Below are 56,773 nucleotides of genomic sequence, written 5' to 3' on the forward strand. Positions count from 1 at the left end.
GGTCTCGCAGGCCCTCAAGGACCTGCACGAGGCCGGCTGCGAGCTCATCACCATCACGCAGTACCTGCGTCCGTCGCCGCGGCACCACCCCGTCGAGCGCTGGGTCAAGCCGCACGAGTTCGTGGAGCTGGCCAAGGAGGCCGAGGAGATCGGCTTCTCCGGTGTGATGTCGGGCCCGCTGGTCCGCTCCTCGTACCGGGCCGGACGCCTCTACCAGCAGGCGATGGAGAAGCGCGCACGCGTGTGACGCGGCCCACCCCGCGGAGTCTGTGAACTCGCGCACAAAGTCATACCAGGCAGTAACACCGCACTGACGCGGCCCTAGGCTTCTCCACGAGGAGTCCGGCGGGCCGCGTCATTGTTTCGGAAACGTTTGACCGGCCGGCCATGCGCTGGTAACACCGATCAGTGACGATGGGTCCACGCACCGCACACAGCACCGCACCCCTGGCAGACGTGAGCTCCGTGAAAGGGATCGACATCATGCAGGCCGCGCCCGTACGCGCCATTGCCATCCCGTCCGTGACCGACGCCTTCCGCGGCATCGAGTCCCTGCTGATGAGCGGCGCCCGCCGCAACGCCTGGACGGCCGTCCTGGAGGACCGCCGCCGGGCCAAGGACAGGGTCGAAACCGAACACGTACTTGAGGCCGCGGCGACCCGGGCCCCGCAGGCCACGTAAACTTCGCTGTATGGCGAGGAAGTCAAACGCAGAGACTGCTGCGAACCCCGGGCGACTGAAGCAGATCGCCCTCACGTACAAGATGACGCGCAAGGCCGACCCGAAGGTCGGTCTGATCGTCGCGGGCGTGGGAATCGTCACCTTCGGTGTCTTTCTTGCGATCGGCTTCCTGATCGACCACCCGGTCTACCTGGGCATCCTGGGCTTCCTGGTGGCGTTCCTCGCGATGGCGATCGTCTTCGGACGACGGGCCGAGCGGGCTGCCTTCGGGCAGATGGAGGGACAGCCGGGCGCGGCCGCGGCCGTTCTGGACAACGTGGGACGGGGCTGGACCACCACCCCCGCCGTCGCGATGAACAAGAGCCAGGACATCGTCCACCGGGCCGTCGGCAAGGCCGGCGTGGTGCTGATCGCGGAGGGCAACCCGAACCGGGTGAAGCCCCTGCTCGCGAACGAGAAGCGGAAGCTGGCCCGGATCATGCCGGACGTGCCGGTCCACGACTTCATCGTGGGCAACGGCGAGGGCGAGGTGCCGCTCAAGAAGCTGCGCACCACGCTGCTCAAGCTGCCGCGCGTGCTGGCCGGCCCGCAGATCACCCAGGTGAACGACAAGCTGCGCGCCATGGGGGACCTCATGAGCAACATGCCGCTCCCCAAGGGTCCGATGCCCAAGGGCATGCGGATGCCGCGCGGCGGAAAGATGCGCTGATCATCCGCTGACCCGTTCTCCGTATACGACAGGGAGGTGCCCCCGAGCCAGGGCTCGGGGGCACCTCCCTGTCGTATGCCCTGCGGTCTGCGCCCTACGCCCGCCGGTTCCGGGCGCGGGGCCGGACGGCCCTAGGTGCGGACCTGGACGGCGCGGGAGAGCCGGTCGTGGAGGCCGCGGCCGTCGCGGTCCCAGACCAGCGCGGGGACCAGCAGGGCCAGCAGCAGGGTGCGCAGCACCACGCGGCCGAAGCCCAGCCGGCCGCCGTCCTCGGCGATCACCCGGAGCCGGACGATCCGCTTGCCGGGGGTGAAGCCCAGGGTGCCGACGGTGACCAGGCTGAGCAGGACGAACAGGGCGAGCGTCCAGTTGCCCGTGCCCGCCGGCTCGCCGTGCGTGATCAGCCCGTACGCAATCACCTGGCAGGCGATCCAGTCGATGGCCACCGCGCCCAGCCGGCGCCCGAAACGCGCGACGGCGCCGGGGCCGTACTGCGGGAGGCCGAGGCGCTCGCCCCGGTACCCGAAGTCCACGCCCATCTCCTCGGCCGCCGCGCGGGGGCCGGAGAGCCATGATCCGATTGCCTGCCTCTTGTCCACCCGAACACGGTACCGGTGCCGCTGCACGCCCCTCCGGCGGGACCCTGGTTAACTTGTGCGAAACAAATGGGTCATGCTTGGGAAATCCCGTCTGCTTATGGTCGGGTCAGCGTGCGGCACCGCACTGACGCACCACGAGCTATAAAAACCCGCCCCGGCCCCGGGGCCGGGAGTAGGAGGAGTTGGATGTTCCAGAACGCCGACGAAGTGAAGCAGTACATCGAGGAGAACGACGTCAAGTTCGTCGACGTCCGCTTCTGCGACCTGCCTGGTGTGATGCAGCACTTCACCATCCCGGCTCGGGCATTCGACCCGGCGGAGGAGCTCGCCTTCGACGGATCCTCCATCCGCGGCTTCCAGGCGATCCACGAGTCCGACATGGCGCTGCGTGCCGACATCACCACCGCGCGCCTGGACTCGTTCCGCAAGGACAAGACGCTCAACATCAACTTCTTCATCCACGACCCGATCACGGGCGAGGCCTACAGCCGCGACCCGCGCAACGTGGCGAAGAAGGCCGAGGCGTACCTCGCCTCCACCGGCATCGCCGACACCGCGTACTTCGGCCCCGAGGCCGAGTTCTACGTGTTCGACAGCGTGCGCTTCGCGACCACCGCGAACGAGAGCTTCTACCACATCGACTCCGAGGCCGGCGCCTGGAACACCGGCTCCGAGGAGAACAACCGCGGCTACAAGGTCCGCTACAAGGGCGGCTACTTCCCCGTCGCCCCGGTCGACCACTTCGCGGACCTGCGCGCCGAGATCTCCCTTGAGCTGGACGCCCAGGGCCTCCAGGTCGAGCGCCAGCACCACGAGGTCGGCACCGGCGGCCAGGCCGAGATCAACTACAAGTTCAACACGCTGCTCGCCGCGGCCGACGACCTGATGCTCTTCAAGTACGTCGTGAAGAACGTCGCCTGGCGCAACGGCAAGACCGCGACCTTCATGCCGAAGCCGATCTTCGGCGACAACGGCTCGGGCATGCACGTGCACCAGTCGCTGTGGGCCAACGGCGACCCGCTGTTCTACGACGAGGCCGGCTACGCGGGCCTGTCGGACACCGCCCGCTACTACATCGGCGGCATCCTCAAGCACGCCCCGTCGCTGCTGGCGTTCACCAACCCGACGGTGAACTCCTACCACCGCCTGGTGCCGGGCTTCGAGGCGCCGGTCAACATGGTGTACTCGCAGCGCAACCGCTCCGCCGCGATGCGTATCCCGATCACCGGCTCGAACCCGAAGGCCAAGCGCGTCGAGTTCCGCGCCCCGGACCCGTCGTCCAACCCGTACCTCGCCTTCTCGGCGCTGCTGCTCGCGGGCCTCGACGGAGTCAAGAACAAGATCGAGCCGATGGAGCCGATCGACAAGGACCTCTACGAGCTCTCGCCCGACGAGCACGCGAGCGTCCCGCAGGTCCCGACCAGCCTGGACGCGGTCCTCAAGGCCCTGGAGGAGGACCACGAGTACCTCCTGGCCGGCGGTGTCTTCACCCCCGACCTGATCGAGACCTGGATCGACTACAAGCGCACGCACGAGATCGCCCCGATCGCACTGCGTCCGCACCCGCACGAGTTCGAGATGTACTTCGACCTCTAGGTCGCACTCGCTCGAACCGGGCGTCATGCCTGATGGGAGGCCCCCCGCCACGCTCCACGGAGCGCGGCGGGGGGCCTTTCGCTTTGACAGGGCGGCAGGGCCGGGTGAGGGTTGAAATGACCTAAACGCCTGGTAAGCGAGACATGTGCGGAGGTGCATGAGAATGCGCCGTAAGATCGTTGCGGCGGCCCTGGCCGGCGCCGCGGGAATCACGATAGGTCTGCTGCCCGTCGCCAGCGCCTCGGCCTCGGTCCTCACCGGAAGCGGCGGCGGGGGCGGGAACGGCGGCTACGACTGCTACCGGTACCCCTCGAACCGTTCCGACGCCCGCTACGACTACTGCTGCAACCACGACTGGCGCGAGCGCCCCGCCTGGTGCTGGGACCAGGGCGGCGTCGGCGGGTACAACGACAACTGGCGCGACCACGGCAACTGGCGCGACGACGCCGGCTGGCGCAACTCGAACTGGAACGACTCCGGCCGCGGCGGCTACAACGACTGGGGCCACCACGGTGACTGGGGCAACGGCCGCGGCGGTGACGGCGGCAACTGGGGCGGCGGCAACGGCGGTGACGGCGGCAACTGGGGCGGTGGCGGCAACGGCGGTGATGGCGGCCACGGCAACTGGGGCGGCGGCGGCAACGGCGGCAACGGCGGTGACGGCGGCGGCAGCTGGGGCGGCGGTGGGGGCGGCGGCGGAGGCGGGGGCTGGGGTGGCGGCGGCCGCTGACGCCCGTACCGAAGCCACGTAGGGATGCAGGGCCGATGCCCCTGCTGCGCCGGACTCAGCGCAGCAGGGGCATCGCGCCGGTCAGCTCGCGCAGACAGCGGACCGCGAGCTCGGCGGGGGAGCCCGGTCCCGAGACCGGGGCGTCGGTGGCCGACCACAGCTCCAGGGAGACGCGGATCGCGTCCGTGGCGGCCGCGGCCAGCAGCCGGACGCCCAGCAGGTCGGCGCCCGGGCCGGCCAGCCGGGACAGCACCGGCACCAGGCGCTCCTCGGAGTCCTGGTTCACCCGGTACCAGACCGCGCGCAGGGCCTCGTCGGTCGCCGCCGCGCGCAGCAGGCCGCGGGTGACCTCCAGCCCCTCCGCGACCGTCTGCGGGCCGCTCAGGGAGCGGGTGACGGCCCGTTCCAGGGCCTCGGCGAGCGGGGTGCCGGGGTCCTCCTCGGCGAGCAGCGCCCGCCAGGTGTCACCGCCGCCCGCGAGCAGCGGGGCCACGGCCTCCTGCTTGTTGCGGAAGTAGCGGTAGAACGTGCGCAGCGCGACCCCCGCCCGGTGGGCGATGTCCTCGGCGGTCGTGCCGTCGGGGCCGTGTTCGGCGAAGAGCTCGCAGGCCGCGCGGGCGATGTCGAGCTGGGTGGCGGCCTTGCGGCGCTCGGTCAGGGACTGGGCTCCGGGGCCGGCCTGGGGGGAGTACGGACGGGGAGATCTCACGGAGTGAAGCGTACCGCGCGCCCCCTGCCGGGAATGCGCGCTTTGACACTCTGGCAAAACGTGTCAGCCACTCGGTACCCTCCCCCCATGAACCGTTACGAAGGACGTCGCGTCCTCATCACCGGCGGCGGATCCGGCATCGGCCGGGCCACCGTGCACCGCATCCTCGCCGAGGGCGGCCGGGTCCACGCCGTGGACATCAGCGAGGAGGGCCTTGCGGCCACCGCCGGGCGGGCCGCCGCCGAAGGCCGAGCGGACCGGCTGAGCACCGCCCCGCTCGACATATCCGACGAGGCGGCCGTACGGGCCGGGGTGGCCGCCGCCGTCGGCATCCTCGGCGGACTCGACGTCCTCGTCAACGCCGCGGGCATCCTGCGTTCCGCACACACCCACCACACCCCGCTCGACCTGTGGAACCAGGTCATCGGGGTCAACCTCACCGGCACCTTCCTGATGATCCGCGAAGCGGTCCCGGCGCTGCTGGAGGGCGACCAGCCGGTCGTCGTGAACTTCAGCTCCACCTCGGCGTCCTTCGCCCACCCCTACATGTCCGCCTACGCGGCCAGCAAGGGCGGCATCCAGTCCATGACCCACGCACTGGCCGCCGAGTACAGCAAGCAGGGCCTGCGCTTCGTCTCCGTCGCACCCGGGTCCATCGAGAGCGGCATGACCACGGGCGACGGCCCCGGCCTGCCCGAGGACACCGACTGGTCGCTGTTCACCAAGCTGGCCCCGGCCCTCGGCCAGGGCTTCGCCGGCCCGCAGACCGTGGCCGGCGTGGTGGCGATGCTGGGCTCCGAGGACGGCGCCTTCATCACCGGCACGGAGATCCGCATCGACGGCGGCACCCACTGCTGAACCGCGCCCGGATCAGGCCCTGAAGCGGTCCCAGAGCCGGGGGAAGCGCTCCGCGAGCACGGCTTCGTCCTCGAAGTCCAGCGGGGCGCCCTCCGGCTCCGCGGGCTGCAGCGGCACCCCGAGGTCCGGGGCCACTGAGCCGGTCAGCTGTTCGTAGGCCTCGTCGGCCGCGTACCCCAGCTCCTCGCCGTCCCCGTCGATCTCCTCGTCGAAGTCCCCCAGGAGTTCCGCCAGGTGGTCGGGGTCGTGGACGCCGCCCTCGAAGACCTCCCGCCCCTGGCCGATCAGCCAGCAGCGGAAGTAGTCGAAGGCGTCGTCGCTGGCCCCGTCGAGCAGGACCCAGGCGGCCCCCCACAGGTCCCAGGTGTAGGCCCGGTTGTACCGCGACTCGAAATGCCGGGCGAAGTCCAGGACGGAGTCCGGGTCCAGCTGCGCCAGCCGTTCCACGAGCAGCTCGGCATGCTCCTCGGGGTCGCCCTCGGCGGCCTCGCGGGTACGGTCGACGATCTCCCAGAACTCCGTCTCGTCCATCACGGCTCCAGCATCACGGGTCCACCCCCGCACCGCCACCTCGCACGCCGTGAAAGGCCGGTGTCCGACCCCCTCGGGGGCCGGACACCGGCCTTTCACGTCCTCCCCGGGCCCGCGGCGGGGCCCCGGGGCCTACAGGCCGTAGCGCTCGCGGGCCTCCTTGACGGCGGACGCCGGGACCTCGCCGCGGCGGGCGAGCTGGGCCAGCGCGGCCACCACGATCGACTGGGCGTCGACACCGAAGTGGCGGCGGGCGCCCTCACGGGTGTCGGAGAGGCCGAAGCCGTCCGTGCCCAGCGAGGTCCAGTCCTGCTCGACCCACTGACTGATCTGGTCCGGGACCTGGCGCATCCAGTCGGAGACGGCGAGCACCGGGCTGCTGACGCCCTCCAGCGCGCGGGTGACGTACGGGGTGCGCAGCTCGCCGCGCAGCAGCGCCTCGTCGCACTCCAGCGCGTCGCGCCGCAGCTCGCCCCAGGAGGTGGCGGACCAGACGTCGGCGGCCACGTTCCAGTCGGCGGCCAGGAGACGCTGCGCGTCCAGGACCCAGTGGATCGCCGTACCCGAGGCCATCAGCTGGATCTTCGGCGCGTCGGCGGCCGGGGCCTCCTGCGCCAGGTCGGCCGCCGTGTTGAAGCGGTAGAGGCCCTTGAGGATGCCTTCCTCGACGCCCTCGGGCATCGCGGGCTGCACCTTCGGCTCGTTGTAGACCGTCAGGTAGTAGAAGACGTCTTCCGGCTTCTCGCCGTACATCCGGCGCAGACCGTCCTTGACGATCACCGCGATCTCGTACGCGAAGGCGGGGTCGTAGTTCAGCGACGCCGGGTTCGTGGACGCGATCAGGTGCGAGTGGCCGTCCGCGTGCTGCAGGCCCTCGCCGGTCAGGGTGGTGCGGCCGGCGGTGGCCCCGACGATGAAGCCCTTGCCGAGCTGGTCGGCGAGCTGCCACATCTGGTCGGCGGTGCGCTGCCAGCCGAACATCGAGTAGAAGATGTAGAAGGGGATCATCGGCTCGCCGTGCGTCGCGTACGACGTGCAGGCGGCGATGAAGTCGGCCATCGCGCCGGCCTCGGTGATCCCCTCGTTGAGGATCTGGCCGTCCTTGGCTTCCTTGTAGTACATGAGCTGGTCGCGGTCGACCGGCTCGTACGTCTGGCCCAGCGGCGAGTAGATGCCGGCCGACGGGAAGAGGGACTCCATGCCGAAGGTACGGGCCTCGTCGGGGACGATCGGCACCCACCGCTTGCCGGTCTCCTTGTCCCGCATCAGGTCCTTGACGAGCCGGACGAAGGCCATGGTGGTGGCCATCTCCTGCTTGCCCGAGCCCTTGAGCAGCGGGGCGAAGGAGCGGTCGGCCGGAGCGGGCAGGGCCACGTGCCGGACCTTGCGGGCCGGGGCCGGACCGCCGAGGGCCGCGCGGCGCTCGTTCAGGTACCGGACCTCGGGGCTGTCCGCGCCCGGGTGGCCGTAGGGCACGACGCCGTCGGCGAAGGCGCTGTCCGGGATCGGGAGGCCGAGGAGGTCCCGCATGTCCTTGAACTCGTCGATCGTGAGCTTCTTCATCTGGTGGTTCGCGTTCTTCGACTCGAACCCGGCGCCCAGCGTGTAGCCCTTGACCGTCTGCGCGAGGATGACCGTGGGCGCGCCCTTGTGCTCCAGGGCGGCCTTGTACGCGGCGTAGACCTTGCGGGGCTCGTGGCCGCCGCGGGAGCTGTGGAAGCACTCCGCGACCTTCGCGTCGGACAGCACGCCGGCCAGCTGCACGAGCTCGGCGTTGGCGCCGAAGAAGTGTTCGCGGATGTAGGCCACGTCGCGGGTCGCGTACGTCTGGAACTGCGCGTCGGGTACCTCGCGCAGGCGGCGTACCAGGGCGCCCGTGGTGTCGAGCTGGAACAGCTCGTCCCAGGCGGAGCCCCACAGCGACTTGATGACGTTCCAGCCGGCGCCGCGGAACTGGGCCTCCAGCTCCTGGACCACGCGGAAGTTGGCGCGGACCGGACCGTCGAGGCGCTGCAGGTTGCAGTTGATGACGAAGGTCAGGTTGTCGAGCTGCTCGCGGGAGGCGAGGGCCAGGGCGGCGGTCGACTCGGGCTCGTCCATCTCGCCGTCGCCGAGGAAGGCCCAGACGTGCGAGTTCGCGGTGTCCTTGATGCTGCGGTTCTGCAGGTAGCGGTTGAAGCGCGCCTGGTAGATCGCGGACAGCGGGCCGAGGCCCATGGAGACCGTGGGGAACTCCCACAGCCACGGCAGGCGCCGCGGGTGCGGGTAGGACGGCAGGCCGTTGCCGCCGGACTCCTGGCGGAAGTGGTCGAGCTGCTGCTCGGAGATCCGGCCGTCGAGGAAGGCGCGGGCGTAGATGCCGGGGGAGGCGTGGCCCTGGATGTAGAGCTGGTCGCCCGATCCGTCGGCCTCCTTCCCGCGGAAGAAGTGCTGGAAGCCGGTCTCGTACAGCCACGCGGCGGAGGCGAAGGTGGCGATGTGGCCGCCGACGCCGTACTTGGAGCCGCGGGTCACCATGGCGGCCGCGTTCCAGCGGTTCCACGCGGTGATCCTGGCTTCCATCTCCAGGTCACCGGGGAACTCGGGCTCCGCGGAGGTGGGGATGGTGTTGACGTAGTCCGTCTCCAGCAGCTTCGGCAGGGCGAGGCCGGCGGCCTCGGCGTGCTGGAGCGTGCGGCGGAGCAGGTATTCGGCGCGGCGCGTACCGGCGGCCTGGGCGACGGCGTCGAGCGAGGCCGCCCATTCGGCGGTCTCCTCGGTGTCGCGGTCCGGGAGCTGGTCGAGCTCGCTCGGAAGCTTTCCTACGGGGTCGGACATCGGTGTGCGCCGCCTTCCGGACAAAGGAGAGGTGGTGAAGAAAATCCCTGACGGGCAGGACAGGGTCGATGGACCTGGTTGAGGTCCGGGTCGACTGTAAATCGCTGATCGATGATCGATCAAACGAATGTGACGACAAAATGACCCGCAGGCGAAAGTCGGCACCGCGTGCCAGTAAATCAGGCACGCAGTGCCGGGCAAATCCGGGCAAAGCGTCCGGTCACGCGCGCGGGGCGCAGCCGAGGACATGCCGCTTCACGAGCAGCCCGATGTCCGGATCCTGACTGCGGAACGCCTCGACGAGCGCCTCGTGCTCCTCCGCATAGGACTTCTGGACCGTGCCCAGCCAGCGGATGGACAGCGCCGTGAACACCTCGATGCCGAGGCTCTCCCAGGTGTGCAGCAGCACGCTGTTCCCGGCGGCCCGCACCAGCTCCCGGTGGAAGCCCACCGTGTGCCGCACCTGCGCCGTGCCGTCCTCGGTGCGGTCCGCCTCCCACAGGGCCGCCACGTGCGGCTCCAGGGCCGTGCAGTCGGCCGCCAGCCGGGGCGCTGCCAGCTCCGCCGCGATCTGCTCCAGGCCCGCCCGGACCGGATAGATCTCCTCCAGGTCGGCCGCGGAGAGGTTGCGCACGCGCACGCCCTTGTTGGGGGCCGACTCGATCAGCCGCAGCGTCTCCAGCTCGCGCAGGGCCTCCCGTACGGGCGTCTGGCTGACCTCCAGCTCCACCGCGATGCGGCGCTCCACGATCCGCTCGCCGGGCTTCCAGCGGCCGCTGACGATCCCCTCCACGATGTGCTCGCGGATCTGCTCGCGCAGCGAGTGCACGACGGGTGGGGTGATCATCCGGGCTTCATCTCCTGAGGGCTGGCAGGGGCTCGCGGGACCTGATGCGTAGACAATACGGCGGCGCCCCCGTCCGGAAGTATTCCGGACGGGGGCGCCGACGGTGAGGCTGGTAACAAGCCGACCGGTTACAGGCCGAGCTCGACCTCGAACTCGCCGGCCTCCAGGATGGCCTTGACGGCCGAGAGGTACCGGGCCGCGTCCGCGCCGTCCACCAGGCGGTGGTCGTAGGACAGGGTCAGGTACGTCATGTCGCGGATGCCGATGTTGGTGCCCTCGGCGGTCTCGACGACCACCGGACGCTTGACCGTGGCACCGATGCCCAGGATGGCGACCTGGTTCGGCGGCACGATGACGGTGTCGAACAGCGCACCGCGCGAGCCGGTGTTGCTGATGGTGAAGGTCGCGCCCGACAGCTCGTCCGGCGTGATCTTGTTGCCGCGGACCTTGGAGGCCAGGTCGGCGGTCGCCTTGGAGATGCCCGCCAGGTTGAGGTCGCCGGCACCCTTGATGACCGGGGTCATCAGGCCCTTCTCGGAGTCCACGGCGATGCCGATGTTCTCCGAGTCGAAGTAGGTGATCGTGCCCTCGTCCTCGTTGATCCGGGCGTTGACGACCGCGTGGGCCTTCAGCGCCTGGGCCGCGGCCTTGACGAAGAACGGCATCGGGGACAGCTTGACGCCCTCACGGGCGAGGAAGCCGGCCTTGGCCTTCTCGCGCAGCTTCATGATCTTGGTGATGTCCACCTCGACCACGGAGCTGAGCTGCGCCTGCGAGTGCAGGGCCTTCATCATGTTGTCGCCGATGACCTTGCGCATGCGGGTCATCTTGACGGTCTGGCCCCGCAGCTCGGAGACCGCGGCGGCCGGAGCCTTCGCGGCGGGAGCGGCGGCAGCCGGCGCCGGGGCGGCCGCAGCGGCCTTGGCGGCCTCGGCGGCGGCCAGGACGTCCTGCTTGCGGATGCGGCCGCCGACACCGGTGCCCGAGACCTGCGAGAGGTCCACGCCGGACTCCGAGGCGAGCTTGCGCACCAGCGGGGTCACGTACGCGCCCTCGTCGCCGGCGGAGGCCGGAGCGGCGGGAGCAGCCGCGGCCGGAGCAGCCGGGGCCGGGGCAGCCACCGGGGCGGCAGCCTGGACCGGAGCCGGGGTGGCGGCCGGAGCGGGCTGGGCCGGAGCGGCCGGAGCCGGAGCCGCAGCAGCGGGCGCCGGAGCGGCCGGAGCGGGGGCGGGAGCCGGGGCGGCGGCCGGAGCCGGAGCCTGGGCGGGGGCGGCGGCCGGGGCGGCAGCGGCCGGAGCCGGAGCGGCGGCCGGGGCGGCGCCCGCGACACCGATGACGGCCAGCCGGGCACCGACCTCGGCGGTCTCGTCCTCGCCGACCAGGATCTCCAGCAGCGTGCCGGCGACCGGCGCCGGGATCTCGGTGTCGACCTTGTCGGTCGACACCTCGAGCAGCGGCTCGTCCGCCTCGACGGACTCGCCGACCTGCTTCAGCCAGCGGGTGACGGTGCCCTCGGTGACGGACTCGCCCAGGGCGGGGAGCACGACGTCGGTGCCCTCGGCCGAACCGCCGCCCGCGGCCGCGTCGGCGGTCGGGGCCGGAGCCTCGGAGCCGGCCGGGACCTCGGTGGACGGTGCGGCCTGCGGGGCCTCGGCGGCAGGGGCCTCGGCGGCAGGTGCCTCGGCGGCGGCCGGCTCGGCCGCCGGAGCGGCGGCCTCGGCCGGGGCGCCGGAGCCGTCGTCGATGACGGCCAGCTCGGCGCCGACCTCGACGGTCTCGTCCTCGGCGACCTTGATGGAGGCCAGGATGCCGGAGACGGGCGAGGGGATCTCGGTGTCGACCTTGTCGGTCGACACTTCGAGAAGCGGCTCGTCGGCCTCGACGCGCTCGCCCTCGGCCTTCAGCCAGCGGGTGACAGTGCCCTCGGACACGCTCTCTCCGAGCGCCGGAAGGGTTACGGAAACCGACATGGTTTCAGTTGCTCCTAACGAATGTGCGGAAGTGGTCGTCGCGCCCGTGACGATCAGTCGTGGGAGTGAAGCGGCTTGCCGGCCAGGGCCAGGTGGGCCTCGCCGAGCGCTTCGTTCTGGGTCGGGTGCGCGTGGATGAGCTGCGCGACCTCGGCCGGCAGAGCCTCCCAGTTGTAGATCAGCTGGGCCTCGCCGACCTGCTCGCCCATCCGGTCACCGACCATGTGGACGCCGACCACGGCACCGTCCTTGACCTGGACGAGCTTGATCTCGCCCGCGGTCTTGAGGATCTTGCTCTTGCCGTTGCCCGCGAGGTTGTACTTCAGGGCCACGACCTTGTCCGCGCCGTAGATCTCCTTGGCCTTGGCCTCGGTGATGCCGACGGAGGCGACCTCGGGGTGGCAGTAGGTGACGCGCGGGACACCGTCGTAGTCGATCGGGACGGCCTTGAGGCCGGCCAGGCGCTCCGCGACCAGGATGCCCTCGGCGAAGCCGACGTGCGCGAGCTGGAGGGTGGGGACGAGGTCGCCGACGGCCGAGACGGTCGGCACGTTGGTCTGCATGTACTCGTCGACCAGGACATAGCCGCGGTCCATCGCGATGCCCTGCTCCTCGTAGCCCAGGCCCTGCGAGACCGGGCCGCGGCCGACGGCGACCAGCAGCACCTCGGCCTCGAAGGTCTTGCCGTCGGCCAGGGTCACCCGGACACCGGTATCGGTGTACTCGGCCTTGTCGAAGAAGGTGCCGAGGTTGAACTTGATGCCGCGCTTGCGGAACGCGCGCTCCAGCAGCTTCGAGCTGTTCTCGTCCTCGACCGGCACGAGGTGCTTGAGGCCCTCGATGACGGTGATGTCGGAGCCGAAGGACTTCCACGCGGAGGCGAACTCGACGCCGATGACGCCGCCGCCCAGCACGATCGCGGACTGCGGAACGCGGTCCAGGACCAGCGCGTGGTCGGAGGAGATGATGCGGTTGCCGTCGATCTCCAGACCCGGCAGCGACTTCGGCACGGAGCCGGTCGCCAGCAGGATGTGGCGGCCCTGGATGCGCTGGCCGTTCACGTCGACGGAAGTCGGCGAGGAGAGGCGGCCCTCACCCTCGATGTAGGTCACCTTGCGGGAGGCGACCAGGCCCTGCAGGCCCTTGTACAGGCCCGAGATGACCTCGTCCTTGTACTTGTGCACGCCCGCGATGTCGATGCCCTCGAACGTGGCCTTGACACCGAACTGGGCGGCTTCGCGAGCCTGGTCCGCGATCTCGCCCGCGTGCAGCAGAGCCTTCGTGGGGATGCAGCCGTTGTGCAGGCAGGTGCCGCCGAGCTTGTTCTTCTCGATCAGGGCAACGTCCAGACCCAGCTGGGATGCGCGCAGAGCCGCGGCGTAACCGCCACTGCCACCGCCGAGGATCACTAGGTCGAAAACGGTGCTGGCGTCGTTCGCCACGTCACGTCCTCCATGCATGTGCGCCGGGCACCGGTCCTCAGTGACCGGGCGGCGGCTGGTAATCGGCCGCTAGTTGTTCGGCCCTGTGGTGGGGGCCCTGTCCTGCCGAGAACCCATCTTCGCATTTGTCGGGGGAACGCGGGACGCCGGGCCCACCCTGGGGGAGGGCGTTCTGCCCGATGCGCGGGTTACCAGTGCGTAGAAACCTACGGATTTCGTTGAGGGTGAACACGCCTCAAGCCCCGATCGAGTGTACGACCGGGGCTTGAGACATGGGACACAGTGGTCCGGGGCCGGTCAGCCCAGGTCGCCCGTGGCGGTGCGCTCGGCGAGGCGCACCAGGGTGCGCACGGCGGAGCCGGTGCCGCCCTTGGGGGTGTAGCCGTAGGGCGCACCCTCGTGGAAGGCCGGGCCGGCGATGTCGAGGTGGGCCCAGGTGATGCCCTCGCCGACGAACTCCTGCAGGAAGAGGCCGGCCACCAGGCCGCCGCCCATCCGGACGCCCATGTTGGCGATGTCGGCGGTGGGGGAGTCCATGGACTTGCGCAGGTCCGCGGGGAGCGGCATGGGCCAGGAGGCCTCGCCGACCTCCTCGGCGATCTCGTGGATCGCGGTGCGGAAGGCGTCGTCGTTGGCCATCACGCCGAAGGTGCGGTCGCCCAGCGCCAGCACCATGGCGCCGGTCAGGGTGGCGACGTCGACGATCGCGTCCGGGGCGTCCTCGGAGGCCTTGGTCAGTGCGTCGCCCAGGACGAGGCGGCCCTCGGCGTCGGTGTTGAGCACCTCGACGGTCTTGCCGCTGTACATCCGCAGCACGTCGCCGGGCTTGGTGGCGGAGCCGGACGGCATGTTCTCGGCGAGCGCGAGCCAGCCGGTGACGTTCACCTGGAGGCCCAGCCGGGCCACCGCGACCACGGAGGCGAAGACGGCGGCGGCGCCGGCCATGTCGCACTTCATGGTCTCGTTGTGGCCGGCCGGCTTCAGGGAGATGCCGCCCGAGTCGTAGGTGATGCCCTTGCCGACGAAGGCCAGGGTCTTCTGCGCCTTGGGGTGGGTGTAGGTGAGCTTCACCAGGCGCGGCGGGTTCTCGGAGCCCTTGCCGACGCCCATGATGCCGCCGTAGCCGCCCTTGACCAGCGCCTTCTCGTCCAGGATCTGGACCTTGACGCCGTTCTCCTTCGCGCTTGCGGAGGCGACCGCGGCGAAGGCCTCGGGGGTGAGGTCGTTCGGCGGGGTGTTCACCAGGTCGCGGGCGATGTTGACCTCGCGGGCGACGACCGCGGCGCGCTCGACCGCGGCCTTGTGCTCCTTGTCGCGCGGCTTGGCGCCCAGCAGGACCACCTCCGCCAGGGGCTGCTTCGGGCCGCCGTCCTTCGCGGCCCGGCCGCCGCCCTGGTAGGCGGTGAAGGCGTACGCGCCGAGCAGCGCGCCCTCGGCCACGGCGGTCACCGCGGAGGCGTCGTCCAGCGGGAGGGCGAAGGCGGCCTTCTTGCGGCCGTGCAGGGCCCGGGCCGCGGCGCCGGCCGCGCGGCGCAGCACCTCCTCGTCGAAGGACTCGTCCTCCTCGGGCACGGAACCGAGCCCGACCGCCAGCACGACGGGGACCTTGAGGCCGGCCGGGGCCGCCAGCTTGGTGACCTCGCCCTCCGAGCCCGAGGCGCCGAGGGCGTCGAGCACGGCGGCGAGCTTTCCGTCGTACGCCTTGTCCACGGCTTCGGCGCCCTGGGCGACGACGGGACCCTTGGGGCCCTTCGCCACGCCGACCACGAGGGCGTCGGCGCGCAGCGTCGCCGGGCCGGCAGTGCTGAGAGTCAGAGCAGTCACGGTGGTGAAGTCTCGCTTCCGTTTGTGTGTGGGGTGCTGCGGTCGCGTCAGGGTCGCCGGCCGCTCCGCAGCGATCGTATTCGGGCCCGTCGGCCGCCGGAAATGAGCCTACGCGTAGCCACTCGTCCGTACGTCACTCGAAGGTTTGGCAAGTTGTTCGATCGGAGGGCCTGCAGATTCACCCATCTGTGGTCTCTGTTCCAGGTTTGCCCCGTAGACCTGACGAGGTCCGGGAGACTCGGTCCACTCTCGCAAGGGGACGCGGGGTTCCTTTGCATGATTTCCACAGAGCTTCCCCGGTTCGGCGCAACGCCATGGGGCCGGAGTCGAGGGACGCCTGCGGGGGGAAAGGCCGAAATGGTCAACAAGAACCGGATGAACAGGCTCGCCGCCGCATGCGCTGCGGCGGCCCTGATGTCCGTCGCACTGCCCGCCGTGGCCGCCCAGGCGGCCACGGCACCACGCATCGACCTGAAGGTGCTGGTCGTCGACGACGGCGGCAGCTCGGTCGAGGCGATCACCGCGGAGCTCCGGGACACGGGCGTCCCGTACACCCGCGTGCAGCTGGGCAGCGCCGGCCGCCCGGTCATCGACGCCGCCTACCTCAGCGACACGGTCGACGGCCGGCCGCGGGCGAAGTACCAGGGCGTCGTCCTGCCGAACGAGAACCCCTTCGGGGAGGGCTCGGCCGAGATGGCCGCGCTCACCGCGTACGAGACCGCCTTCGGGATCCGCCAGGTCGACGCCTACACCTGGGCCCACCCCGGGGTGGGCCTGGAGTACACCGACAACGGCGGCTACAGCGGGCAGCTCGACGGCACCGCGGCCGCGGTCACCGCCGCCGGCAAGAGCGGCCCCTTCGGCTACCTCGGCGGTCAGGTCGCCTTCGAGGACAACTCCGCCCTGGTCCCGGAGAGCTACGGGTTCATGGGCAGGCCGCGCGCCGGCTACACCAGCTACCTCGACGCACCCGTCGGCTCCGGACGGGCCTCGCTCGTCGGCGAGTACACCCACGACGGACGCAGCGAACTGGTCGTCACCTTCGGCTACAACCAGCACCAGCAGCAGTTCCGGCTGCTGGCCCGGGGCATCGTCGACTGGCTCACCCAGGGCGTCCACCTCGGCCAGAGCCGCAACTACTTCGCGGTCCACGTCGACGACGTCTTCGCCCCCGACGCCCGCTGGAACAAGGAGCTCAACTGCACGCCCGGCGACTACGCCTGCGCCGGCGGCGAAGGCCTGGAGAGCACCATCCGGATGACCGCCGCCGACGCCCAGTACGCGGCCCAGTGGCAGACGTCCAAGAACTTCAAGCTCGACATGCTCTTCAACGCGGGCGCGGGAGAGGAGTGGAAGGCGGAGAACGGCGGCGTCGACGCGATGACCGCCCAGCTGGTCGCCGACCGGGCCAAGTACCGCTGGATGAACCACACCTACACGCACCCGTTCCTCGGCTGCGTCCAGGACACCACCACCTCGCCCTGGACCTGCAAGAAGAACGCCCAGGGCGCCGTCCAGTACATGAGCCGCGCGGAGATCTCGGCGCAGATCCGCGACAACAACAACTGGGCCGCCGCCAGGGGCATCACCACCGACCGCACCGAACTGGTCACCGGTGAGCACTCGGGCCTCAAGACCAACCCGCAGCAGCCCCAGGACAACCCCAACCTCGCCGGGGCCCTCGCCGACAACGGGGTCAAGTGGGCGGGCAGCGACAACTCACGCGAACCCGAGCAGCGCGCCGTCGGCGCCGCCCTGACCGTCCCGCGCCACCCGATGAACGTGTACTACAACACGGGCACCAACGTGGAGATGGCCGACGAGTACAACTGGATCTACACCAGCCGCGCGCACGGCGGCAGCGGCATCTGCGAGGACAACCCGGCGACCTCGACCTGCCTGCCCGCCCCGGTGAACCCCACCACCGGGTACCTCGACCACATCGTCCCGCAGGAGGCCCGGACCGCCCTGCGCCACGTCCTGGCGAACGACCCCCGACCGCACTACGTGCACCAGTCCAACCTCGCCGAGGACCGCACCCTCTACCCGGTGCTCAACCAGGTCCTCGACACCTACCGCGGGCTCTACGCCGCCAGCGCGCCCCTCGTCAACCAGAGCATGAAGGACACCGGCGTCGAGCTCAGCCGCCGCGCCGCCTGGGACAAGGCGGTCGCGGAGAACAAGGTCACCGCCTACCGGATCGGCACCGCCGTCACCGTCAAGGCACCCTCGGGCGTCCTGGCCCCGGTGACCGCGCCCAACGGAACCCGGAAGCAACTCCTGCTCGGCACGGCCGACTTCGGCACCGCCTACGCGGGCACCCGGTCCACCTGGGCCGGACCGGAACTGCTCCAGAGCGCCGTCACGCTCAAGCTGCCCAGCTGAAGCACCCGGACGGCCGCCCGTCCGGCCACGGGCGGCCGCCCGGCGATCCACCGCCCGTACCACCCGTAAGACCCAGCGCCGGCGCTCCGCACACCGCGGACGCCGGCCCCTTTTCCGTCCTGGGGGGACACACCGCATGAGTCATGGGCGTCACGTCACCATGCTCACCGAAGGCACCTATCCGCACGTCCACGGGGGCGTCAGCACCTGGTGCGACCAACTGGTCCGCGGCATGCCGGAGGTCGACTTCAACGTCATAGCCCTGACCGGCTCCGGACGCGAGCCGGTCACCTGGGAACTGCCGCGCAACGTCTACCGCCACACCGCCGTACCGCTCTGGGGACCCGCCCCGGCCGCCGCCGGCCGGATGCCCCTCGGCCGCGGCCGCCGAACGGCGCTGCGGGGCCGGGCGCACCGCCGCTTCACCGAGGTCTACGAGGCCTTCCTGCTGGCCCTGCTGGACCCGCCCGCCGGTCCCTCCGGCCCCGCCTTCTCCGAGGCCCTGCGCGAACTCGCCCTGCTGGCCCGGGCCGGGAAGCTCGCCCCGGCCCTGCGCTCCGAGTCCGTCCTGCGGCTGCTGATGACCGTCTGGACCCGGCCAGGCCTCGCCACCGCCGAGGCGTCCCCGACCATCCACGACGCCCTCACCGCGACCGACCTGCTGGAGCACGCCCTGCGGCCGCTCGCCGTGCGCATCCCGCCGGACAGCGTCGCGCACGCGGTCAGCAGCGGCCTGGCCACCCTCCCGGCGCTCGCCGCCAAGTACCTCGACCAGGTCCCCTTCCTGCTCACCGAGCACGGGATCTACCTGCGCGAGCGCTACCTGGGCTACCGCACCGCCGAACAGCGCTGGCCCGTCAAGGCCCTCATGCTCGGCTTCTACCGCGAACTCAACACCGAGGGCTACCGGCAGGCCGACCTGATCACCCCCTGCAACCGGTACAACCGCCGCTGGGAGGAGCGCGGCGGCGCCGCATCCGACCGGATCCGCACCGTCTACAACGGCGTCGACCCGCACGCCTTCCCCGCGGCCGGCCCCGAACCTGAGGTGCCCACCCTCAGCTGGTGCGGCCGGATCGACCCGATCAAGGACCTGGAGACCCTCGTCCGGGCCTACGCCTTCATGCGCGAGGAGGTCCCCGCCCTGCGGCTGCGCCTCTTCGGGCCCGTCCCGGCGGGCTGCGAGGCGTACAAGCTCCGCCTGGAGAAGCTCGCCGCCGAACTCGGCGTGAGCGACGGGATCACCTACGAGGGCCGCATCGACCAGGTCGCGAAGGCGTACGCGGCCGGCACGGTCGTGATGCTCTCCAGCATCAGTGAGGGCTTCCCCTTCAGCATCATCGAGGCCATGTCCTGCGGACGCACCACGGTCTCCACGGACGTCGGCGGGGTGCGCGAGGCCGTCGGCGACACCGGCCTCGTCGTCCCGCCGCGCGAACCCGAGACCATGGCCCGGGCCACCCTCGCCCTGCTCCGCGACGGCGAACGCCGCGCCGAACTCGGCCGGATGTCCCGTGCCCGGGTGGTGGAGAAGTTCACCCTCCACCAGTCCGTCGACGGCTTCCGGCACATCTACCGGGAACTCGCCGGCCAGCCCGTCCTGCCCGTCCACGAGGGCGACGCCTGGACCCAGCGGCTCGCCGCCCCCTGGTACCGGGAACTCGCCGCGCTGGGCCGCCCGCAGGCGGACGCCACCGAGGGAGGAGCCTGGTGAGCGGGTCCCTCTGGCTCAAGCCGCCCGGCCCGGACGGCGTCCGGGTCCCGGCGGGCCGTGCCGCGGCGGCCCGCCGCGGCACGGCCCCGCCCCCCGGCCCCGCCGACGCCCTGCCGGGCATCCCGCGGCCGCGCCGCGAGGGCCCGGCAGCCGACCCGATGGACGAACTGGCCGCCCGGCTCCGCGTGTTCGTCGCCGCCGCCGTCCACCCCGACGAGATCGCGGCCGTCCTCGAATCCGACGGCATGACCGACGAGTACATCCGGCTGACCTACGGCCGCCACGACTCCTTCGCCCTCGCCGAGGAGCTCTACGACCGGGTGCCCCGGGCCTTCCCGGAACCCGTCGACGTCCCCGACCCCTGGAAGGTCTCCCTGACGGCCTGCCTGCTGCGCGGGGTGATCTTCGCCCTGCCGGGCCTGGCCTACGTCCTCGGCGCACCGCTGCTCGAAGGCCCCCCGGACCGGCTCGGCCTGCCCGCCGGGACGCTCACCCTGCTCGCCGGCGCGCTCATCGGCTGGGTCTGGGACCAGACCCTGTCGCACCGGGCGTACTCCTGGCTCGGCCTCGGCGACCGCGCCGCCGCCGGCCGGACCCTGCTCCTCGGGGCCCCGGCCGGGTCCCTGCTGGGAACCGCCGCCGCCCTGACCGTCCCCGGCGGCCCGCCGTTCTCCTACGCCTTCGCCGCCGGACAGGCCCTCTACGTCGGCGCCGCCACCGTGCTGCTCGTCCTCGGCCGCGAACGCCTGCTGCTGCGCGCCCTCGCCCCGATGGCCGCCGGGGCGGTGCTCGCGCTCTTCGTGGACCTGCCCGTGCCGCTCCGGGTGGCCCTCCTCGTGCTGTCCCTGACCGCCGCCTGCACCCTGGCCGTACGGGAACTGCCGCTGGCCGAGGGCCTGCGGACGGCCGGCCGCCGGATCCGCGGCCGGGCGCAGCGGCGGCCGGGCGAGGGCCCGGTCCGCTGGCAGATGCTGCGCGGGGCCGAGGAGGACTCCCGGCCCCGCGGGCCCCGGCTCGGGGACTCCGTGCCGTACGGGGTGTTCGGCCTCGGCACCGGCCTGCTCGTGCTGTACGCGGCCCTCGGCGAGGTGCTCGCCGGCGGTCCCGCCGAGGCGGTCGCCGCCCCTTCGGCGGTGGCCCTCACCCTCAGCATGGGGCCCGCCGAATGGCTCCTGCACCGGTTCCGCAGCGGCAGCCTCGCCGGCCTCCGGGCCGCCCGTTCGCCCCGGGCTTTCCGGCGCCGGATGCTCACCACGCTGGCCCGCTGCCTCGCCGTCTACCTGCTGGTGCTGCTGGCCCTCGGCCTCACCGGGACCCTGCTCTGGCCGGGCGCCCCGGGGCTGACCGCGGTCCGCGTCGCGACCCTGCTGCTGCTCGGCACCGTGATGTGGACCGGGCTGCTCCTGCAGTCCTTCGGCGCGGTCCGCCCCGCGGCCGTCGTCTGCGCCTCGGCCGCGGTCGCCCAGAGCGCGGCCCTGCTCACCGGTCTGGGCCAACCCCGGCTCGTCCAGCTCGTGGTGGCGGGCGCGGCGGCCCTCGCTCTGGCCACACTGGTGTGCCTGCTCCTCGGACGCGCCACCGCACACCGCTGACCGCCCCCCGCCAGACCCGCCCGACCCCCACGTAGGAGAAGAAGGACGCCATGCTGCTGGTGCCCCTGTACGAGCACCCCGCCGACCGCCCCGAGGCCTGGGAGCGGCTGATCAGCTCCGCCGGCCGGCTCCACTCGGTGGTGCTCAACCCCGCCAGCGGGCCGGGAGACGCTCCCGACGAACGCTTCGCCCGGGTCGCCGAACGGCTGCGGGAGGCGGGGGTGTCCGTCCTCGGGTACGCCGACACCGACTACGGCCGGCGACCGCACGCCGCCGTGGTGCAGGACCTGCTGCGCCACCGCGACTGGTACGGCACCGACGGGGCCTTCCTCGACCAGGCCGCTTCGGGACCCGAGCTGCTGGCGCACTACGGGCGCCTCGCGGTCGCCGCCCGCGCCGCGGGCGTGCGGACCCTCGTCCTCAACCACGGCGTCCACCCGCACCCCGGCTACGCCGAACTCGCCGACCTGCTCGTCACCTTCGAAGGCCCCTGGGACGCCTACCAGGACGCGGGCACGGTGCCCCCCTGGACCGCCGACCACCCCGCCCAGCGCTTCTGCCACCTCGTCTACGCCGTCCCGCCCGGCCCCTCCGCCGCCGGACTCGCCGAGGAACTGGCCGTCCAGCGCGGAGCGGGGGTGCACTGCGCGGTCCCGGGAACCGGCGCGCACCCCTGGGACGCCCTCCCGTACGGCCTGGAGGCGGCGGGATGAACCGATTCCGCTGCCGCCCGCGCACCCGCACCCCGCTGCTGCTCCTCGTACCGCTCCTGCTGCTCGCCGCCTGCACCGCCGCGCCCGGACCGCAGGAGGACGGCGAGAGCCCGCCGCCCGACCAGGTGCCGGGGGAGCGCTGGCAGCCCCGCCCCGGGACGGGCTGGCAGTGGCAGCTCACCGGGAAGCTCGACACCTCGGTGGACGTGCCCGTCTACGACATCGACGGGTTCACCACCACCGAGGAGCAGGTGGCGGGCCTGAAGAAGGACGGCCGCCGGACCATCTGCTACCTGTCCACCGGCGCGTGGGAGGACTTCCGGCCGGACGCGCAGGCCTTCCCGCCGTCGATGCTCGGGCGGGGCAACGGGTGGGAGGGCGAGCGCTGGCTGGACATCCGGCGGCTGGCCGAACTGGAGCCGCTGATCGCCAAGCGGTTCGACATGTGCCGGGACAAGGGCTTCGATGCCGTGGAACCCGACAACATGGACGCCTACCGCAACAGCTCCGGCTTCCCGCTCACCGCCCAGCACCAGCTGGAGTACAACCGGCTGATCGCCAGGCTCGCCCACGACCGGGGGCTGGCGGTCGGCCTGAAGAACGACCTGGACCAGATCCCCGAGCTGGTGGGCGCCTTCGACTTCGCGGTCAACGAGCAGTGCGCCGAGTACGAGGAGTGCGACAGCCTGACCCCCTTCATCGAGGCGGGCAAGGCCGTCTTCCACGCGGAGTACGAGCTGGACACCGACCGCTTCTGCGCCCGCTCGCGCGCACTGAAGCTGAGCTCGCTGCAGAAGAAGTACGAACTGGGCCCCTGGCGGCGCGCCTGCTGAGCGCGCCGGCCGCCGGGGCGGGCCCCGCTCAGAGGGGCAGGACGGCGTGCACCCGGTAACCGCCGCCGAAGCGCGGACCGGCGGAGCAGGACCCGCCCAGGGCGGTGGCCCGCTCCCGCATGCCGAGCAGGCCGTGCCCGCCGCCCGCCTCGGCCGGCTCCGGGGCGGGGGCCGCCGCGGAGCCCCCGTCGTCCAGGACGGTCACCTCCACGCAGGCCCCCACCCGCACCACGCTGACCTCGGCCCGGGCCCCCGTACCCGCGTGCTTGCGGACGTTCGTCAGCGCCTCCTGGATCACCCGGTACGCCGCCAGGTCCACGGCCGCCGGCAGCGGACCCTCCTCGCGGCCCAGCTGCACCATCACCCGGACCGGCAGCCCGGCGTGCAGGAAGGTGTCCACCAGCGCGTCCAGCACGGCCAGCCCGGGCGCCGGCTCGGTCGGCGCCTCCGGGTCCCCGGACTGCCGCAGCAGCCCCACCGTGGCCCGCAACTCGTTCAGCGCCGAACGGCTGGCGTCCCGTACGTGCGCCAGCGCCTCCTTGGCCTGGTCGGGCCGCTTGTCCATGACGTGGGCGGCCACCCCCGCCTGCACGTTGACCAGGGCGATGTGATGGGCCACCACGTCGTGCAGGTCCCGGGCGATCCGCAGCCGCTCCTCGGCCACCCGCCGCCGGGCCTCCTCCTCACGGCTCTGCTCGGCGCGCTCCGCCCGCTCCCGGATCGCGTCGACGAAGGCCCGCCTGCTGCGCACCGCGTCACCGGCCGCCGCCGCCATCCCGGTCCAGGCGAAGATGCCGAGGTTCTCCTGCGCGTACCAGGGCAGCGGGCCGGCCAGCATGGCCACGCCCGTCAGCCCCGCCATGGTCAGCAGTCCGATCCGCCAGGTCGTGGGACGGTCGGTGCGGGCGGCGAGCGTGTACAGGGCGATGACCGCGCACATGACGACGGGAGCCCGGGGCTCCCCGGTGGTCAGCTCCAGCAGCGACAGCCCGCAGGTCACCGCGAGCACGGCGCGCGGACGGCGGCGCCGGAACACCAGGGCGGCGGCGCCCACCAGCATCAGCACGAGGGAGAACGGCTCCGGGGTGCGGGTCCCGAAGGTCGGGCCGTGCGGGCCGTGCGGATCGGCGAAGGAGCCGACGACCATCGCGACGAACGCCCCGAACGCGAGGACGGCGTCGGTGGCCAGCGGATGGACCCGCAGCCACAGCCGGGTGGGCGCGAACGGTCCCAGGTCTGTCGTCACCCGGACACGGTACGGCCTTGCGGGAGCCCGCTCAGCGGGTGTCCGGGGGAGGGGGCCGCCGTCCGAGCGGCCGGCGGGAGCGCTCCGGCCCCCACCGGGCCCGGACCAGGCACACCGCCATCACCGCGGCGATCGCCGCCAGGTGCTCCTTGCCCGCCAGGTTGTTCTTGACCAGCACCTCGCCGGCCATCACCAGGATCACCAGCGCGCCCGTGGCGTACGCCCGGTACCGCCAGCACACGTAGAGGGCGAGTCCCACGACCGCCGCCGAGGGTCCGGTGTCGTTGACGACGCGGTCGGAGTCGGGCAGGCCGAAGGGGTGGCCGGACCCCAGCGACAGCCCGATCCGCGCATAGGTGGTGCCGGCGAGGGTGGCCACGTAGCCGATCAGCAGGGTGCGCCACCAGCCGATGCAGATCTCCGAGATCCCGAAGACGAGCAGGACCTGGGCGAGCGCCCCCCACACCGGCAGGTCCAGGGCGGGCACGAACAGGGACAGGGGGGTCCGCAGCAGCGCGAGCCACAGCGGGTCGGCGGCCTTGACCGAGCCGAGGTTCTGGACCGGTTGGAACCCCCAGGAGGTGTTCTGCACGATCTGGAAGACCGAGGTCAGGCAGACCGCCCCGAGGGTCATCGGGATCGCCCGCCACCCGTCGCGGGCCAGCGCGTCGCGGACGGTCCAGAACAGGGGCCCCCACTCGCGGCGGGCGAACCGCCGCAGAGGGGAAGTGGTCCGCGCTGTCAACGACGGGTCTCCAGGTGTCTGCGGTGCAGCCACTTCGGCAGGCCGGGGGCCTCCAGGAAGCCCTCGGCCCGTCCCGCGGCGATGCCGATCCGCAGCAGGTCCGAACTCTTCTCGAAGAGCATGAACCGCGGTTCCCAGATCGGCCGGTATTTGGCGTTGGCCCGGTAGAGGGACTCGATCTGCCACCAGCGGGAGAAGAAGCTGAGCAGGGAGCGCCACATCCGCAGCACCGGACCGGCCCCGAGCCGCGACCCGCGTTCGAAGACCGAGCGGAACATCGCGAAGTTCAGCGAGACCTGGGTCACCCCGATCTCCCGGGAGCGCTCCAGGAGTTCGATGACCATGAACTCCATCAAGCCGTTCTCGGAGTCCCGGTCCCGGCGCATCAGGTCCAGCGACAGGCCCTTGGGGCCCCACGGCACGAAGGAGAGGACGGCCCGCAGGTCGCCGTTGCCGTCGGTGCACTCCAGCATCACGCACTGGCCGTCGGCGGGGTCACCCAGCCGGCCCAGCGCCATCGAGAAGCCGCGCTCGGTCGCCCCGTCGCGCCAGTCGTCGGCGCGGCGCAGCAGCTCGTCCATCTCCGCCGCCGGGATGTCCGCGTGGCGCCGGATCCGGACCGTGTACCCGGCCCGCTTGACCCGGTTGTAGGCCTGCCGGACGGTCCGCATGGCGCGGCCCTCCAGGGTGAACTCGCCGGTCTCGACGATCGCTTCGTCGCCGAGTTCCAGCGCGTCCAGTCCGTGCCGGGCGTAGATCTGCCCGGCCTCCTCGCTCGCGCCCATCACGGCCGGCACCCAGCCGTGCTCGCGGGCCTCGGCCAGCCACGGCTCGATGGCCCCGGGCCAGGCCTCCGGGTCGCCGATCGGGTCGCCCGAGGCCAGTGAGACCCCGCCGACGACGCGGTAGGTGACGGCGGCCTTGCCGGTGGGGGACCAGATGACGGACTTCTCGCGGCGCAGGGCGAAGTAGCCGAGCGAGTCCCGCTCACCCTGCTTGGCGAGCAGGGCCCGCAGCCGCTCCTCGTCCTCCTCGGTGATCGGGTCGACGGCGCGGCGCGAGCGGAAGGCCGCGAACAGCACGGCGAGGAGCAGCATCATCGACATGACGTTGATGAAGACGTCCACCCAGCCGGGCGGGGTGATGGCGTGGTGGATCCGGTCGTCCGGGGCCAGGGTGACCAGCCGCATCACCCCGTACCGCCAGCGGGCCAGGAAGGTGGCCTCGGAGGCGTGGGGGTCGGTGTTGGTGGCGCCGACGAGCAGGGCCGCGACCAGTGAGGTCACCAGCAGGCCCGCGGCTGCCACGACGGTGGCCAGGGCGGGATTGGAGCGGTCGCCCCGGGCGTAGAACTCGCGGCGGCCCAGCAGCAGCGCGGCGACGAACGCGGCGGTGAGGCCGAGCGAGACCCAGTTCTGCGGGTGGTCGCGGAACTCCGGGTAGCACATGCTCCATTCGCCGCCGGTGCAGGGCGCGGCGGCCGCCACGGCGAAGGCGAGCAGCAGGGCGCCGCTGACCGCCAGGTTCAGGATCCAGGCGGCGCGTTTGCGCCGGCCCATGGTGACGGCGAGGAGCAGTGAGAACAGGCCGGAGGCGAAGCCGGCGGTGAGCAGGTAAGGGGTGTAGAAGTCTGCGGTGTTGTGCCGGCGCAGGTCCTGCCCGAACGAGAGCCACACCGCGCTGAGGAAGTTGACGAAGGTGACGGCGCGCAGGTACCACACCGCGAACGCGGCGCTCCGTCGCGAGCGGGCGCTTCCCCTGCCGGTGTCCCGGCCGCCCCCCGCCCCCCTGCCGGCGGCCTCGCCGCCGGTCTCCCTCTTCCCGGACGCCGTACCGGTCGCCTGTGCGGCGTCCCGGGCGGTCTCTGCGCTGGTCAAACGGACCTCTCCCATAAAAAGCGATCATATGGGGCGTCGCCTTCCACGGTGGCCGCTCCGGGGCCACGGCCTGGTCAGGGCCGGTGGTCCCGGTGGCTCATGCCGTCGGCTGCGGCGCCTGGCTGCCCGGGACCTCGCCCGGGGGCACCCCCGCCGGGAGGTCCGCCGCGAGTGCGGCGGCCGCCTGGACCAAGGGGAGCGCCAGCAGGGCCCCGGTACCTTCGCCCACAGTGACGCCGTGGTCGAGCACGGGGTTGAGTGCCATCCGGTCCAGTGCCTTCGCCTGGCCGGGCTCGCCGCTCGCCTGGCCGGCCAGCCACCAGTCCGGGGCGCGGAAGGCGGCGCGCTGGGCGACCAGGCCGCAGGCCGCCGAGACCACGCCGTCCAGGATCACCGGGGTGCGGCGCACCGCGCACTGGAGCAGGAACCCGGTGATCGCGGCCATGTCCGCGCCGCCCACCGCGGCCAGCAGCGCCACCTGGTCACCGAGGACCGGACGGGCCCGGCGCAGTGCGTCGCGGATCGCCGCGCACTTGCGCATCCAGGCCAGGTCGTCGACCGGCCGCCCGCCGCGGCCGGTGACCACGGAGGCGTCGGTCCCGCACATGGCGGCGACCAGGGTCGCGGCGACGGTGGTCCCGCCGACGCTCAGGTCGCCGAGGACCACCAGGTCCGTCCCGGAGTCGGCCTCCTCGTCGGCGATCCGCATCCCGAGCCGCAGCGCGGCCTCGGCCTCCTCGGGCGTCAGCGCGTCCTCGACGTCGATCCGCCCGCTGCCGCGCCGGACGCGGTGGCGGACCACGTCCTGCGGGAGCAGCCCGGGATCGCAGTCGAGCCCGGCGTCCACGATCCGCACGCCTGCCCCGAACCGCCGGGCCAGGACCGCGACCGGGCTGGCGCCGTCCAGCACGGCGCGCACCAGCTCGTGCCCCGTGGACGCCTCCCGGGCGGAGACCCCCCGGGAGGCGATCCCGTGGTCGGCGGCGAACAGCACCACGCGGGGGCGCTCGACCGGCCTGACCGGCACCTGCCCCTGCGCGGCGGCGAGCCACTCGGCGAGCTCGTCGAGCCGGCCCAGCGCGCCGGGCGGCACGGCCAGCCGTTCACGGCGTTCCTCGGCGTCACGCCGGACGCCCCCGTCGGGGCGCTCGATCAGATCGGAGAAGTCGTCGAGATTCAGCGTGCTCATCTGCCGAAGCGTACAGCCGCCGCGGACCGCCCCCGGGGGGCGTCCGGCCATGATCCACCAGGCGTCCGCGGGCCCCTCCCGCCGGCCTGCGGGCCGCCGGGAGCCGGCCGCTACGGCCGCAGGACGAGGGCCGTTCCCGCGACCACCAGGAGCACCTGCTCGCACTCGCCGGCGATCCCCGCGTTCAGCCGGCCCAGCTCGTCGCGGAAGCGCCGCCCCGAGGCCGTCGCCGGGACCACGCCCGAGCCCACCTCGTTGCTGACGAGGACCACCTGGCGCCGCGTCGCGCGGACCGCGGCCACCAGCTCCGCGGTGCGGGCGTGCAGCCGGGTCCGGCCGCCCTCGGCCCAGGCGGCGTCGTCCCAGGCGCCGACCGAGTCCATCGCGTCCGTCAACCACAGCGCCAGGCAGTCCACCAGCAGCGGCGGACCCTGCCCGGCGAGCAGCGGCACCAGCTCGCACGTCTCCACCGTCTGCCAGGACGCGGGACGCCGCTCCCGGTGCAGGCCGATGCGCTGCGCCCACTCCGCGTCCCCGTCCCGGGCGCCGCCGGTGGCCGCGTACACCACCTCGGGGAAGGCCGCCAGGCGCCGCTCCGCCTCCAGGGACTTGCCCGACCGGGCCCCGCCCAGCACCAGGGTCCGGCGCGGCAGCTCGGGCACCGCGCGGTACTCGCCCGCCACCACGGTGGTGCCGTCCGGCACCGCCCGGGCCCCGGCGGCGGCGCAGCGGCGCTCCAGCTCCGGACCCGGCGGGGTGTCGTGGTCCAGGTGCACGGCGATCACATCGGTGGCCGGGCCGACGGCGCCCGCGGCCCGCAGCCGGGCGAGCGCCTCGGGCCGCCCCAGCACGTCCGCGAGGACCGTGTCGTACGGACGCTGCTCCGGGGCGCCGGAGCCGGACCCGCTCCGCAGGGAGCCCGGCACCCCGGCGGGGGCCCCGCCGGGCGGCAGGTACAGCAGCCGGGTGCCGTCCGGGCCGGTGACCTCGTACCCGGTGCCCGGCGCGTCCATCGGCACCGCCCGCACCCGGTGCCCGGAGATCACCGACAGCTCCTGGCCGTCCGGCACCCGGCCGGCCGCGGGCAGCCCGGGCGGCAGTTCGACGGGGGGCCCGTCGTGCGGGTGGGTCAGCAGGACCTGCCGTACGCCGGCCAGCGAATGCCCCGCGCGGGCGCCGGCCAGGACCGCCCCGGGGGTCAGGTCGAGCAGCAGCGCCCCGTCGACGAGGACGGCGGTGGCGGCCCGGGAGCGGGCGCCGACGCTGAGGGCGCAGGCCGCACAGGGGCAGCCGGGGCGGGGCAGGCCCTCGGGCGTACCGGTGCCGAGCAGAGTGAGTTCCACAGGATGATCCTCCCGCGTCGCCGGGACTGCTGCGCGCCCGGTTACTCTGCGGGCACACTCGAGGCGAGAAGCGCGAGCAGCGTGCGAGCAGCGGACGAGCAACGGAGGCGGACATGGCGTGGACGTGGCGGTTCGAGACGGCCGACGGCACCGAGACGGCCCCGGCGGTGCAGCCGGAGGAGTTCACCACGCAGGGGGATGCCGAGTCCTGGGTCGGCGAGGTGTGGAAGGAGCTGCTGGAGGGCGGCGTGGAGCAGGTCAAGCTGTCCGACGACGGCGGTACCGAGCTCTACACGATGAGCCTGCGCGAGGCCCTGGAGGCCTGAGCCGCGCCGGGTCCGGTCCGCAGCCCGCACCGGGGCTGCGGCCGGTCCCGGCCCGGGACGCGGTCAGCCCCGTACGCCGCACAGGTGCAGCAGTGCGGCGACGCCCCGGTAGGGGTCGGTGCGCCCGGCGCGGTCCTCGGCGGCCAGCAGCCGCTCCAGCTCCTCGTCGGGCGGGAGGGTCTCGCCGGCCTCGGTCCCGTCGGTGAAGACGCGGACGCCGTACCAGGCCTGGAGGGGGGCGCCGATCCCGGACAGCGTGGCCGTGAGCCCCGCCAGCCGGTCGGCGCGCACGTCGAGGCCGAGCCGGTTCGTGTAGTCGGTGCTGTCGAAGGCGGCGAGCGCGCCCTTCCAGTCGCCGCCCAGTCCGGGCCGCATGGCGAGGGCGTCCCCGTTGCGCACCAGCAGGGACAGCAGGCCGCCGGGGGCGAGCATCCGCGCCAGTCCGGCGAGCATGGCGTCCGGCTCGGGCACGTACATCAGCACCCCGTGGCAGAGCACCACGTCGAAGCTGCCCGGCAGGAAGTGCGCGCCGGTCTCGCGGCCGTCGCCCTCCATCAGCCTGACCCGGTCCTGGATCCCGGCGGGCTCCGCGGCCAGCGCCTCGCGGGCGACCGCCAGCATGCCGGGGTCCTGCTCCAGACCCGTCACCCGGTGCCCGGCGCGGGCGAGACGCAGCGCCTGGGTGCCCTGGCCCATGCCGACGTCGAGGACGCGCAGCCGCTGCCCCACGGGGAAGCGCTGCGCGATCTGCTCGTCGACCTGGCGGCCCACCAGCTCCTGGCGGACGGCGTTGCGCAGCCCCCCCAAGCCTTCGAGCCACAGCCGTGCCCCCTCGGCGAAGCCTTCTCCGGGCGCGCCGGGCTTTCCTCGGCTCAGGGCCGTTCCCCGCGCTTGACCTGCGGCTTCGGCAGGCGCAGACGGCGCATCTGGAGGGTGCGCATGAGGCCGTAGGCCACCGCACCGCGGCGCGGCTCCTCCGGGAAGCGCTCCTGGAGCGCCTTGCGGAGGCGGAAGACCAGGCCGATGGAGTCCAGGATGATCAGCACGATCACGCCGAGCCACAGCATCAGCGCGATGCTCTGGATCGAGCTCACCCGCACCATGCTCAGCACCAGGATGATCACGGCGAGCGGCAGGAACATCTCGGCGACCGAGAAGCGGGAGTCCACGTAGTCGCGGACGAAGCGGCGCACCGGCCCCTTGTCCCGGGCGGGCAGGTACCGCTCGTCGCCGTTGGCCAGCGCCTCGCGCTGCCTGGTCATTTCCACCCGGCGGCGTTCACGGGCCCGCTTGGCGTCCTCCTTGCGGTTGCCGGTCGAGGCCACCACGGCCTTGCGCTGCGACTGGGCCACAGCACGCTTCGGCGTAGGGCGGCCCTTCGGGGCCTGCGGATTACGGGGCTGCGAGAGGTCGGCGCTCACCTTGTCGGTGGCGGCGGCCTTCTCTTCCTTGGAGGAGCGGCTACCAAACACAAAACCCAAGCCTACGTGGTGGAAGGCATGGGCCCCACCCCGGCGGGGAACGATCCGGCAACGGCAGGCGTCTTGTGGGTACACGGTTCTCGCGGGTGGGCCCGTCCTCCCGGTCCGCCTCGGGGGCGGACCTCCTCCTTACGCCTGACACGGCGTGGGCGCAGTCGTCCTGGAGGAGGAGCGCATCCGCTCTCGGACAGTGCGGTAATGGAGACAGGGCCCGTACTGTGGGTTCTGTCGGGTGACCTGGAGCACAGTCGTCTAGAAGGGGGCGCGCGAAGCCCATGAGCGGTGTCATGAAGCGTATGGGGATGATCTTCCGCGCGAAGGCGAACAAGGCCCTGGACCGGGCCGAGGACCCGCGCGAGACCCTCGACTACAGCTACCAGAAGCAGCTGGAGCTGCTGCAGAAGGTGCGCCGCGGCGTTGCCGACGTGGCGACCTCCCGCAAGCGCCTGGAACTGCAGCTGAACCAGCTCCAGGGCCAGTCCGCCAAGTTGGAGGACCAGGGCCGCAAGGCGCTCGCCCTCGGCCGCGAGGACCTGGCCCGCGAGGCCCTCTCCCGCCGCGCCTCGCTCCAGCAGCAGGTCAGCGACCTGGAGGTGCAGCACCAGACCCTGCAGGGCGAGGAGGAGAAGCTGACCCTCGCCGCCCAGCGCCTGCAGGCCAAGGTGGACGCCTTCCGCACCAAGAAGGAGACCATCAAGGCCACCTACACCGCGGCCCAGGCGCAGACCCGGATCGCGGAGTCCTTCTCGGGCATCTCCGAGGAGATGAGCGACGTCGGGCTCGCCATCCAGCGGGCCGAGGACAAGACGGCCCAGCTCCAGGCCCGTGCCGGAGCCATCGACGAGCTGCTGGCCTCCGGGGCCCTGGACGACCGCAGCGGCCTCGGCTCCAAGGACGATATCCAGGCCGAGCTGGACCGCCTCTCCGGGGGGTCGGACGTGGAGCTGGAGCTCCAGCGGATGAAGGCCGAGCTGGCGGGCGGCCCGGCCGCGCAGCAGCAGGCCATCGAGGGCGGCGCCCCGGGCGCCGCCCAGCCGTCGCAGACCCGGCACCGGTTCGACAAGCAGTAGGACGGGGCCCGTCATGATTGTCCGCATCATGGGGGAGGGCCAGGTGGCGCTCGGCGACGAGCACCTGGCCGAGCTGAACACGCTGGACGACGAACTGCTCGCGGAGATGCAGGGCGGTGACGAGGAGGGCTTCCGGCGCACGCTGGGCGCGCTGCTCGAAGCCGTGCGGCGCCTCGGCCGGCCCCTGCCCGACGAGGCGCTGGAGCCGTCCGAGCTGATCCTGCCGGGTCCGGAGGCGACGCTGGACGAGGTCAGGGCCATGCTCGACGACGACGGCCTGATCCCCGGCTGAACGCCCCGCGGACGCGCACCGCCGGCAGACGCGCACCGACCCGCGGACGGCACCGCCCGGCGGACGCGCACCGCTGGCGGACGCGCACCGCCCGGCGGACGCGACCGCCCCGCGGACGCGCACCGCCCCGCAGGCGCACCCCCCCCGCGCCGGTCCGCCGTCATGCCCCCCCGCACGCTCAGTGCGGGGCGGGCGGCTCCTTGCCCCCGGTGCGGCCCGCGCCCTGGCCGCCGCGGACGGCCCGCATCGGGTCGGGGGTGCCGCCGATGAAGTTCTCGAATTTGCGGCGTGGCGCCGCCCACCGGCGGTCGTGGTGGAAGGCGCGCAGCCCGGCCTTCGCCCGGGCCCGCGGGCGCCGGGCGTAGAACCTCTTCGCGTACGGCGACCCCGGCCGGGCCAGGCGGGCCGCGCCGATCAGCGCCACGAAGGGGATGACCGTACCGAACACGGCCGTGCGCGCCTTCCCCTTCCACAGGGCGATCAGGGCCAGGAAGAAGTTGGTGGCGGTGTTCATCACGACGAGCCCGCGGCTCTGGCGCTCGTCGTGGGTCAGCTCGTTGACCCCGAAGGGCAGGAAGCCCCCCAGGACCAGGGCGACCACGGCGGCCGTCAGCACCACGATCTCCACGCTCTTGCGGCCCTGCTCGCTCCAGTAGACGTCGTCCAGGTGCAGGATCAGGGCGAACTCGTCCAGGACGAGGCCCGCCCCCAGGCCGAAGATCACGGCCGAGAGCAGGGCGCCGAAGCTGTGGCTGGAGCTGCCGATCGCCCCGAACCCGCCGATGATCACCAGGATCACCCCCGGCACCACGTGGTGGACGTGCAGCCCGCCCGGAGTGACGTTCTTGAAGGGGCCCCGCCCGGCGCGGATCAGCCGGGTGATCACCCGGGTGACGAGGAACGAGAGCACGAACGAGAGCAGGGCGAGCAGCAGGGGCAGTTTCCCGGGCTCGACGATGTTGCGGTACCACCAGTGACCCATCGCACCGGCCCTCTCCGTGGCGGCTCCCCATTTGGTCCGTAATGGGCAATTTACCGCCCACTGTAAGCGGGTAGCGTTCGCGCCGATGACTGATTCGTACGAGGACCTTCCCCTGCCGCCGCCGGAGCGCGCCCGCATCGGCGACGGCCTGCGCTTCGCCTTCGGCACCCTGACCGTGCTGCCCGCCCGCATCACCCGCTGGGACCGGCCGGCCGCCCGCACAGGAATGGCCTGCGCCCCCCTCGCCGGGCTGGTCGTCGGCCTGCTCGCGGCCGTGCCCGGCGCGGCCTTGCTGCTGGGCGGCGCGGGACCGCTGCTCGCCGCCGCCGTCACCGTCGCCGTCCCGGCCGCGCTGACCCGGGGGCTGCACCTGGACGGCCTCGCCGACACCGCCGACGGGCTGGGCAGCGCCAAGCCGGCCGAGGTGGCGCTGCGCATCATGAAGCAGTCCGACATCGGCCCCTTCGGCGTCGTGACCCTGGTGATCACCCTGCTCGTGCAGGTGGCCGCGCTGTCCGAGGTGTACGCGGACAGCTGGGTGCGCGGCGCCCTCGCCGCCGTCACCGCGGCCGTCACCGCCCGCCTCGCCCTGACCCTCGCCTCCCGCGAAGGCATCCCCGCGGCCCGTCCCGAGGGGCTGGGCGCGGCCGTCGCCGGCGTGGTGCCCCGCGGCGCAGCGGCCGCCGCGGCCGTCCTCGTCGTGCTGCTCGCCGCGGCCGCCGCCCTGCCGCTGGGCCTGCCCGCGGCCCTCCGCCACGCGGCGGCGGTCCTGGCCGGGCTGCTCGCCGCGCAACTGCTGCTGCGCCGCTGCGTGCACCGCTTCGGCGGGGTCACCGGCGACGTCTTCGGAGCCCTCGCCGAGGTCGCGGCCGGCACCGCCCTGATCGTCCTCGCCCTGGGCTGAGCCGCCCCGCGCGGGAGGGCCCGCGTACGCTCCTCGCGTGGATCACCAGACGACGGACCCGGCCGCCCCCGCGCCCAGCGCCCCCATCAAGGTCCTGCTCGCCGACGACCAGGCCCTGCTGCGCAGCGCCTTCAAGGTGCTCGTCGACTCCGAGCCCGACATGGAGGTCGTCGGCGAGGCCGGCGACGGGGCCCAGGCCTACGAACTGGCCCGCCGGACCCGCGCCGACGTCGTCCTGATGGACATCCGGATGCCCGGCACCGACGGGCTCGCCGCCACCCGCATGATCAGCGCCGACCCGGAACTCGCGGGCGTGCGCGTGGTGATGCTGACGACCTTCGAGGTCGACGAGTACGTGGCCGCGGCCCTGCGCGCCGGGGCCTCCGGCTTCCTCGGCAAGGGCGCCGAGCCCGAGGAACTGCTCAACGCCATCCGCGTGGCCGCCGCCGGGGACGCCCTGCTGTCGCCGGCCGCCACCAAGGGGCTCATCGCCACCTTCCTCGCCCAGGGCGGCGGAGCCGGCCCGGACCCCTCCGGCGCCCCGGCCGGCGGCCACGCCCAGCGGCTGGCCGCCCTGACCGTCCGCGAGCGCGAGGTCCTCGTCCACGTGGCGGCGGGCCTGCCCAACGACGGCATCGCGGCCCGGCTTCAGGTCAGTCCACTGACCGTCAAGACGCACGTCAACCGGGCCATGGCCAAGCTCGGGGCCCGCGACCGGGCCCAACTGGTGGTCATTGCGTACGAATCGGGACTGGTCCGGCCCCGTACCGACTGACCGGCCGGGACGGGAGCAGCCGGGGACTACTGCGGACGCGGTATGCCGCACACAAGGACGGCACCTGGGAGCGACGTCCGGGCCCGTCGGCGTGGGCGAGGCTGAGGGGCCCTCGTGCGTGCCCGACGGCACGAACCCGTACGCCACTGCAGAGAGATACCCGCCATGTCCTGGCTGTCCCGATTCAGCCTTGCCCAGAGAGCACTGATCGGCCTCGTGTCGGTCGTCGCGCTGCTCTTCGGCGCCATAGCCATCCCGCAGCTCAAGCAGCAGCTGCTGCCGTCGATCGAACTGCCCATGGTGTCCGTGCTCGCGCCGTACCAGGGCGCTTCACCCGACGTGGTGGAGAAGCAGGTCGTGGAGCCGATCGAGGCCACCCTCAAGGGTGTCGACGGCCTCACCGGCATCACCTCCACCGCCAGCGAGGGCAACGCCCTGATCATGGCCACCTTCGACTACGGCGACAGCGGCACCAAGCAGCTCGTCGCCGACGTCCAGCAGGCCGTCAACCGGGCCCGGGTCCGGCTGCCCGCCGAGGTGGACCCGCAGGTGGTGGCCGGTTCCACCGACGACATCCCGACCGTCATCCTCGCCGTCACCTCCGACAAGGACCAGCAGGCCCTTGCCGACCAGCTGGAGCGCTCCGTCGTCCCCGTCCTGTCGGACGTCGACGGCGTCGGCCAGGTCACGGTCGACGGCGTCCGGGACCTCCAGGTCAGCGTCACTCCCGACCCGGCGCGGCTGGCGGCCGCGGGCCTCGACGGGGCCGCGCTCCTGCGGGGCCTCCAGGCGGGCGGCCAGACCGTACCCGCCGGCTCCTTCGACGAGGCGGGCAAGAACCGCAGCGTCCGCGTCGGCTCCGGCTTCACCTCCCTCGCCCAGGTCGAGGAGCTGCGTCTGAGTCCCGGGCCCGGCAGGCCCGCCGTCCGGCTCGGCGACGTGGCCGCGGTCAAGCAGGAGCCGGCCCGGGCCGACTCCCTCACCCGCACCAACGGCAAGCCCAGCCTCGCCCTGGTCCTGACCATGGACAAGGACGGCAGCGCGGTCGCCATCTCGGACGCGGTCAAGGACAAGCTGCCCGAACTGCGCTCCGTCCTCGGCGCCGGCGCCGAGCTGACCGTGGTCAGCGACCAGGGCCCGGCCGTCGCCAAGTCCATTTCCAGCCTCACCACCGAGGGCCTGCTCGGCCTGCTCTTCGCGGTCATCGTGATCCTGGTCTTCCTCGGCTCGCTGCGCTCGACGCTGGTCACCGCGGTCTCCATCCCGCTGTCCGTCGTCCTCGCGCTGATCGTTCTGTGGACCCGCGACCTGTCCCTCAACATGCTGACGCTGGGCGCCCTCACCATCGCCATCGGCCGCGTCGTCGACGACTCGATCGTGGTCCTGGAGAACATCAAGCGCCACCTCGGCTACGGGGAGGAGCGCCAGTCGGCCATCCTCACCGCGGTCAAGGAGGTCGCCGGAGCGGTCACCTCCTCCACCCTCACCACCGTCGCCGTCTTCCTGCCGATCGGCCTCGTCGGCGGCATGGTCGGCGAGCTGTTCGGCTCGTTCTCGCTGACCGTCACCGCGGCCCTGCTGGCCTCCCTGCTCGTCTCGCTGACCGTCGTGCCGGTGCTCTCCCACTGGTTCCTGCGCGCCCCGAAGGGCGTCAGCGCGGAAGACGCCGAGAGCGCCGCGAAGGCCCGCCGCGAAGCCGAGGAGAAGGAGGCGCGCAGCCGCCTCCAGAGCGTCTACGTACGGGTGCTGGGCTTCGCCACCCGCCGCCGGCTGACCAGTGTGGCCATCGCCGTCGTCGTCCTGGTGGGCACCTTCGGGATGACCCCGCTGCTGAAGACCAACTTCTTCGACCAGGGGGAGCAGGACGTCCTGACGGTCAAGCAGGAGCTGGCCCCCGGCACTTCGCTGGCCGCCTCCGACGAGGCGAGCCGCAAGGTCGAGACGGCGCTCGCCGGGATCGGCGGCGTCAAGAGCTACCAGGTGACCGTCGGCTCCTCCGGCTTCCTCGCGGCCTTCGGCGGCGGTACGGGCTCCAACCAGGCCTCGTACCAGGTCTCCCTGGAGGACGCGGGCCGGGCCGGCGCCGTGAAGAAGGAGATCGAGGACGCTCTGGACGGCCTCGACGGCATCGGCGAGACCCGGATCGTGGCCGGCGACGGCTTCGGCAGCCAGAACCTCAGCGTGGTCGTCAAGGCAGGCGACGGCGAGACCCTCGCCCGGGCCGCCGAGCAGGTCCGCGCCGAGGTCGCCGAGCTGAAGGACGTCACCGACGTCCAGAGCGACCTGTCCCGGTCCGTGCCGCGGATCTCGGTCACGGCCACGCCCCGGACCGCGGACGCGGGCCTGGACCAGGCGGCGCTCGGCGCGCTGGTCGCCCAGGCGGTACGCGGCACCCCCGCGGGCAAGGCGGTCCTGGAGGACACCGAGCGCGACATCGTCATCCGGTCCGCGCAGCCGGCCACCACCCTGGCGGAGCTCCAGGCCCTGCCGGTCGGCCCGCTGAAGCTCGGCGACATCGCCGAGGTCAAGGAGGTCCCCGGCCCGGTCGCGATGACCCGGATCGACGGCGCCCGCGCCGCCACCGTCACCGCGAAGCCCCTCGGAGACAACACCGGCGCGGTCACCGCCGACCTCCAGGCGAAGATCAAGGCGCTGGAGCTGCCCGACGGGGCCACGGCGGCCATCGGCGGCGTCTCGCAGGACCAGGAGGAGGCCTTCGGCTCGCTGGGCCTGGCCATGCTCGCGGCCATCGCGATCGTCTTCATGCTGCTGGTGGCGACCTTCCGGTCGCTGGTCCAGCCGCTGATCCTGCTGGTCTCCGTGCCGTTCGCGGCCACCGGCGCCCTCGGCCTGCTCCTGGTCACCGGTACCCCGATGGGCGTCCCGGCGATGATCGGCATGCTGATGCTCATCGGCATCGTGGTGACCAACGCGATCGTCCTGATCGACCTGGTCAACCAGTACCGGGCGCAGGGGCTCGGCGTGGTCGAGGCCGTCGTCGAGGGCGGCCGGCACCGGCTGCGCCCGATCCTGATGACGGCCCTGGCGACGATCTTCGCCCTGCTCCCGATGGCCCTGGGGGTCACCGGGGAGGGCGGGTTCATCTCGCAGCCGCTCGCGGTGGTCGTCATCGGCGGCCTGGTCAGCTCGACCCTGCTGACGCTGCTCCTGGTGCCGACGCTCTACACGATGGTCGAGCTCCGCAAGGAGCGCCGCCGGGAGCGGAACCAGGCCCGCCGCACGGCGGTCCCGGCCCCGCAGGACGCCCGGGAGGACGACGGCGCGCCCGCGAAGGTCTGACGCAGCCCGAAGCCGAAGGGGCGCCCCCGCACGGGGGCGCCCCTTCGGCGCGTGGCGTTCCGGCCCCTCCCGCTGCTACGGGAGGGCCACGGGAGGGCTACGGGAGGGCCAGCATCCGCTCCAGGGCGAGCTTGGCGAAGCTCTCCGTCTCCTTGTCGACCCGGATCTGGTTGACGAGGCTGCCCTCGGCCAGGGACTCCAGGGTCCACACCAGGTGGGGGAGGTCGATGCGGTTCATGGTCGAGCAGAAGCAGACCGTCTTGTCGAGGAAGACGACCTCCTTGTCCTCGGCGGCGAACCGGTTCGCCAGCCGCTGCACCAGGTTCAGCTCGGTGCCGATGGCCCACTTGGACCCGGCCGGGGCCGCTTCCAGGGCCTTGATGATGTACTCGGTCGAGCCGACGTAGTCCGCGGCCGCCACCACCTCGTGCTTGCACTCGGGGTGCACCAGCACGTTCACGCCGGGGATGCGGGCGCGCACGTCGTTGACCGAGTCCACCGAGAACCGGCCGTGCACCGAGCAGTGGCCCCGCCACAGGATCATCCTGGCGTTGCGCAGCTGTTCGGCGGTCAGGCCGCCGTTCGGCTTGTGCGGGTTGTACAGCACGCAGTCGTCCAGGGACATGCCCATGTCGCGGACGGCGGTGTTGCGGCCCAGGTGCTGGTCCGGCAGGAACAGCACCTTCTCGCCCTGCTCGAAGGCCCAGTCCAGGGCCTTCTTGGCGTTGGAGGAGGTGCAGATGGTGCCGCCGTGCTTGCCGGTGAAGGCCTTGATGTCGGCCGAGGAGTTCATGTACGAGACGGGGACCGTCTGCTCGGCCACACCCGCCTCGGTCAGCACGTCCCAGCACTCCGCGACCTGCTCGGCGGTGGCCATGTCGGCCATCGAGCAGCCGGCGGCGAGGTCCGGCAGGACCACCTTCTGGTCGTCCGAGGTCAGGATGTCCGCGGACTCGGCCATGAAGTGGACGCCGCAGAAGACGATGTACTCGGCCTCCGGCCGGGCCGCCGCGTCCCGGGCCAGCTTGAAGGAGTCGCCGGTGACATCGGCGAACTCGATGACCTCGTCCCGCTGGTAGTGGTGGCCGAGGATGAAGACCTTGTCCCCGAGCTTCTCCTTGGCCGCGCGGGCCCGCGCCACCAGGTCCGGGTCCGAGGGCGAGGGCAGGTCGCCGGGGCACTCCACCCCGCGCTCGCTCTTGGGGTCGGCCTCCCGGCCGAGCAGCAGCAGGGCAAGGGGCGTCGGCTGGACGTCCAAAGGCTGGGCGGTGGTCACGACACGCACCCTTTCTGTTCTGCGACAAGTGGCTTCTGAAGACAACGGCGCTGCGACTTCTCGTCTATTTGACGCTATCTATCATAACCGCTTCACGTCAGTTTGACGATGCCGCTCGTGTCCATGTGACGCATCCCCCGCCGACCGGTCCGGTCGGCCCCCGCGCCCGGTGTGCGAGCATGGATTATCTGAAACAAGCGTCGGGACGGCGGAATGAAACCGCGGCCCCGCTCGTTGCCACCGACGGCAAGAGTCCGACGTTTCCCTGTCTCCGGCGGGGAGCCGCCCACTTTCGGGAGTGAATGCAGATGTCCGTACAGGACGACAAGACCACTGTGAGCGACGGCATCCTCCTGTCCGACGCCGCCGCCGGCAAGGTCAGGGCCCTGCTCGAGCAGGAAGGCCGTGACGACCTCGCGCTGCGCGTCGCCGTCCAGCCCGGTGGCTGCTCCGGCCTGCGCTACCAGCTCTTCTTCGACGAGCGCTCCCTCGACGGCGACGTCGTGAAGGACTTCGACGGTGTGAAGGTCGTCACCGACCGGATGAGCTCCCCGTACCTCCACGGCGCCTCGATCGACTTCGTCGACACCATCGAGAAGCAGGGCTTCACCATCGACAACCCGAACGCCACGGGCTCCTGCGCCTGCGGCGACTCGTTCAGCTAGGCCTGACGGGCCCTTCGCGCAGCTGCGCTCACCCCGCGCCGCGGGAGCGGGTCCGGCTACCGGCGCACCAGCGGCTTCCCGGTGGTCGCGTCCAGCACCTTGCGCCCGCCCAGCGGCTGGCGGAGCTCCGCCGTCACCGTCATGTCCTGCGCCAGCATGATGCAGGCCTGGCCCGGCTGGTTCGGGGTGTCGGTGATCTTCACCAGCACCGACCCGTCCTGCTCCCGCGCCTCCAAGGCGTACGTGGAGCACGGGGAGCCCCAGAAGTTCACCGTCAGCTTCCGGTCCGCCTCCTGGTACGAGACCCCGGGCACCGCCCGCCCGTCCTTCGGCGGAGCCGGCGACTGCGCCGCCGCGGCCGGCTGCGCCACCGTACGGCCGGGGCCGCCGTCCTTGCCCGCCACCTCGAAGAGCCAGGCCGGGACCAGACCCCGCGTCCCGTCCACCGTCCCGGCCACCAGCCCGAGCGCGGCGCCGCGCACCGTCTCGGTCCGCGGCGGCTTCATCGGCCGCGGCTCCGGATTGCAGGGCAGGACGTCCGTGGCCGCCGGCGGGCTCTGCGGGTCCAGCGGGACCGAGGTCGCGCAGGCGCTGGGCCCGGGCGCGCTGCCGTCCGTACCGCTTGAGGCGGCGTTCAGCCGGGCCAGCGCCTCCACGGCGCCCACCACCTGCTGGTCGCCCGCCCGCTGCGGCGCCTTCAGCTCCCCGGAGGCCGCCACCACCCGGGAGCCGGCATCCACGCTCACCCGGGTGGACCAGCCCTGGGTGGGCAGACCGCCGACCACCGGGTCCGCCGTGACCACGCGCACCGCACCCTGGGTCAGGCGGGCGTCCAGCCGGGGGCCTGCCAGCCCGGCCGCGGCCAGTACGGGCGCCGCGGCGGCCTTGGCGGCCTCCTCGGACACCGGCGTGCCGGAAGCGGTCGTACCGCCCTGGTCCCCGGCGCCGCCGCCGAGGTCGCGGGGGAGGGTGGCCGGTCCGCAGGTGTCCTTGCCGCGCACGCAGTCGTCCCCGGCGCCGTCCGCCCGGAAGCGGGTGTAGTTCCAGCTGCCCGGGGCCTTGCGGGTCACCGTGAGCCGGGGCCCGCTGCCGTCGGCGGCCTCGCCGGCCAGCCAGACGTCCCCGTTCTCCCGCGGGGTGCCGGACAGGCCGAGGGCCGCGGCGAGCCGGGCCGCCTCCTCGGCCGAGACCTCACCGGACGCCGTGAACGAGGGCGCCGAGGCCGGGGCCTCCGGCAGCCTGCCCTCCGCCCGGTAGACCACCCCGCCGCCGGACGGGTCGGGTTCCCCGGGTGCGATGCCCGGCGCCGAGGGGTCGCCGGAGCCGTCCGCCCGGCGCGGCGCCGAAGCGGCGCTGTGGCCCGCGCCGCCGCCGTCGCCGTGGGCCGTCGAGGCCCAGTACGCGGTTCCGCCGCCCGCGATCAGGACGGCTGCCGCGATCGAGCCGATGGCCCAGGCCGGCCGCCGCCGGGCACTGCGGGATGTGTCGGGTTCCTCGCTGGTCACCGCATCGCTCCTTCGCCGGTTGCGTCGTACGTGATGCCGGTGGGACGGAGCGGACGCGCAACCGGTTCCCTACTGGTCCCCGTACGCGGCGGTGGAGGCGATCAGCCGGGCCGAGGCCGCCGGGACGCGGATCCCGTGGATCTGCGAAGGGGCCACCCGGGCCGGTCGGGAGCCCGCCGGAACCGGCCAGTGCGGGGCCATCCGGGCGCAGTCGCCCAGCAAATCCGCCAGACCCGGCTGACGGGATGCTTCCGCGGCGCGCGCGGCGGAGGTGTACTCGGTGTGACCGGAGCCGTCGGTGAAGGTCATGTCCGCACCGTAGACACCCCGGAGTGCGCCAGGAAAGACCTACTACGGGGTAGTTTCGTGCGGTCGGACCAAGGCTGCCGACCGGGTAGTTTTGACTGTCCCCTCGCCATCGTTCGCAGGAGCATCCACGCCGTGCGTATCGCAGTCACCGGCTCCATCGCCACTGACCACCTGATGACCTTCCCCGGCCGTTTCGCCGACCAGCTGGTCGCGGACCAGCTGCACACGGTCTCCCTCTCCTTCCTCGTCGACAACCTCGACGTGCGGCGGGGCGGTGTCGGCCCGAACATCTGCTTCGGCATGGGGCAGCTCGGCAGCCGCCCGGTCCTGGTCGGCGCGGCCGGCTACGACTTCGACGAGTACCGCGCCTGGCTCGACCGGCACGGCGTCGACACCCAGTCGGTCCGGATCTCCGAGGTGCTGCACACCGCGCGCTTCGTGTGCACCACCGACTCCGACCACAACCAGATCGGCTCCTTCTACACGGGCGCGATGAGCGAGGCCCGGCTGATCGAGCTGAAGGCCGTCGCCGACCGGGTGGGCGGCCTGGACCTGGTCCTCATCGGTGCGGACGACCCCGAGGCGATGCTGCGCCACACGGAGGAGTGCCGCACCCGCGCGATCCCCTTCGCCGCGGACTTCTCCCAGCAGATCGCCCGGATGGACGGCGAGAACATCCGCACCCTGATGGAGGGGGCGACCTTCCTCTTCTCCAACGAGTACGAGAAGGGCCTCATCGAGTCGAAGTCGGGCTGGACCGAGGAGGAGATCCTCGCCCGGGTCGGCACCCGGGTCACCACCCTCGGCTCGAACGGCGTCCGGATCGAGCGGGCCGGCGAGGCCCCGATCGTGGTCGGCTGCCCCGAGGAGACCGCGAAGGTCGACCCGACCGGCGTCGGCGACGGCTTCCGCGCCGGATTCCTGACCGGCCTCGGCTGGGGCGTCGGCCTGGAGCGCGCGGCGCAGCTCGGCTGCATGCTCGCGACGCTGGTCATCGAGACGCTGGGCACCCAGGAGTACACCCTGGCCCGGACCCCCTTCATGGACCGCTTCACCAAGGCCTACGGCGAAGAGGCGGCGGCCGAGGTCCGCGCCCACCTCACGGCCTGACCGCCCACCGGCCGGGGGCCCGCAGTCCGGCGCCCCCGGCCGCGGGCCGGTCCGTGGCCGGCCCCGTCACCGCAGCCGGCGGACCGTGTACGCCACCCCCGCGGGACGGGCGGCCTCGCCCAGGTAGGCATGGCCGCGCAGGGCGCACCACGCCGGCACGTCCAGGCGGGCCACCTCGTCGTCCGAGACCACCGTCACCGTGCCGCCCACCGGGACCCGGCCGATGGCCCGGGCCAGCTCGATCACCGGCTGGGGGCAGCGCAGGCCCAGCGCGTCCAGTTCCAGGGAGTCCGCCTCCGGCGCCACCGCCGCGGGCTCGGACACGCCGAGCTTCGCCCGTACCCCCGCCACCGCGCCCGGCAGCGCCTCCAGGAACGCGTTGACCTCCTCCGCCGTGGTCCCGGCCGGCAGGGACACCCGGACGTTCCCCTCGGACAGCACGCCCATGGCCGCCAGCACGTGACTGGGGGTCAGCGTGGAGCTCGTGCAGGAGGAGCCCGAGGAGACCGAGAAGCCGGCGCGGTCCAGCGCGTGCAGCAGGCTCTCCCCGTCCACGTACAGGCAGGAGAACGTGACCAGGTGCGGCAGCCGCCGGTCCGCGGCGCCGACCACCTCCACGTCGGGGACCAGCCGGACCACGCGCCGGCGGATCCGGTCCACCAGGACCCGCAGCCGGGCGGCCTCCGCCTCGGCCTCGGCCCGTACCGCCCGCAGCGAGGCGGCCGCCGCCACGATCGCGGGGAGGTTGGCGAAGCCGGGGGAGCGGCCCGACTCCCGCTCGTCCGAGGGGTGTCGGGGAGCGAAGCGGACCCCCTTGCGGACCGCCAGCAGCCCGACCCCGGGCGGGCCGCCCCACTTGTGGGCGCTGGCCGCGAGCACCGACCAGGCGCCCTCCACCGGTCCCCAGCCCAGCGACTGCGCCGCGTCCACCAGCAGCGGCACCCCGGCCGCGGCGCACACCTCGGCCACCTCCGTGACCGGCTGGACCGTGCCCACCTCGTGGTTGGCCGACTGGAGGCAGGCCAGGGCGGTCCCGGGCACCAGCGCGTCCGCGTACCCGGCGGGGTCGACGGCCCCGTACCGGTCCACCGGCACCCGGGCCGCGGTGCCCCCCGTCCGCTCGTGCTCCTCGGCCGCGTGCAGGACAGAACTGTGTTCGACCGCCGATACGACCAGACGGCCGCCGACGCGCCGGCGGCCGGCGAGGGCTCCCGCGACGCCCGTGTGAACCGCGTGCGTCCCCGAAGGAGTGAACACGAGCTCGTCCGGGCGGCAGCCCACGGACTCCGCGGCGGCCTCCCGCGCGGCGTCCAGCAGCAGCCGGGCCCGCCGCCCCTCCCGGTACAGGCGGGCCGGATCGGCCCAGCCCTCGTCCAGGGAGGCCTGCAGCGCCTGCCGGGCCACGGGGTGCAGGGGGGCGGCGGACGCGGTGTCGAAGTACGGCATCCGGTCACGCTAGCCGCCGCCCGGCACCGTCCTAGGTCAGGGGCCGTCAGATGTCGTCCGGCGACCGCCGTTCGAGGCGGCCGGGGGCGTCCCCCGGACGGCGGATCCATCCCTTCGGGGGCAGTAGCGGCGCGTTGGGCACCCTCCCCGCGCGACCCCAAATAGCGTCCAGTAGGGTTTGGTCCGCATAAACATCCAAACCCCTGCCTGCGTCAGGGCCGGCGACCGACCCGAACACGGCCGCGGCCGGCCGCGCGGGCCGAGACTCTCGGGAAGGCGCTACGTGAGTCCCTACGGCTCCGACCGCTCGCCGCGGCGCCCGATGCGGCGGAAGCTGCTGCAGGCGCTGACTGCGGGCGTGGTCCTGGCGACCGCCACTGGTTGCTCGTATACATGGAAAGACTTCCCCCGCCTCGGAATGCCGACTCCGGTGACCGAGGAGGCTCCGCGCATCCTCTCCCTGTGGCAGGGATCCTGGGCCGCCGCGCTCATCACGGGCATCCTGGTCTGGGGCCTGATCATCTGGAGCGTCATCTTCCACCGGCGCAGCCGGACGAAGGTACAGGTTCCGCCGCAGACCCGGTACAACATGCCCATCGAGGCGCTGTACACCGTGGTTCCGCTCATCATCGTCTCGGTGCTCTTCTACTTCACCGCGCGTGACGAGTCGAAGCTGCTCTCGCTCTCCGCCAAGCCGACCCACACGGTCAACGTGATCGGCTTCCAGTGGAGCTGGGGCTTCAACTACATCGAGAACGTCGACGGCGACGCGGCGACCCCGAAGGCGGGTGAGGTCCCCAAGGAGCTCGCCGCCATCCCGGACCGCTTCACCGAGGCCTTCCCGGCGGGCGCCGAGGGCGTCTACGAGAAGGGCGTCCCCGGCGACCGCAACGCGAACGGCAACCCGGGACCGACGCTGGTCCTCCCCGTCGGGGAGAAGGTCCGCTTCATCCTGTCGTCGAACGACGTCATCCACTCCTTCTGGGTGGTGCCGTTCCTCTTCAAGCAGGACGTCATCCCGGGCCACACCAACGTCTTCGAGGTCACCCCTTCCCAGAAGGGCACCTTCGTCGGCAAGTGCGCCGAGCTGTGCGGCGTCGACCACTCCCGGATGCTCTTCAACGTCAAGGTCGTCTCGCCTGAGGAGTACCAGGCGCACCTGAAGCAGCTGGCCGAGAAGGGGCAGACCGGCTTCCTGCCGGCGGGCATCAAGCAGACCGACCCGGCCCGGAACGCGGAGACGAACAAACTGTGAGCATCCTCAACGAACCTCAGGGTGCCGCCGCAGCCGACTCGTACGAGAACGAGCTGCCGGTACGGCGCAAGCAGCCGGGCAACGTGGTCGTGAAGTGGCTCACCACCACCGACCACAAGACCATCGGCACGATGTACCTGGTCACCTCGTTCGTGTTCTTCATCATCGGCGGGATCATGGCGCTCTTCATGCGCGCCGAGCTGGCCCGACCGGGTACGCAGATCATGTCGAACGAGCAGTTCAACCAGGCGTTCACGATGCACGGCACGATCATGCTGCTGATGTTCGCGACGCCGCTGTTCGCCGGATTCGCGAACTGGATCATGCCGCTGCAGATCGGCGCGCCCGACGTGGCGTTCCCGCGGCTGAACATGTTCGCGTACTGGCTGTACCTCTTCGGCTCGACCATCGCGGTCGCCGGCTTCGTCACCCCCTCGGGTGCGGCCGACTTCGGCTGGTTCGCCTACTCCCCGCTGTCGGACGCGGTCCGTTCGCCGGGTATCGGCGCCGACATGTGGATCATGGGTCTGGCCTTCTCCGGCTTCGGCACGATCCTCGGCTCGGTCAACTTCATCACCACGATCATCTGCATGCGCGCTCCCGGCATGACGATGTTCCGCATGCCGATCTTCACCTGGAACGTGCTGCTGACCGGTGTCCTGGTCCTGCTGGCCTTCCCGGTGCTGGCCGCCGCGCTCTTCGCGCTGGAGGCCGACCGGAAGTTCGGTGCGCACGTCTTCGACGCGGCCAACGGCGGCGCCTTGCTGTGGCAGCACCTCTTCTGGTTCTTCGGGCATCCAGAGGTGTACATCATCGCGCTGCCGTTCTTCGGAATCATCTCCGAAGTGATCCCGGTCTTCTCCCGCAAGCCGATGTTCGGTTACATCGGCCTGATCGGTGCGACGATCGCGATCGCCGGCCTCTCGGTGACCGTGTGGGCCCACCACATGTACGTCACCGGTGGTGTGTTGCTGCCGTTCTTCTCCTTCATGACCTTCCTGATCGCGGTACCGACCGGTGTGAAGTTCTTCAACTGGATCGGCACCATGTGGAAGGGCTCGCTGTCCTTCGAGACACCGATGCTCTGGGCCGTCGGCTTCCTGATCACCTTCACCTTCGGTGGTCTGACCGGCGTCATCCTGGCCTCGCCCCCGATGGACTTCCACGTCTCCGACTCGTACTTCGTCGTCGCGCACTTCCACTACGTCATCTTCGGCACCGTGGTCTTCGCGATGTTCTCCGGATTCCACTTCTGGTGGCCGAAGTTCACGGGCAAGATGCTGGACGAGCGCCTCGGAAAGATCACCTTCTGGACGCTGTTCATCGGCTTCCACGGCACGTTCCTGGTGCAGCACTGGCTGGGTGCGGAGGGCATGCCGCGCCGCTACGCGGACTACCTCGCCGCCGACGGCTTCACCACGCTGAACACCATCTCGACGATCAGCTCGTTCCTGCTGGGCCTGTCGATGCTGCCGTTCATGTACAACGTCTGGAAGACGGCGAAGTACGGCAAGAAGATCGAGGTCGACGACCCGTGGGGCTACGGCCGCTCGCTGGAGTGGGCGACGTCCTGCCCGCCGCCGCGGCACAACTTCCTCACCCTGCCGCGGATCCGTTCGGAGTCCCCGGCGTTCGACCTGCACCATCCTGAGATCGCGGCCCTCGACCACCTCGAGGACCACAGCGTCGCCGCCGCGGCCGTCACCGGCGGCAAGGAGGCCGGCAAGTGAAGATCCAGGGCAAGATGTTCCTCTGGCTCTCCTTCTTCATCCTGATCATGGCCGTCGTGTACGGCGTGTGGTCGAAGGAGCCCGTCGGTACCACCGCGCTCTTCCTGGCCTTCGGCCTGAGCGTGATGATCGGCTACTACCTGGCCTTCACGGCCAAGCGCGTCGACGAGATGGCCCAGGACAACCTGGAGGCCGACGTCGCCGACGAGGCCGGCGAGCTGGGCTTCTTCGCCCCGCACAGCTGGCAGCCGCTCTCGCTGGCCGTCGGTGGCGCGCTCGCCTTCATGGGAGTCGTCTTCGGCTGGTGGCTCATGTACTTCTCGGCCCCGATCATCCTGGTCGGCCTGTGGGGCTGGGTGTACGAGTACTACCGCGGTGAGAACCAGAACCAGTAGCAGCACCGCTCGCACGGCTGCGCCGCGCGGCAACCGGGGCCCGGACACCTCTTCGGAGGGGTCCGGGCCCCTCGTTTGCAGTCACCCCGCGCGCCGTATTTGTCATATCTTCATAGCGTTGGCCCCATGAAGCACTCACCGCGTCTTTGGACGGTACTCGGCTGCTCCCTGCTGGTCGCGTCCCTCGGGGCCGGCGCCACCGCATGCGGGTCCGGCGAAAAGAACCCGCTGTCCGCCCGCCCGTTCGACGCGGGCGGGCAGGTCGCCTTCAACCAGGCCGCGGGCAGCCGCCCCGTGGACCCCAACCGGCCCCTGGAGGTCACCGCCAAGAGCGGCGAGGGGCGGATCACCGACGTGACCGCCGTGGACAGCCACGGGCGCCGCCTGGCGGGCGAACTCACCGCCAAGGGGGACCGCTGGCACAGCACCGCCCCGATGGCCTCAGGGGTGCGCTACACGGTCACCGTGAGCACCGAGGACGAGCGGGGCGCCCCGGGGCAGCGCAGGCTCACCTTCGACACCACCCCGTCCAAGGGCGTGCTGAACGTCGAGTTCGGCCCGGACGCGGGCAAGTACGGGGTCGGGCAGCCCATCACCGCCGAACTCAACGAACCCGTCAAGGACAAGGCGGCGCGCGCCATCGTGGAGCGCGGGCTGGTCGTCGACGCCCCGGCCGGGGTGGAGGGCGCCTGGCACTGGGTCGACGACAAGACGCTGCACTACCGCCCGAAGGAGTACTGGCCCGCCAACACCGAGGTCTCCGTACGGAGCAACCTCGAAGGCATCCGGGTCACCGACGAGCTCCACGGCACCGCCTCCAAGCCGCTGAAGCTGGAGATCGGGGACCGGGTGGAGGTCACCACCGACGCCTCCTCGCACTGGCTGACCTTCAAGCGCAACGGGGAAGTGGTCAACTCCATCCCGGTGACCACCGGCAAGCCCGGCTTCTCCACCCGCAACGGCATCAAGGTGGTGCTGGGCAAGCAGTACTACGTACAGATGCGCGGGGACACCGTCGGCATCGGCGGCAGCGAGTACTACAACCTGCCCGTGTACTGGGCCACCCGCGTCACCTGGAGTGGTGAATACGTCCACGCCGCCCCGTGGTCCGTCGGCTCCCACGGCTACGAGAACGTCAGCCACGGGTGCACCGGCATGAGCACGGGCAACGCGGCCTGGTTCTACGAGAACATCACCGAGGGCGACATCGTCCAGGTCGTCAACAGCATCGGCGAGGACATGGACATCTTCGGCAACGGCTTCGGCGACTGGAACATGGACTGGAAGGACTGGCGCGAGGGCAGCGCCCTCCTGAAGGGCACCCAGGACGGCCGCAGCGCCGTCGACCAGGCCCGGCTGCGCCCCACCGTCTAGTCCGCCGGCCGGCCCCGCCGCGACGGCCGCGCCCGGACCCCGTCCGGGCGCGCCGCCACGCCGCCACGCCGTCCCGGCCCGAGGGCCCCGGCAGCCCCCAGGAGCGCCCCGCGGCCTGCGGACGCGGTGCTCAGGCGTCCAGGGACAGCCGGGTCCGCAGAAGGCGCGCCAGGGCCTCGGCGAACTCCACCGGGTCCACCGGAAGAGTGACGGCCGCGTCGGCGCGGCTCCACGTCGCCAGCCAGGCGTCCTGCGGCCGTCCCATCAGCAGCAGCACCGGCGGGCAGCGGAAGACCTCGTCCTTGATCTGCCGGCACACGCCCATGCCCCCGGCCGGAACCGCCTCGCCGTCCAGGATGCAGGCGTCGATGCCGCCCGCGTCCAGCTCCGACAGGACCGCCGGAAGGGTCGCGCACTCCAGGAACTCCACCGGGGGCAGGTCGGCGGCCGGCCTGCGACCGGCCGCCAGCCGCACCTGCTCCCGGGTGCCCGCGTCGTCGCTGTAGACCAGAACCCGCGCAGTCGCCCGCATTTCGTTCCTCCACGTGGCCGTGAATCACGCTCCTGATGCGCGGATGCTACTCCGTCCGACCCGGTGTCAACATCGGTTCGGACAGCATCGACCAGGCGCTCCGGGGGCCGCCGGGATGGGCCGTTCGGGCCTTGCACACGCCCCGGACACTCCGAACGGCACCCCCCAGGGTGAGGGCGGGATAAGCGACCGACATAATGTCGGTCGTGGCGACAGCAACGACAGTAGATACCGGGCACGCGCACCCGACGGTCAACAGGCCGAACCTCGTCAGCGTCGGAACCATCATCTGGTTGAGTTCCGAGCTGATGTTCTTCGCGGCCCTCTTCGCGATGTACTTCACCCTGCGATCCGTGACGGGCGCCGAGTACTGGACAGAGCAGGCCTCGGCCTTGAATCTGCCCTTCTCGGCGACGAACACCACGATCCTGGTGCTTTCCTCGCTCACCTGCCAGCTCGGCGTGTTCGCCGCCGAGCGGGGTGACGTGAAGAAGCTCCGATCGTGGTTCATCATCACGTTCGTCATGGGTGCGATCTTCATTGGCGGCCAGGTGTTCGAGTACACCGAGCTGGTCAAGCACGAGGGCATGAGCCTCTCGTCCGGTCCGTACGGCTCGGTGTTCTACCTGACCACCGGCTTCCACGGTCTGCACGTGACGGGTGGTCTCATCGCCTTCCTGCTGGTCCTCGGCCGGACGTACGCGGCCAAGAGGTTCACCCACGAACAGGCCACGTCGGCCATCGTCGTGTCCTACTACTGGCACTTCGTCGACGTCGTCTGGATCGGCCTCTTCGCAACGATCTACCTGATCAAGTAGCGAACACGTCGCCGGGCAGGACCCGGCACTCCATCCAGACACACCGACGCAGAAGATCCTGACACCGGGGTAATCCGTGAAAAAGCTCTCCGCACGACGACGCCATCCGCTGGCGGCGGTCGTCGTTCTACTCCTCGCGCTGGCGGCCACTGGGGGGCTGTACGCCGCCTTCGCGCCCGCAGGCAAGGCGCAGGCCGATGAAACCGCCCAGTCCCTCGCCATCGAGGAGGGCAAGAAGCTCTATGCCGTGGGCTGCGCAAGCTGCCACGGAACCGGCGGTCAGGGTTCCACTGACGGCCCGAGCCTGGTCGGCGTCGGCGCCGCAGCCGTCGACTTCCAGGTGAGCACGGGCCGTATGCCCGCCCAGCAGCCCGGCGCGCAGATCCCCAAGAAGCCCGTGGTCTACTCCCAGGAGCAGATCGACCAGCTGGCCGCGTACATCGCGTCCCTGGGCGCGGGCCCGAGCGTCCCCAAGGCGAGCCAGTACGACCCGGCCGGCGCCGACATCGCCAACGGTGGTGTGCTGTTCCGCAACAACTGCGCGCAGTGCCACAACTTCACCGGCGAGGGCGGCGCGCTGACGAACGGCAAGTACGCCCCGAACCTCGAGGACGTCGAGCCCAAGGTCATCTACGAGGCCATGCTCACCGGCCCGCAGAACATGCCCTCCTTCCCGGACACGACCATGCCGGAGAAGGAGAAGAAGGACATCATCGCGTACCTCCAGAACGTGAACGGCGACAAGTCGACGAACCCCGGTGGTCTCAAGCTCGGTGGCCTCGGCCCCGTCTCCGAGGGTCTGTTCGGCTGGATCTTCGGTCTCGGTGCGCTGATCGCTGTCGCCATCTGGGTCGCGGCCCACACCGCTAAGGCCAAGAAGTCATGAGTAGCCAAGACATTCCCGAAGAGAAGCACCTGCCGAGCGAGCAGGGCGACGCGCACCACGGTGCCGTAGCGGTCGCGGACGATCCGTTCGCCGACCCGGGCATGCCGGCCCACCGGCCGCGCATCCAGGACATCGACGAGGCGGCCGCCAAGCGCTCCGAGCGCGCCGTGGCCCTGATGTTCACCCTGTCGATGCTGGCCACGATCGGCTTCATCGCCGCCTTCGTGACCATCCCGGTCGACAAGATCGTGTACATCTTCCCCATCGGGAAGGTGAGCGCGCTCAACTTCAGCCTGGGCCTCACGCTGGGCCTGGCGCTCTTCCTCATCGGCGCGGGCGCGGTCCACTGGGCCCGCACCCTGATGTCCGACGTGGAGATCGCCGACGAGCGGCACGCCATGGGGGCCTCCCCCGAGGTGAAGGCCAAGGTCCTCGCCGACTTCAAGGCCGGCACGGACGAGTCGACGATCGCCCGCCGCCCCCTGATCCGCAACACGATGCTCGGCGCGCTGGCCCTGGTGCCGCTCTCCGGCGTCGTCATCCTGCGCGACCTGGGCCCGCTGCCCGAGAAGAAGCTGCGCAAGACCCTGTGGGCCAAGGGCAAGCTGCTGATCAACGACAACACCAATGAGCCGCTGCGTCCCGAGGACGTGCTCGTCGGTTCGCTGACCTTCGTCCGGCCGGAAGGCCTGGAGGAGGACCAGCACGACTTCCAGACGCAGATCGCCAAGGCCGCCCTGATGATCGTCCGCATCCAGCCGGAGGACATCAAGGACAAGAAGGAACTGGAGTGGTCCCACGACGGGATCGTGGCCTACTCCAAGATCTGCACCCACGTCGGCTGTCCGATCAGCCTGTACGAGCAGCAGACGCACCACGTGCTCTGCCCGTGCCACCAGTCCACCTTCGACCTCTCCGACGGCGCCCGTGTCATTTTCGGCCCGGCCGGTCACGCGCTTCCGCAGCTGCGGATCGGCGTGAATGACGAAGGCTTCCTCGAAGCGCTCGGCGACTTCGACGAGCCCGTCGGTCCTGCCTTCTGGGAGCGCGGATGAGCACCGCCACTGACACTGGGCGCCAAGCGCCGGCCGGCGAACGCGTAGCTGACTGGGTGGACGGCCGCCTGGGCATCTACAGCATGGCCAAGAACAGCATGCGCAAGATCTTCCCGGACCACTGGTCCTTCATGCTGGGCGAGATCTGCCTCTACAGCTTCATCGTCATCATCCTCACGGGTACCTACCTGACGATGTTCTTCCACCCGAGCATGAACGAGGTCGTGTACCACGGCTCGTACGTGCCCATGCAGGGCGTGCAGATGTCGGAGGCCTACGCCTCCACCCTGCACATCAGCTTCGACGTCCGCGGCGGTCTGCTCATCCGGCAGATCCACCACTGGGCGGCCCTGATCTTCATCGCCGCGATGATCGTGCACATGATGCGCGTCTTCTTCACCGGCGCGTTCCGCAAGCCGCGCGAGATCAACTGGCTGTTCGGCTTCTCGCTGCTGTTCATCGGCATGTTCACCGGCTTCACCGGCTACTCCCTGCCGGACGACCTGCTCTCGGGCACCGGCGTCCGCTTCATGGAGGGCGCGATCCTGTCCGTGCCGGTCGTCGGCACGTACCTGTCGTTCTTCCTGTACGGCGGCGAGTTCCCCGGCGGCGACTTCGTCGCCCGGTTCTACTCGTTCCACATCCTGCTGCTGCCCGGCATCATGATCGGCCTGGTCGTCGCGCACCTGACCCTGGTCTGGGTGCACAAGCACACCCAGTTCGCGGGCCCGGGCAAGACGAACAACAACGTCGTCGGCACGCCGCTGCTGCCGGTCTACACCGCCAAGGCCGGAGGCTTCTTCTTCCTGGTCTTCGGTGTGATCACCGCCATCGCGGCGATCGCCACGATCAACCCGATCTGGGCCCTGGGCCCGTACCGCCCGGACCACGTGTCCACCGGTGCGCAGCCCGACTGGTACATGGGCATGCCGGAAGGCCTGGTCCGCGCCATGCCCGGCTGGGAGATCAACCTGTGGGGCCACACGCTCGTCCTGGGCGTGTTCATCCCGCTGCTGCTCTTCCCGCTGGTGCTGTGCTCGATCGCCGCCTGGCCGTTCATCGAGTCCTGGATCACCGGGGACAAGCGCGAGCACCACATCCTGGACCGCCCGCGCAACGTCCCGACCCGCACGGCCTTCGGTGTCGCCTACCTGGCCGAGTACATGGTGCTGCTGATCGGCGGTGGAAACGACATGTTCGCGCAGTACTTCCACCTCTCGATCAACTCGATCACCTGGTTCGTCCGGATCGGCTTCTTCGTCGTCCCGGTCGTCGCCTTCATCGTCACCAAGCGGATCTGCCTCGGCCTCCAGCGCCGGGACCGGGACAAGGTGCTGCACGGTCGCGAGACCGGCGTCATCAAGCGCCTGCCGCACGGTGAGTTCGTCGAGGTCCACGAGCCGCTGTCGCAGGGCAAGCTGCACACCCTCACCTCGCACGAGCAGTACCAGCCGGTCGAGATCGGCCCGACGGTCGACGAGAACGGTGTCGAGCGCAAGGTGAAGGCCACGGAGAAGCTGCGCGCGAAGCTGAGCAAGGGCTTCTACGCGGAGAACAACCAGATTCCGAAGCCCACGGCGGAGGAGTACAAGGAGATCCAGAGCGGCCACGGCCACCACTGATCCCCGCACCACCGCAGGAGGGACTGATTTCGGTCAGTCCTGGTGTCGCCACGGCAGGAGCCCCGTCCAGTGTCTGGACGGGGCTCTTTGCCGCCTCCGGCGCTGGATAGGCTGGAGCCCCTTCCCATTCGACGTGGAACCCCCACGAGCAGCAGGAGCGGACCATGAACGTGGCGACCCCGGCAGGCGGCGACAGCGTGGCGGCCCGTGGCTGGCCGGGGGTCCTCGACGCCCTGCTGGGCGGCCGGAACCTGCGCGCCGAGGAAACCGCCTGGGCCATGGACAAGATCATGCTGGGCGAGGCCACCGACGCCCAGATCGCCGGCTTCGTGGTGGCGCTGCGCGCCAAGGGCGAGACCGTCGAGGAGATCAGCGGGCTCGTCGGGAGCATGTACGAGCACGCCAACCTGATCGAGGTGCCGGGCCGCACGGTGGACATCGTCGGCACCGGCGGCGACGGGGCCAAGACGGTGAACATCTCGACGATGTCGGCGATCGTCGTGGCCGGCACGGGCGCGAAGGTGGTCAAGCACGGCAACCGCGCCGCATCCTCCGCCAGCGGCTCCTCCGACGTCCTGGAGCAGCTCGGCGTCAACCTCGACCTCACCCCCCAGGCGGTGGCGCGGGTCGCCGAGGAGGCCGGGATCACCTTCTGCTTCGCGGTCAAGTTCCACCCGGCCCTGCGGCACGTGGCCGCGGCCCGCAGGGAGCTGGGCATCCGGACCCTGTTCAACTTCCTGGGCCCGCTGACCAACCCGGCGCGGGTACGCGCCCAGGCGACCGGTGTGGCCGACCCGCGCGTGGCGCCCATCGTCGCGGGCGTCCTGGCCGAACGCGGCTCCTCGGCCCTGGTGTTCCGCGGCGACGACGGCCTCGACGAACTCACCACCACGGCGACCTCGCGGGTGTGGTGGGTCCGCGAGGGCAAGGTGGAGGAGCACCCCTTCGACCCGCGGGACGTCGGCATCGGCCTGGTCGGCGTGGAGGCGCTGCGCGGCGGCGACCCCGCCTGCAACGCGGACGTCGCCCGCCGGCTGCTGGCCGGCGAGACCGGCCCGGTGCGCGACGCGGTCCTGCTGAACTCCGCGGCCGCGCTCGTGGCCCTCGACCCGGGCCCCGGCTCCCTGGAGGAGCAGATCCGCGCCGGCATCGCCCGGGCGGCGGAGTCCGTCGACTCCGGCGCGGCTCGGGCGGCGCTGGACCGCTGGGTGGCGGCCAGCAACGCCTGACCCCGCGGCTTTCGGCCAAGGCCCCGTTCCGCCATGCGGACCGGGGTCTCGCGCCGGGGCCGTCGTGTGGCAGGATGCAGACCAGGTCACGAGTGACAGCGTTCAGGCCCCGGCTTGCTGTCCGGCAACCCTCCTTCCGTGGCGGGGTGCCCCGGGTGATGACCAGGCCGTGGGCAGCGAGGTCCACGGCAAGCGCGGATCCCTCGATTCCAGGGGTCCTGGTCTCTCGAGGAGCGTTTTCCGTGAGCAAGCGAATGCGATAGGGCGACTCCGCCCCTTCTTCACCCTCGGAACAGGGCCGCTTCCGTGCGCCCCCGTACGTCCCGAGGACCTCCCCGTACCCCGGACGGCCGCAGAGCCGTACCCGCGTACGGGTACACCGAAGCCATTCACCCCTGCCTGCCGGGAGATACCGCCATGTCCGCATCCCTGAACCCCGCCACCGCACCCGCCGCCTCCGCCCCCGCCTGCGGCGGGACCGCCGCCGACCCGGCCTGCACGCAGCCGCTGCCGGTGCTCGGCCGGGACGTCACCGTCCCCCTGGTGACCGGCGGCGAGGTCACCTACGCGGCCCTGGACTACGCGGCCAGCGCCCCCGCCCTCCAGCGGGTCTGGGACGACGTGGCCGCCTACGCCCCCTACTACGGCAGCGTGCACCGCGGGGCCGGCTACCTCTCCCAGCTCTCCACCGACCTCTTCGAGCAGAGCCGGGCCACGGTCGCCGGCTTCCTCGACTGCCGTCCCGAGGACCAGGTGGTCTTCACCCGCTCCACCACCGACTCCCTCAACCTGCTCGCCGCCGCGCTCCCCGCCGACTGCCAGGTCTTCGTCTTCGAGACCGAGCACCACGCCTCGCTGCTGCCGTGGACCAGCGCCCGCGTCAGCTACCTGAACGCCCCGCGGACCCCGGACGAGGCCGTCGCCACCCTGGAGCGGGCGCTGGCCGCCCGGGAGCCCCACGGGCCGGCCCTGGTGTGCGTCACCGGCGCCTCCAACGTCACCGGCGAACTGTGGCCCGTACGGGAACTGGCCGCCGCCGCGCACGCCCACGGCGCCCGGATCGTCCTGGACGCCGCCCAGCTCGTCCCGCACCACCCCGTCTCGGTCCGCGAGCTGGACGTGGACTGGGTCGCCTTCTCCGGGCACAAGCTGTACGCCCCCTTCGGCTCGGGCGTCCTGGCCGGCCGCGCGGACTGGCTGCAGGAGGCCGAGCCGTACCTCGCGGGCGGCGGCGCCTCCCGCAAGGTCGCCCGGCGCGAGGACGGCGGCGTCGACGTCGAGTGGCACACCACGGCCGCCCGCCACGAGGCCGGCTCGCCCAACGTCATCGGCGTGTACGCCATCGCCTCCGCCTGCAAGGCCCTCCAGGAGGCCGGCTTCGACCGCCTCGTCGCCCGGGAGGACCACCTCGTCGCGACGGTCCGCGAGGGCCTCGCCGAGGTCCCGGCGGTCCGCGTGCTGTCCCTGTTCGGGGACGACGCGCCGC

The 56,773-nt window shown here is 71.9% G+C and carries 50 protein-coding genes and 1 riboswitch (2 of these 51 cut by a window edge); of the genes, 29 read left to right on the forward strand and 21 right to left on the reverse strand.

Features of this window, described 5'->3' with window-relative positions; genetic code table 11:
* The 3 genes from lipA to ACLJTM_RS24700 form a co-directional block, all read left to right on the forward strand.
* Nucleotides 1–247: the end of a lipoyl synthase gene (gene lipA / locus ACLJTM_RS24690; RefSeq protein WP_411105901.1), read on the forward strand. It extends 701 nt beyond the left edge of the window; the window shows 247 of its 948 coding nt (coding positions 702–948); its start codon lies beyond the left edge, outside the window; it ends in the stop codon at nucleotides 245–247.
* A gap of 236 nt (nucleotides 248–483) precedes the next feature.
* Nucleotides 484–681, forward strand: coding sequence for a hypothetical protein (locus ACLJTM_RS24695; RefSeq protein WP_411106245.1), 198 nt, complete (start codon nucleotides 484–486; stop codon nucleotides 679–681).
* 10 nt (nucleotides 682–691) lie between these two features.
* Nucleotides 692–1,390: a DUF4191 domain-containing protein gene (locus tag ACLJTM_RS24700; protein ID WP_411105902.1), complete on the forward strand. Its 699-nt coding sequence runs from the start codon at nucleotides 692–694 to the stop codon at nucleotides 1,388–1,390.
* Nucleotides 1,391–1,521: 131 nt separating this feature from the next.
* On the opposite strand, the gene ACLJTM_RS24705 is transcribed toward ACLJTM_RS24700, so the two are convergent.
* Nucleotides 1,522–1,989, reverse strand: coding sequence for an RDD family protein (locus ACLJTM_RS24705; protein WP_411105903.1), 468 nt, complete (start codon nucleotides 1,987–1,989; stop codon nucleotides 1,522–1,524).
* Nucleotides 1,990–2,175: 186 nt separating this feature from the next.
* Here ACLJTM_RS24705 and glnA point away from each other — a divergent pair, with 186 nt between their 5' ends.
* A complete protein-coding gene (gene glnA / locus ACLJTM_RS24710) occupies nucleotides 2,176–3,585 on the forward strand; it encodes a type I glutamate--ammonia ligase (protein WP_411105904.1) in 1,410 nt (469 codons plus the stop codon).
* Nucleotides 3,586–3,748: 163 nt separating this feature from the next.
* Nucleotides 3,749–4,315, forward strand: a complete 567-nt coding sequence (locus tag ACLJTM_RS24715; RefSeq protein ID WP_411105905.1) for a hypothetical protein — start codon at nucleotides 3,749–3,751, stop codon at nucleotides 4,313–4,315.
* Nucleotides 4,316–4,370: 55 nt separating this feature from the next.
* Here ACLJTM_RS24715 and ACLJTM_RS24720 read toward each other — a convergent pair whose 3' ends face one another.
* Nucleotides 4,371–5,024 (reverse strand): TetR/AcrR family transcriptional regulator, encoded by a 654-nt coding sequence (locus tag ACLJTM_RS24720; RefSeq protein WP_411105906.1) that lies wholly within the window; start codon nucleotides 5,022–5,024, stop codon nucleotides 4,371–4,373.
* Nucleotides 5,025–5,111: 87 nt separating this feature from the next.
* Between ACLJTM_RS24720 and ACLJTM_RS24725 the strand changes: the two genes are divergently transcribed.
* Nucleotides 5,112–5,882 (forward strand): SDR family NAD(P)-dependent oxidoreductase, encoded by a 771-nt coding sequence (locus ACLJTM_RS24725; protein ID WP_411105907.1) that lies wholly within the window; start codon nucleotides 5,112–5,114, stop codon nucleotides 5,880–5,882.
* 12 nt (nucleotides 5,883–5,894) lie between these two features.
* Here ACLJTM_RS24725 and ACLJTM_RS24730 read toward each other — a convergent pair whose 3' ends face one another.
* From ACLJTM_RS24730 to ACLJTM_RS24755, 6 genes are all read right to left on the reverse strand, one after another.
* A complete protein-coding gene (locus tag ACLJTM_RS24730; RefSeq protein ID WP_411106246.1) occupies nucleotides 5,895–6,413 on the reverse strand; it encodes a DUF4240 domain-containing protein in 519 nt (172 codons plus the stop codon).
* 132 nt (nucleotides 6,414–6,545) lie between these two features.
* Nucleotides 6,546–9,230 (reverse strand): pyruvate dehydrogenase (acetyl-transferring), homodimeric type, encoded by a 2,685-nt coding sequence (gene aceE, locus ACLJTM_RS24735; RefSeq protein WP_411105908.1) that lies wholly within the window; start codon nucleotides 9,228–9,230, stop codon nucleotides 6,546–6,548.
* A 220-nt stretch (nucleotides 9,231–9,450) separates the two neighbouring features.
* On the reverse strand, nucleotides 9,451–10,074 hold the full coding sequence (locus tag ACLJTM_RS24740; RefSeq protein WP_411106247.1) for a GntR family transcriptional regulator: 624 nt from the start codon (nucleotides 10,072–10,074) through the stop codon (nucleotides 9,451–9,453).
* Nucleotides 10,075–10,205: 131 nt separating this feature from the next.
* Complete coding sequence (gene sucB / locus ACLJTM_RS24745; protein ID WP_411105909.1) at nucleotides 10,206–12,047, reverse strand: 2-oxoglutarate dehydrogenase, E2 component, dihydrolipoamide succinyltransferase; 1,842 nt, start codon at nucleotides 12,045–12,047, stop codon at nucleotides 10,206–10,208.
* Between the two features lie 53 nt (nucleotides 12,048–12,100).
* A complete protein-coding gene (lpdA, locus tag ACLJTM_RS24750; RefSeq protein WP_411105910.1) occupies nucleotides 12,101–13,489 on the reverse strand; it encodes a dihydrolipoyl dehydrogenase in 1,389 nt (462 codons plus the stop codon).
* Between the two features lie 297 nt (nucleotides 13,490–13,786).
* Nucleotides 13,787–15,313 carry a leucyl aminopeptidase gene (locus ACLJTM_RS24755; RefSeq protein WP_411105911.1) on the reverse strand — a complete coding sequence of 509 codons (1,527 nt, stop codon included), beginning with the start codon at nucleotides 15,311–15,313 and terminating at the stop codon, nucleotides 13,787–13,789.
* A 357-nt stretch (nucleotides 15,314–15,670) separates the two neighbouring features.
* Here ACLJTM_RS24755 and ACLJTM_RS24760 point away from each other — a divergent pair, with 357 nt between their 5' ends.
* The 5 genes from ACLJTM_RS24760 (at nucleotide 15,671) to ACLJTM_RS24780 (ending at nucleotide 22,550) form a co-directional block, all read left to right on the forward strand.
* Entirely contained in the window at nucleotides 15,671–17,698 is a 2,028-nt protein-coding gene (locus ACLJTM_RS24760) for a hypothetical protein (RefSeq protein ID WP_411105912.1), read from the forward strand.
* Between the two features lie 136 nt (nucleotides 17,699–17,834).
* Nucleotides 17,835–19,412 carry a GT4 family glycosyltransferase PelF gene (gene pelF, locus ACLJTM_RS24765; RefSeq protein ID WP_411105913.1) on the forward strand — a complete coding sequence of 526 codons (1,578 nt, stop codon included), beginning with the start codon at nucleotides 17,835–17,837 and terminating at the stop codon, nucleotides 19,410–19,412.
* Complete coding sequence (locus ACLJTM_RS24770) at nucleotides 19,409–21,004, forward strand: hypothetical protein (RefSeq protein WP_411105914.1); 1,596 nt, start codon at nucleotides 19,409–19,411, stop codon at nucleotides 21,002–21,004. The genes pelF and ACLJTM_RS24770 overlap by 4 nt, the downstream gene beginning before the upstream one ends.
* A 50-nt stretch (nucleotides 21,005–21,054) precedes the next feature.
* Nucleotides 21,055–21,717 (forward strand): spherulation-specific family 4 protein, encoded by a 663-nt coding sequence (locus ACLJTM_RS24775; protein ID WP_411105915.1) that lies wholly within the window; start codon nucleotides 21,055–21,057, stop codon nucleotides 21,715–21,717.
* Nucleotides 21,714–22,550, forward strand: a complete 837-nt coding sequence (locus tag ACLJTM_RS24780; RefSeq protein WP_411105916.1) for an endo alpha-1,4 polygalactosaminidase — start codon at nucleotides 21,714–21,716, stop codon at nucleotides 22,548–22,550. Before ACLJTM_RS24775 ends, ACLJTM_RS24780 begins: the two co-directional genes overlap by 4 nt.
* Nucleotides 22,551–22,578: 28 nt before the next feature.
* On the opposite strand, the gene ACLJTM_RS24785 is transcribed toward ACLJTM_RS24780, so the two are convergent.
* The 5 genes from ACLJTM_RS24785 to ACLJTM_RS24805 form a co-directional block, all read right to left on the reverse strand.
* Complete coding sequence (locus ACLJTM_RS24785) at nucleotides 22,579–23,796, reverse strand: sensor histidine kinase (RefSeq protein ID WP_411105917.1); 1,218 nt, start codon at nucleotides 23,794–23,796, stop codon at nucleotides 22,579–22,581.
* A gap of 31 nt (nucleotides 23,797–23,827) precedes the next feature.
* Complete coding sequence (locus ACLJTM_RS24790) at nucleotides 23,828–24,541, reverse strand: hypothetical protein (RefSeq protein WP_411105918.1); 714 nt, start codon at nucleotides 24,539–24,541, stop codon at nucleotides 23,828–23,830.
* Entirely contained in the window at nucleotides 24,538–26,433 is a 1,896-nt protein-coding gene (locus tag ACLJTM_RS24795; protein ID WP_411105919.1) for a phosphatidylglycerol lysyltransferase domain-containing protein, read from the reverse strand. The genes ACLJTM_RS24790 and ACLJTM_RS24795 overlap by 4 nt, the downstream gene beginning before the upstream one ends.
* Before the next feature lie 82 nt (nucleotides 26,434–26,515).
* Nucleotides 26,516–27,607: a nicotinate-nucleotide--dimethylbenzimidazole phosphoribosyltransferase gene (gene cobT, locus ACLJTM_RS24800; RefSeq protein ID WP_411105920.1), complete on the reverse strand. Its 1,092-nt coding sequence runs from the start codon at nucleotides 27,605–27,607 to the stop codon at nucleotides 26,516–26,518.
* Between the two features lie 110 nt (nucleotides 27,608–27,717).
* Nucleotides 27,718–28,950, reverse strand: coding sequence for a bifunctional adenosylcobinamide kinase/adenosylcobinamide-phosphate guanylyltransferase (locus ACLJTM_RS24805; protein ID WP_411105921.1), 1,233 nt, complete (start codon nucleotides 28,948–28,950; stop codon nucleotides 27,718–27,720).
* A gap of 113 nt (nucleotides 28,951–29,063) precedes the next feature.
* Here ACLJTM_RS24805 and ACLJTM_RS24810 point away from each other — a divergent pair, with 113 nt between their 5' ends.
* On the forward strand, nucleotides 29,064–29,276 hold the full coding sequence (locus ACLJTM_RS24810; protein ID WP_411105922.1) for a hypothetical protein: 213 nt from the start codon (nucleotides 29,064–29,066) through the stop codon (nucleotides 29,274–29,276).
* Between the two features lie 63 nt (nucleotides 29,277–29,339).
* Here ACLJTM_RS24810 and ACLJTM_RS24815 read toward each other — a convergent pair whose 3' ends face one another.
* Complete coding sequence (locus tag ACLJTM_RS24815) at nucleotides 29,340–30,083, reverse strand: class I SAM-dependent methyltransferase (RefSeq protein WP_411105923.1); 744 nt, start codon at nucleotides 30,081–30,083, stop codon at nucleotides 29,340–29,342.
* A 65-nt stretch (nucleotides 30,084–30,148) separates the two neighbouring features.
* Nucleotides 30,149–30,757: a DUF3043 domain-containing protein gene (locus tag ACLJTM_RS24820; RefSeq protein ID WP_411105924.1), complete on the reverse strand. Its 609-nt coding sequence runs from the start codon at nucleotides 30,755–30,757 to the stop codon at nucleotides 30,149–30,151.
* Between the two features lie 275 nt (nucleotides 30,758–31,032).
* On the opposite strand from ACLJTM_RS24820, the gene ACLJTM_RS24825 reads away from it, so the two are divergent.
* Both ACLJTM_RS24825 and pspAA read left to right on the forward strand, forming a co-directional pair.
* Nucleotides 31,033–31,827, forward strand: coding sequence for a PspA/IM30 family protein (locus tag ACLJTM_RS24825; RefSeq protein ID WP_411105925.1), 795 nt, complete (start codon nucleotides 31,033–31,035; stop codon nucleotides 31,825–31,827).
* Nucleotides 31,828–31,840: 13 nt separating this feature from the next.
* Complete coding sequence (gene pspAA, locus ACLJTM_RS24830) at nucleotides 31,841–32,119, forward strand: PspA-associated protein PspAA (RefSeq protein ID WP_411105926.1); 279 nt, start codon at nucleotides 31,841–31,843, stop codon at nucleotides 32,117–32,119.
* A gap of 178 nt (nucleotides 32,120–32,297) precedes the next feature.
* Here pspAA and ACLJTM_RS24835 read toward each other — a convergent pair whose 3' ends face one another.
* Nucleotides 32,298–33,101 carry a hypothetical protein gene (locus ACLJTM_RS24835; protein ID WP_411105927.1) on the reverse strand — a complete coding sequence of 268 codons (804 nt, stop codon included), beginning with the start codon at nucleotides 33,099–33,101 and terminating at the stop codon, nucleotides 32,298–32,300.
* An 85-nt stretch (nucleotides 33,102–33,186) separates the two neighbouring features.
* Here ACLJTM_RS24835 and ACLJTM_RS24840 point away from each other — a divergent pair, with 85 nt between their 5' ends.
* From ACLJTM_RS24840 to ACLJTM_RS24850, 3 genes are all read left to right on the forward strand, one after another.
* Nucleotides 33,187–34,005 carry an adenosylcobinamide-GDP ribazoletransferase gene (locus ACLJTM_RS24840; RefSeq protein WP_411105928.1) on the forward strand — a complete coding sequence of 273 codons (819 nt, stop codon included), beginning with the start codon at nucleotides 33,187–33,189 and terminating at the stop codon, nucleotides 34,003–34,005.
* Nucleotides 34,006–34,042: 37 nt separating this feature from the next.
* Nucleotides 34,043–34,780 carry a response regulator gene (locus ACLJTM_RS24845; protein WP_411105929.1) on the forward strand — a complete coding sequence of 246 codons (738 nt, stop codon included), beginning with the start codon at nucleotides 34,043–34,045 and terminating at the stop codon, nucleotides 34,778–34,780.
* Between the two features lie 165 nt (nucleotides 34,781–34,945).
* Nucleotides 34,946–38,080, forward strand: coding sequence for an efflux RND transporter permease subunit (locus ACLJTM_RS24850; protein ID WP_411105930.1), 3,135 nt, complete (start codon nucleotides 34,946–34,948; stop codon nucleotides 38,078–38,080).
* Between the two features lie 97 nt (nucleotides 38,081–38,177).
* Here the strand turns inward: ACLJTM_RS24850 and nadA are convergent, their stop codons facing one another.
* Entirely contained in the window at nucleotides 38,178–39,365 is a 1,188-nt protein-coding gene (nadA, locus tag ACLJTM_RS24855) for a quinolinate synthase NadA (protein ID WP_411105931.1), read from the reverse strand.
* A gap of 299 nt (nucleotides 39,366–39,664) precedes the next feature.
* Between nadA and ACLJTM_RS24860 the strand changes: the two genes are divergently transcribed.
* Nucleotides 39,665–40,021 (forward strand): HesB/IscA family protein, encoded by a 357-nt coding sequence (locus ACLJTM_RS24860; RefSeq protein WP_411105932.1) that lies wholly within the window; start codon nucleotides 39,665–39,667, stop codon nucleotides 40,019–40,021.
* Nucleotides 40,022–40,077: 56 nt separating this feature from the next.
* On the opposite strand, the gene ACLJTM_RS24865 is transcribed toward ACLJTM_RS24860, so the two are convergent.
* Both ACLJTM_RS24865 and ACLJTM_RS24870 read right to left on the reverse strand, forming a co-directional pair.
* Entirely contained in the window at nucleotides 40,078–41,526 is a 1,449-nt protein-coding gene (locus ACLJTM_RS24865) for a hypothetical protein (protein WP_411105933.1), read from the reverse strand.
* A 69-nt stretch (nucleotides 41,527–41,595) separates the two neighbouring features.
* Entirely contained in the window at nucleotides 41,596–41,835 is a 240-nt protein-coding gene (locus tag ACLJTM_RS24870) for a hypothetical protein (protein ID WP_411105934.1), read from the reverse strand.
* 132 nt (nucleotides 41,836–41,967) lie between these two features.
* Here ACLJTM_RS24870 and ACLJTM_RS24875 point away from each other — a divergent pair, with 132 nt between their 5' ends.
* Nucleotides 41,968–42,945 carry a carbohydrate kinase family protein gene (locus tag ACLJTM_RS24875; RefSeq protein ID WP_411105935.1) on the forward strand — a complete coding sequence of 326 codons (978 nt, stop codon included), beginning with the start codon at nucleotides 41,968–41,970 and terminating at the stop codon, nucleotides 42,943–42,945.
* Between the two features lie 66 nt (nucleotides 42,946–43,011).
* Here the strand turns inward: ACLJTM_RS24875 and ACLJTM_RS24880 are convergent, their stop codons facing one another.
* Entirely contained in the window at nucleotides 43,012–44,391 is a 1,380-nt protein-coding gene (locus tag ACLJTM_RS24880; RefSeq protein WP_411105936.1) for a cysteine desulfurase/sulfurtransferase TusA family protein, read from the reverse strand.
* 283 nt (nucleotides 44,392–44,674) lie between these two features.
* On the opposite strand from ACLJTM_RS24880, the gene coxB reads away from it, so the two are divergent.
* The 4 genes from coxB to ACLJTM_RS24900 all read left to right on the forward strand — a co-directional run bounded on the left by coxB (nucleotide 44,675) and on the right by ACLJTM_RS24900 (nucleotide 49,145).
* Nucleotides 44,675–45,646, forward strand: coding sequence for a cytochrome c oxidase subunit II (gene coxB, locus ACLJTM_RS24885; protein WP_411105937.1), 972 nt, complete (start codon nucleotides 44,675–44,677; stop codon nucleotides 45,644–45,646).
* The gene (gene ctaD / locus ACLJTM_RS24890; RefSeq protein WP_411105938.1) at nucleotides 45,643–47,376 is read left to right on the forward strand and encodes a cytochrome c oxidase subunit I; all 1,734 of its coding nucleotides are present in this window, start codon (nucleotides 45,643–45,645) and stop codon (nucleotides 47,374–47,376) included. The genes coxB and ctaD overlap by 4 nt, the downstream gene beginning before the upstream one ends.
* A complete protein-coding gene (locus tag ACLJTM_RS24895) occupies nucleotides 47,373–47,771 on the forward strand; it encodes a cytochrome c oxidase subunit 4 (RefSeq protein WP_411105939.1) in 399 nt (132 codons plus the stop codon). The genes ctaD and ACLJTM_RS24895 overlap by 4 nt, the downstream gene beginning before the upstream one ends.
* Before the next feature lie 126 nt (nucleotides 47,772–47,897).
* Nucleotides 47,898–49,145 (forward strand): Ig-like domain-containing protein, encoded by a 1,248-nt coding sequence (locus ACLJTM_RS24900; RefSeq protein ID WP_411105940.1) that lies wholly within the window; start codon nucleotides 47,898–47,900, stop codon nucleotides 49,143–49,145.
* 130 nt (nucleotides 49,146–49,275) lie between these two features.
* Here the strand turns inward: ACLJTM_RS24900 and ACLJTM_RS24905 are convergent, their stop codons facing one another.
* Nucleotides 49,276–49,677 carry a hypothetical protein gene (locus tag ACLJTM_RS24905; protein WP_411105941.1) on the reverse strand — a complete coding sequence of 134 codons (402 nt, stop codon included), beginning with the start codon at nucleotides 49,675–49,677 and terminating at the stop codon, nucleotides 49,276–49,278.
* A 197-nt stretch (nucleotides 49,678–49,874) separates the two neighbouring features.
* Here ACLJTM_RS24905 and ACLJTM_RS24910 point away from each other — a divergent pair, with 197 nt between their 5' ends.
* The 6 genes from ACLJTM_RS24910 to ACLJTM_RS24935 all read left to right on the forward strand — a co-directional run.
* Nucleotides 49,875–50,495 (forward strand): heme-copper oxidase subunit III, encoded by a 621-nt coding sequence (locus ACLJTM_RS24910; protein WP_281204606.1) that lies wholly within the window; start codon nucleotides 49,875–49,877, stop codon nucleotides 50,493–50,495.
* 76 nt (nucleotides 50,496–50,571) lie between these two features.
* Nucleotides 50,572–51,381 carry a c-type cytochrome gene (locus tag ACLJTM_RS24915; protein WP_411105942.1) on the forward strand — a complete coding sequence of 270 codons (810 nt, stop codon included), beginning with the start codon at nucleotides 50,572–50,574 and terminating at the stop codon, nucleotides 51,379–51,381.
* Entirely contained in the window at nucleotides 51,378–52,436 is a 1,059-nt protein-coding gene (locus tag ACLJTM_RS24920) for a Rieske 2Fe-2S domain-containing protein (protein WP_411105943.1), read from the forward strand. The genes ACLJTM_RS24915 and ACLJTM_RS24920 overlap by 4 nt, the downstream gene beginning before the upstream one ends.
* A complete protein-coding gene (locus ACLJTM_RS24925; protein ID WP_411105944.1) occupies nucleotides 52,433–54,058 on the forward strand; it encodes a cytochrome b in 1,626 nt (541 codons plus the stop codon). The genes ACLJTM_RS24920 and ACLJTM_RS24925 overlap by 4 nt, the downstream gene beginning before the upstream one ends.
* Nucleotides 54,059–54,222: 164 nt before the next feature.
* A complete protein-coding gene (gene trpD, locus ACLJTM_RS24930) occupies nucleotides 54,223–55,287 on the forward strand; it encodes an anthranilate phosphoribosyltransferase (protein WP_411105945.1) in 1,065 nt (354 codons plus the stop codon).
* 84 nt (nucleotides 55,288–55,371) lie between these two features.
* A riboswitch (SAM riboswitch) is annotated at nucleotides 55,372–55,488 on the forward strand.
* Nucleotides 55,489–55,704: 216 nt separating this feature from the next.
* Nucleotides 55,705–56,773: the 5' portion of an aminotransferase class V-fold PLP-dependent enzyme gene (locus ACLJTM_RS24935; RefSeq protein WP_411105946.1), read on the forward strand. It continues 338 nt past the right edge of the window; only the first 1,069 of its 1,407 coding nucleotides appear in the window; its start codon is at nucleotides 55,705–55,707; its stop codon lies off the right edge, out of view.

Source organism: Streptomyces sp. cmx-4-9 (assembly GCF_046548835.1).
In the GTDB taxonomy this organism is placed as follows: domain Bacteria; phylum Actinomycetota; class Actinomycetes; order Streptomycetales; family Streptomycetaceae; genus Streptomyces.

Bases quoted from the DNA above. Each gene is read 5' to 3' on its own strand.
- ACLJTM_RS24835 (WP_411105927.1), bottom strand. From the start codon at position 33,101: ATGGGTCACTGGTGGTACCGCAACATCGTCGAGCCCGGGAAACTGCCC.
- ACLJTM_RS24760 (WP_411105912.1), top strand. From the start codon at position 15,671: ATGGTCAACAAGAACCGGATGAACAGGCTCGCCGCCGCATGCGCTGCG.
- sucB (WP_411105909.1), bottom strand. From the start codon at position 12,047: ATGTCGGTTTCCGTAACCCTTCCGGCGCTCGGAGAGAGCGTGTCCGAG.
- ACLJTM_RS24730 (WP_411106246.1), bottom strand. From the start codon at position 6,413: ATGGACGAGACGGAGTTCTGGGAGATCGTCGACCGTACCCGCGAGGCC.
- ACLJTM_RS24700 (WP_411105902.1), top strand. From the start codon at position 692: ATGGCGAGGAAGTCAAACGCAGAGACTGCTGCGAACCCCGGGCGACTG.
- ACLJTM_RS24695 (WP_411106245.1), top strand. From the start codon at position 484: ATGCAGGCCGCGCCCGTACGCGCCATTGCCATCCCGTCCGTGACCGAC.
- ACLJTM_RS24825 (WP_411105925.1), top strand. From the start codon at position 31,033: ATGAGCGGTGTCATGAAGCGTATGGGGATGATCTTCCGCGCGAAGGCG.
- ACLJTM_RS24725 (WP_411105907.1), top strand. From the start codon at position 5,112: ATGAACCGTTACGAAGGACGTCGCGTCCTCATCACCGGCGGCGGATCC.
- ACLJTM_RS24775 (WP_411105915.1), top strand. From the start codon at position 21,055: ATGCTGCTGGTGCCCCTGTACGAGCACCCCGCCGACCGCCCCGAGGCC.
- ACLJTM_RS24810 (WP_411105922.1), top strand. From the start codon at position 29,064: ATGGCGTGGACGTGGCGGTTCGAGACGGCCGACGGCACCGAGACGGCC.
- ACLJTM_RS24780 (WP_411105916.1), top strand. From the start codon at position 21,714: ATGAACCGATTCCGCTGCCGCCCGCGCACCCGCACCCCGCTGCTGCTC.
- aceE (WP_411105908.1), bottom strand. From the start codon at position 9,230: ATGTCCGACCCCGTAGGAAAGCTTCCGAGCGAGCTCGACCAGCTCCCG.
- ACLJTM_RS24840 (WP_411105928.1), top strand. From the start codon at position 33,187: ATGACTGATTCGTACGAGGACCTTCCCCTGCCGCCGCCGGAGCGCGCC.
- ACLJTM_RS24860 (WP_411105932.1), top strand. From the start codon at position 39,665: ATGTCCGTACAGGACGACAAGACCACTGTGAGCGACGGCATCCTCCTG.
- cobT (WP_411105920.1), bottom strand. From the start codon at position 27,607: ATGAGCACGCTGAATCTCGACGACTTCTCCGATCTGATCGAGCGCCCC.
- trpD (WP_411105945.1), top strand. From the start codon at position 54,223: ATGAACGTGGCGACCCCGGCAGGCGGCGACAGCGTGGCGGCCCGTGGC.
- glnA (WP_411105904.1), top strand. From the start codon at position 2,176: ATGTTCCAGAACGCCGACGAAGTGAAGCAGTACATCGAGGAGAACGAC.
- ACLJTM_RS24850 (WP_411105930.1), top strand. From the start codon at position 34,946: ATGTCCTGGCTGTCCCGATTCAGCCTTGCCCAGAGAGCACTGATCGGC.
- ACLJTM_RS24920 (WP_411105943.1), top strand. From the start codon at position 51,378: ATGAGTAGCCAAGACATTCCCGAAGAGAAGCACCTGCCGAGCGAGCAG.
- ACLJTM_RS24880 (WP_411105936.1), bottom strand. From the start codon at position 44,391: ATGCCGTACTTCGACACCGCGTCCGCCGCCCCCCTGCACCCCGTGGCC.
- pspAA (WP_411105926.1), top strand. From the start codon at position 31,841: ATGATTGTCCGCATCATGGGGGAGGGCCAGGTGGCGCTCGGCGACGAG.
- ACLJTM_RS24795 (WP_411105919.1), bottom strand. From the start codon at position 26,433: ATGGGAGAGGTCCGTTTGACCAGCGCAGAGACCGCCCGGGACGCCGCA.
- ACLJTM_RS24905 (WP_411105941.1), bottom strand. From the start codon at position 49,677: ATGCGGGCGACTGCGCGGGTTCTGGTCTACAGCGACGACGCGGGCACC.
- ACLJTM_RS24925 (WP_411105944.1), top strand. From the start codon at position 52,433: ATGAGCACCGCCACTGACACTGGGCGCCAAGCGCCGGCCGGCGAACGC.
- ACLJTM_RS24715 (WP_411105905.1), top strand. From the start codon at position 3,749: ATGCGCCGTAAGATCGTTGCGGCGGCCCTGGCCGGCGCCGCGGGAATC.
- ACLJTM_RS24900 (WP_411105940.1), top strand. From the start codon at position 47,898: ATGAAGCACTCACCGCGTCTTTGGACGGTACTCGGCTGCTCCCTGCTG.
- ACLJTM_RS24910 (WP_281204606.1), top strand. From the start codon at position 49,875: ATGTCGGTCGTGGCGACAGCAACGACAGTAGATACCGGGCACGCGCAC.
- pelF (WP_411105913.1), top strand. From the start codon at position 17,835: ATGAGTCATGGGCGTCACGTCACCATGCTCACCGAAGGCACCTATCCG.
- ACLJTM_RS24870 (WP_411105934.1), bottom strand. From the start codon at position 41,835: ATGACCTTCACCGACGGCTCCGGTCACACCGAGTACACCTCCGCCGCG.